Raw genomic sequence first — 57,671 nt, forward strand, 5'->3', positions numbered from 1 at the left:
AGTGATCATCGGCAGGTCCAGGCCCTGCTCCTTGGCGCACTCGATGGCGATGTCGTAACCGGCATCGGCATGACGCATCACACCGGTCCCTGGGTCGTTGGTCAGCACGCGAGCGATACGCGCGGCGGCTTCGTCGGTACCGTCGCAGACGATGACCATGCCAGAGTGCTGGGAGAAGCCCATGCCAACGCCACCACCGTGGTGCAGCGAAACCCAGGTAGCACCGCCGGCGGTGTTCAGCAGGGCGTTGAGCAGCGGCCAGTCGGAGACAGCGTCGGAACCGTCGCGCATGGCTTCGGTTTCACGGTTGGGGCTGGACACCGAACCGGAGTCCAGGTGGTCACGGCCGATCACGATCGGTGCCGACAGCTCGCCGCTGCGTACCATTTCGTTGAACGCCAGGCCCAGCTTGGCGCGCAGGCCCAGACCAACCCAGCAGATACGTGCCGGCAGGCCCTGGAAGCTGATGCGCTCACGAGCCATGTCCAGCCAGCGGTGCAGGTGGGCGTCGTCGGGGATCAGTTCCTTGACCTTGGCGTCGGTCTTGTAGATGTCTTCGGCATCACCGGACAGCGCCGCCCAGCGGAACGGGCCGATGCCACGGCAGAACAGCGGGCGGATGTAGGCCGGCACGAAGCCAGGGAAGTCGAAGGCATTGGCCACGCCTTCTTCCTTGGCCATCTGGCGGATGTTGTTGCCGTAGTCGAAGGTCGGAACACCCTGCTTCTGGAAATCGAGCATGGCTTGCACGTGCACGGCCATCGACTGCTTGGCGGCCTTGACCACTGCAGCCGGCTCGGTCTGCGCGCGGTCGCGGTACTGTTCCCAGGTCCAGCCGGCTGGCAGGTAACCGTTCAGCGGGTCGTGGGCGCTGGTCTGGTCGGTGACCATGTCCGGGCGCACGCCACGCTTGACCAGCTCTGGCAGGATTTCGGCAGCGTTGCCGTGCAGGGCGATGGAGATGGCCTTGCCTTCGGCGGTGTACTTGGCAATGCGTGCCAGGGCGTCGTCGAGGTCAGTGGCCTGCTCGTCGACGTAGCGGGTTTCCAGACGGAAGTCGATGCGGCTCTGCTGGCATTCGATGTTCAGCGAGCAGGCACCGGCCAGGGTGGCGGCCAGTGGCTGGGCGCCGCCCATGCCGCCCAGGCCGGCGGTCAGTACCCACTTGCCTTTCAGGCTGCCGCCGTAATGCTGGCGACCGGCTTCGACGAAGGTTTCGTAGGTGCCCTGGACGATGCCCTGGCTGCCGATGTAGATCCAGCTGCCGGCGGTCATCTGGCCGTACATGGCCAGGCCCTTGGCGTCCAGTTCGTTGAAGTGTTCCCAGTTGGCCCAGTGCGGCACCAGGTTGGAGTTGGCGATCAGTACGCGCGGGGCGTTGCTGTGGGTCTTGAACACGCCGACCGGCTTGCCCGACTGCACCAGCAGGGTTTCGTCGTCTTCCAGGCGGGTCAGGGTCTCGACGATCTTGTCGTAGCACGCCCAGTTACGGGCAGCGCGGCCGATACCGCCGTACACCACCAGTTCTTTCGGGTTTTCCGCGACCTGTGGATCGAGGTTGTTCATCAGCATGCGCAGTGGCGCTTCGGTCAGCCAGCTTTTGGCAGTCAGCTTGTTGCCACGTGGGGCACGGATTTCAACGTCACGGTATTTGTTGTTGTCGGTCACGGGAAAGGTCCTCTGCGGTCGTCCGCGGGCGGGTATGTCGTGGTAGATATACAAACACACCTTTACTTGTATGTACAAGCATGGACAACCAAAATAATTGGACTTTTCCGCTGAATGGCAAAAGAAATGGGGCCGCTGAGCGGCCCTTCGCGGGCTTGCCCGCTCCCACAGAGAGCCACTGCCTTCAAGGCGTGCGCTGTACCTGTGGGAGCGGGCAAGCCCGCGAAGGGCTGCGCAGCAGCCCCCGGCTATTTCAACGTGAAACGAGTTCGATCAGGCAGAACCGCCCCTGCACATCCAACCCCAACAACTGGTCATTGCCCTCCAGCCGCAGGCAGTCATACAACCCCAACCGCTGCGTCTCACGCCCGGCAATACCCACCTCGACCTGGCTGCTGGCAGCGAACAGCAACACCGTCGACGCCGAACTGTACAAGCGGCTGGTGCCATCGAACCACTGCAACCGTGCCCGGTAGCGCTGCGGTGCGTAGATCAGGTTGAAATCGCGGATCGCCCCGCCCAGCAGCTTGCAGCTGACCTGGCTCTCGCCACTGAAGGCGAAGGCATCGAAAGGCAGCAACGGCCGGCTGGCCTGGCCGTCGACCAGCAGGCGCATGCCGTCGCCCTGCAACACGGTGATGATTCGCTGGTAGCCGGCGAAGGTGGAAAAGCCACCGGACTCCTCGATATCGGCAATCGACAAGCGCCAGCCAAAGCCGTCCAGGCCTTCGCCACTGTCGCGGGTGATCTCTTCGGTGAAACCGCCACCGTTCTTCCACGGCATGCGCGGGTAGCCCTGCGCATGCAACAACTGCAGCTGACTCATTTACTGAAACGTCCTTCCAGGCGATGACGGGAACCGGGGTGGATCAGCCGCGCGGCGGTCACCGGCTGGCGGCCGGACCAGGTGCGACGGCGGATCAGCAGGCAGGGCTCGCCCCGCTCGATCTGCAACAGGCGGCATTCTTCCGGCTCGGCCAGGATTGCCTCTACCACGTGCTCACCCTCGGTCAGCGGCGCCACCTGCGACAGGTAGGCGTATGGCGTCTGCCGGGTGAAGTCCTGCTTGAGGTAGTCGGGGGCAATCGCCGCATTGACGTAGCGGTCCTCGATCTGCACCGGCAGGCCGTTCTCGAAATGCACGATCAGCGAGTGGAACACTCGCTGGCCTTCGCGCATGTCCAGGGCCAGGGCCCGCTCGGAACCGGCCGTTTCCTCGGTGAGGGTGATCACCTGGCAGCTATGCTGGTGGCCTCGCGCGGCAATTTCGTCGGCAATGTTGTTGACCTCGAACAGCGCCGAACGCCCCTTGGGCTCGGCCACGAAGGTACCGACCCCTTGCATGCGCACCAGCAGGCCTTCGGCAGTGAGCTCGCGCAGGGCGCGATTGATGGTCATGCGGCTGAAGCCCAGCTCGCTGACCAGTTCGCTCTCCGAGGGTACCCGGTGATGCGGTGGCCAGCTGCCGTTGTCGATCTGCTGGATGATCATCTGTTTGACCCGGGCGTACAGCGGAGCCGGGCCCTCGCCCATCTGGGCAACCAGCGCGGAGACAGGAGGTGTCGGCACGGCGTTGGATCCTTGTGCAAATGGAATGAGCGGTAGCTTGCCGCAGTTTACCCGGCAGGCAAACGCCTGTATATGTATATACAAGTTAACAATAACAGGATTTTTACCGATGTCCGCCTACTTCGCCGAACGCGCCCTGCTGCCCACGGGCTGGGCCAGCCATGTCCGCATCGAGGTCACCAGTGATGGCCATGTGGCCCGCATCGAGCCGGGCGCCTCGGCCGAAGGCGCCGAGCGGCTGGCCGGCCCGCTGCTGCCCGGCATGCCCAACCTGCACTCGCATGCCTTCCAGCGCGCCATGGCAGGGCTGGCAGAAGTCGCCGGCAACCCCAACGACAGTTTCTGGACCTGGCGCGACCTGATGTACCGCCTGGTCGGCCAGATCAGTCCGGAGCAGCTTCAGGTCATCGCCCGCCAGCTGTACATCGAAATGCTCAAGGCCGGCTATACCTCGGTCGCCGAGTTCCACTACGTGCACCATGACCAGGCCGGCAGGGCCTACGCCGACCCGGCCGAACTGTCCCACCGCATCAGTGCGGCTGCAGCCGACAGCGGCATTGGCCTGACCTTGCTGCCGGTGCTGTACAGCCACGCAGGCTTCGGCGGCCAAGCCCCGAATGACGGGCAACGGCGCTTCATAAATTCCACTGAACAGTACCTGCAACTGCAAGCGCAGCTGGCCCCGCTGCTGGCCGCGCAACCCGCGCAGCAACTGGGTCTGTGCTTCCATTCGCTGCGCGCGGTGACGCCCGGGCAGATCGCCGAAGTGCTGGCAGCCAGCGACAAACAGTGCCCGGTGCATATCCATATCGCCGAGCAGCAGAAGGAAGTCGACGACTGCCTGGCCTGGAGCGGCCTGCGCCCGTTGCAGTGGTTGTACGAACATGTGGATGTGGACCCGCGCTGGTGCCTGGTGCACGCAACCCACGCAGAGCCGGATGAAGTCACCGCCATGGCCCGTAGCGGCGCGGTAGCCGGACTTTGCCTGACCACCGAGGCCAACCTGGGCGACGGGATTTTCCCGGCAGTGGACTATCTGGCACAGGGTGGGCGCATGGGCATTGGTTCGGACAGCCATGTGTCGCTGAGCGTGGTGGAAGAACTGCGCTGGCTGGAATACGGCCAGCGGCTGCGCGACCAGCGGCGTAACCGCCTGTATCGCGGCGACCAGCCGATGGTCGGGCGGACGTTGTATGACGCGGCTCTGGCGGGCGGTGCGCAGGCGCTGGGCCAGGCGGTCGGGGAACTGGCCGTGGGCAAGCGCGCCGACTGGCTGGTGCTCGATGGGCAGGACCCTTACATCGCCATGGCCGATGGGGATGCGATTCTCAACCGCTGGCTGTTTGCCGGCGGCGATCGCCAGGTGCGGGATGTGATGGTGAATGGGCAGTGGGTGGTGCGCCAGGGGCGGCATGCGCAGGAAGAGCAAAGTGCGCTGGCGTTTGCCAAAGTACTGCGGCAGCTTTTGGGCTGATCTTCCGGCAGTTCTATCGCATTCGCGGGTGAACCCGCTCCCACAGGCCAGGCGCTGAACTCAGATACGGTGCAGTACCTGTGGGAGCGGGTTTACCCGCGAACACCGGCGAAGCCGGTGCCATACATCGCGGTTGCGAGTAGGCTCACACCCACAACTACTCTGAACCTCAGTGCATCTTGACGATTTGCTGGTCCGACGCGCGCCAGATCAGCCGGCTGGTGTCATAACCCTGCTGCCGGGCCTTGGACATCAGGTTCTCGCGCTCCCAGGCTGGTAGCGTCGGCGTACGCGACAGCAGCCACAAGTGCTTGCGGTCCGGGCTGCCGACCACCGCCGTGCGGTAGCGATCATCCACATACAGGATCCAGTACTCGCCCCTCGCCACCCCTGGCACCAGCTTGGTGAACCAGTTGTCGAACTCGACCCACAACTTGTCGGTATGCCCTGGCTCCTGGATGTTCGCATGCCCTTCGGCGCGCAGCCATTCGTCACCCATGGTGCGGCAGCGGTTGAGCACGCCGAGGCTACCATCGAGCCTGAGGTTGTAGTGCGCTTCGGACTGCTCACAGCCGGTCTGGTAGCGCATTGGCAGGCGCGCCAGTTCGTACCATTTGCCCTGGTAGCGCTTGAGGTCGATGTTGCCCGCGGTTTTCGGCGCCAGCGGGTCGTGTACGGAGCCGGCACAACCGCCCAGCAGCAACGCCAGGCATACCCCCATCAGCAGATACACGCGCCTCATTTGAGACCCTGCCCTGAATACATGAGCACCTTGTCAGCCGCGTACTGCACACTGATGAAGCTCTTCTCGTCCCCCCAGGTGCAGCTGCTCATCCCCAGCGCACCAGAGCACTCGGTCGGCGTGCCGAGCAGCTGCTCGACCTCGGCCTTGTTCATACCGGCCTTGATCTTGGAATAGTTTTCCTGATTGATCTTGCTGCAGGCAGTCAGAACGACGCACAGCGACAACAGGGCGAGGGAACGCAACGACATGAAGGACACTCCTGGAGAGGGGATACAGGCGAGTGGCCTGCAGTGACCTTCGACGGTAAAAACCCTCCCAGGTTCCCTGCTCCCCCTCCTCTACCCCTACGCCATTGGTCGGATGGCCACTACTGTGCGATTAATCACAAAGAATTATCCCGCCCAAACAAAAAGGCCGCCCCTACGTACTGTAGGAGCAGCCTTGTGCTGCGAAAGGGCCGGTAAGGCCAACAGGGATGCATGGGCAGCGAGGGACACTTCGCAGCACAAGGCTGCTCCTACAATGATCCCGACAACCCTGGAATCAGAACCTGGACCCAGGCTCCAGCAAAAAGTCCATCTCTTCGCTGGTACTCGGCCGCTCCAGCACCAGATTGCGGTGCGGGAAGCGCCCGAAACGGGCAATTACCCGCTGGTGCTGCTCGGCATAGTCGAGAAAGCCTTCGAACAACCGGCGGTTGGCTTCGGGTTGCTCGTCCAGCAGCACCTGGTAGCGCTCGACGCACAGGTTCTGCCAGTCCAGCACTTCGGCATGTTCCAGAACCAGCAGCACGAACACCCGCTGTATCGGCAGCAGCTGGTAATCCCAGTTCTTCTGCAAACCCTGCATCGCCACCACCTGGGCACGCCGGTCGCCCTCGAAGGCACGCGGCGTGTCGCGGTAGATCATGCGCGGCAACTGGTCCAGCAGGATCAGCAGGCCCAGCCAGCCCTGCGGGCTTTGCTGCCACTCGTCGAGCCCACCCGCCAGGGCATGCTCGACCAGGTCGCCAAACAGCGCATGGGCGTCGGCATCATGATGCTTGCCGAACCACAGCGTGCTCTTCTCGTCAGCCACGGCCTGGGGACTGGTGCCCCAACCGAACCACCACTCCAGCAACGGCTGCCAAGGTGCGAGCATGACTTACTCCTTGTGGTAGGCGGTGACGCGCTCGACCTCTTCCTTCGAGCCGAGGATTACCGACACACGCTGGTGCAGGCTTTCTGGCTGGATGTCGAGGATGCGATCGTAACCGTTGGTGGAGGCGCCGCCGGCCTGTTCGATGATGAAGGACATCGGGTTGGCTTCGTACATCAGGCGCAGCTTGCCCGGCTTGCTCGGTTCGCGGGCGTCACGTGGGTACATGAACAGGCCGCCACGGGTCAGGATGCGGTGTACGTCGGCCACCATCGAGGCGATCCAGCGCATGTTGTAGTTTTTCTTCAGCGGGCCGGTCTCGCCTGCCAGCAGTTCGCCCACGTAACGCTGAACCGGGGCTTCCCAGTGGCGCTGGTTGGACATGTTGATGGCGAATTCTGCGGTAGTTTCCGGCACGCGAATGTTTTCGTGGGTGAGGACGAAGCTGCCCAGTTCGCGGTCCAGGGTGAAGCCCTTGACGCCGTTGCCCAGGGTCAGGATCAGCATGGTCTGCGGGCCGTAGATGGCGTAACCGGCGGCGACCTGCTGGGTGCCTGGTTGCAGGAAGGCTTTTTCGTTCAGGGTTTCGTTCTGGCTCAGGTATTCGTTAGGGCAACGCAGTACCGAGAAGATGGTGCCGACCGAAACGTTGACGTCAATGTTGGACGAGCCGTCCAGCGGGTCGAATACCAGCAGGTAGGCGCCTTTCGGGTACTTGCCCGGGATCTGGTAGGCGTTGTCCATTTCTTCGGAAGCCATGCCGGCCAGGTGGCCGCCCCACTCGTTGGCTTCCAGCAGGATATCGTTGGAAATCACGTCCAGTTTCTTCTGGACTTCGCCCTGCACGTTTTCAGTGCCCATGCTGCCCAGCACGCCACCGAGGGCGCCTTTGGACACGTGATGGCTGATTTCCTTGCACGCACGCGCCACCACTTCGATCAGGAAGCGCAGATCGGCAGGGGTATTGTTGCTGCGAGTCTGCTCAATCAGATAGCGACTAAGGGTAACGCGGGACATGTATGGCTCCGAAAGGATTGGGGATAAAAACCCCCGCAGTTTACAGGGAGAGTTGCGGGCTAGCGAGTGATGAGACTCGCCACGGCTCTCAGACGGCACAATAGGTTGGTAGTTCAGCGCGCGCCAGGCCGGTGGTCTGGTTGTGGACCCATTCGCGGGCACGCCCGCTCGCACAGGAGTTGCACAACCTTGGAAACCTTGTGCAGTCCATGTGGGAGCGGGCGTGCCCGCGAAGAGGCCGGCACAGGCCTACCTCAATCCAGCGCCTTCCAGATCTCGCTGGCATATTCCCGAATGGTCCGGTCCGAGGAAAACCAGCCCATCCGCGCGGTATTCAGCACCGCCATGCGCCACCATTCCTGCGGCGTGTGCCAAAGCTCCTCGACCCGTCGCTGGGCATCCCAGTAGGCATCGAAATCGGCACACACCAGGAAGCGGTCATGAGCCACCAGCCCGTCGATCAGCGCGCTGTAGCGCGACGGGTCGTCCGGTGAGAACACCCCGCTGCGAACAGCCTGCAACACGTCGTTCAGGCGGCTGGACGCGGCAATCGCCGCACTGGCGCCAAAGTCACCGTCGCGCCGCCTGGCCTCCACCTGCTGCGCAGTAAGGCCGAAGATGAACATGTTTTCGGTACCCACCTGCTCGCTCATCTCGACATTGGCACCATCCAGGGTACCGATGGTCAACGCGCCGTTCAGGCCGAACTTCATGTTGCTGGTGCCGGACGCTTCGTAACCGGCGGTGGAAATCTGCTCGGAAAGGTCCGCCGCCGGGATGATGCTTTCAGCCAGACTGACGTTGTAGTTGGGCAGGAACACCACCTTAAGCAGGCCGCGCACGGTGGGGTCGTTGTTCACCACCCGGGCGATGTCGTTGGCCAGCTTGATGATCAGCTTGGCCTGGTGATAGCTGGCCGCGGCCTTGCCGGCGAAGATCTTCACCCGCGGCACCCAGTCGGTACCGGGGTCGTTGCGCATGGCCTGGTACAACGCCACGGTGTGCAGCAGGTTGAGCAACTGGCGCTTGTATTCGTGGATGCGCTTGACCTGCACGTCGAACAACGCCTCGGGGTTCACCGTAACGCCCAGACGGTCCTGGATGATGCTGGCCAGGGCACGCTTGCTGTGCAGGCGCTGCGCGGCGAACTGCTTGCGGAAACCGCTCTTGTCGGCGAACGGTACCAGATTGGCCAGGCGTCCTTCGGGGTCGTCCAGCAGCTCAGGGCCCAGCGCCTCGATCAGCATCGCGGTCAGCTGCGGGTTGGACTGGTACAGCCAGCGGCGGAAGGTAATGCCGTTGGTCTTGTTGTTGATCCGTTGCGGGTAGAGCTTGTGCAGCTCGGCGAACACCGTGCTTTTCATCAGCTTGCTGTGCAGCGCCGACACACCGTTGACGCTGTGCGAGCCGAGGAACGCCAGGTTGCCCATGCGCACCCGGCGGCCATTGTCTTCCTCGATCAACGACACAGCCCGCAACACGTCGAAGTCGTGCAGGCCTTTCGCCCGCAGCGCGTCGATGTGGTAGGCGTTGATCAGGTAGATGATCTGCATGTGCCGCGGCAGCATGCGTTCCATCAGCGCCACCGGCCAGGTTTCCAGGGCTTCGGGCAGCAAGGTGTGGTTGGTGTAGGCCAGGGTGCCGACGGTCAGCTCCCAGGCGGTATCCCAAGGGATCTCATGCTGGTCGACCAGCAGGCGCATCAGCTCGGCCACGGCGATCGACGGGTGGGTGTCGTTGAGTTGGATGGCCGCCGCATCCGGCAGGTTGAGCAGGTTGTCGTGCATGTTCAGGTGGCGGCGCAGCAGGTCCTGCAACGAAGCCGAGACGAAGAAGTATTCCTGGCGCAGGCGCAGTTCCTGGCCCGCCTCGGTGCTGTCGGCCGGGTACAGCACCCGCGAAATGCTTTCGGCCCGTGCCACCTCGGCCACCGCGCCCAGATGGTCGCCGGCATTGAAGCGTTCCAGGTGCAGCTCTTCCAGCGCCCGCGCACGCCACAGGCGCAGGGTATTGACGCTGGCCCCGCGCCAACCGACCACCGGGGTATCATAGGCCACCGCCCGTACGGTCTCGCCCGGCCACCATACCTGGCGCTGCTGGCCGTGGGTGTCGTACACCGTTTCGACGCTGCCGCCAAAGCTGATGGGGTAGATCACCTCGGCGCGCTCGAACTCCCAAGGGTTGCCGAAGTCGAGCCAGTTCTCGGTCTGCTCCTGCTGCCAGCCATCGACCATGGCCTGACGGAACAGCCCGTGCTCATAGCGGATGCCATAGCCGTGGGCGGCAATGCCCAGGGTCGACATGCTTTCCATGAAGCATGCCGCCAGGCGGCCCAGGCCACCGTTGCCCAACGCAGCATCGGGCTCGAGCAGGCGAATGCGCTCCAGGTCCACGTTCAGCCCTTCCAATGCGTCGCGGGCAATGTCGAGCAGGCCCAGGTTGCTCAGGCTGTCATACAGCAGCCGGCCGATGAGGAATTCGAGAGAAAGGTAATAGACCCGCTTCTGGCTGCGGCGATACGCCTGGCGGGTGTGGTCCATCCAGTGATCGACCATGTGATCGCGCGCGGCCAGGGCGATGGCCTCGAACCAGTCGTGGTCGAAGGCGTGCTCTGGGTCCTTGCCAACCGCGTAGGTCAGCTTGTCCAGTACAGCGGCGCGAAATTCGGCCACCTCGGCGTCACGAGCTTTGGGTTCCTGGGACATGCGGCATCCTCGGGCAAGTTGACGAAAACGGAGGGAGACTGTTGAGCCTAGACCCTTCGACAGGGAGTGACAGTTAGCGTTCGCAGTTTTCATGCCCACTTTGCGATTCCGGCAAAAGGTTGTTCATAAATTGAACAATTCCGGTATCATCGCGCGCCCCAAGACCGTGATACACCCCATAAAGATGAAAACGACCCTGATCGCCGCAGCCGAAGTCGACCGCCTGGAGACCTGGCAGCGCTACACCAGCAACATGTGCCATGGCTGCCATTCGACCTGCTGCACCCTGCCGGTGGAGGTGAAGATCAAGGATCTGATCCGTATCGGTGTGGTCGACGAGTTCGAGAAAGACGAACCGCCGAAGAACATCGCCAAGCGCCTGCAGAAGGACGGCATCATCGAACGCTTCAACCAGAAGTCGGGGATCTTCACCCTGACCCGGATGAGCAATGATGACTGCCTGTATCTGGATCGTAAAAGCCGGCTGTGCACCATTTATGACAAGCGGCCGGATACCTGCCGCAACCACCCCAAGGTCGGGCCGCGGCCAGGTTATTGTGCTTACAAGCCCAAGGTGGTCGATCGCTGATCGCTAGCCTTCAAGGGCCTCTTCGCGGGCTTGCCCGCTCCCACAAGGGGCGCGCAAATCATGGGTTCAGCGACACACCTGTGGGAGCGGGCAAGCCCGCGAAGGGCCGCAAAGCGGCCACTGCTGGCCAATCATGTGCCAAGCCAGATTTCTACTTTCCGCCAGAGGGAAAGCTCCTGCACGCACCACCCTGCTCCGCCGGTGGATGTTCGGGATAGGTCTGCGGCAGCACGCTGACCGGGCTGGTCGCGATAAAGCCATCAGCAAACTTCGCTTCGACGAACTGCGCCTGCCATCCCACCGCCGGCGGCGTGCGCTGCAGGGTGAAGTTCTGCATGGGAGCGAGCGTCTCGGATTGGTAGCGCACCCCGCAGGCAAAACGGAAGTCGCGGTCCTGGCTGTTGCTCGCCGTCCACACCTTCACCGTCACTGGCGGCTCAGAGAAGTCGACGCTCATCTGCCCGGCATGCCCGCTGGCCGACACCTGCACGCTTGGCAAAGGTTTGCCATCGCGCAGGCGCGTCACCGCAGGTACCAAGGTACTGACTATCGCTTGACGCACCCCGCCATGGTCGGAGTTCGGCAATACCCTGAGGATGGTCTGACCCGGCAGGCGCTGCTGATAATCGGTGACCGGGTCAGGGGCGAAGAAATCGTCACCACTGGCGGACACCAGGTACTTGGGAATGGCCAGACGCTGCCTTTTCTCGTTCAGGTACTGCATCGGGTCCATCATCGCCATCAGCCGCTCGAATGCCGGGGTACCCAGCTGCTGCAGGACACCAGCCTGCTGGTAGGAACCCAGCGCCAAGGGCCAGTGACCACCATAACGCTTGCGCAATCCGGCCAGCATGTCCGAAGTATCCGCGACGTCGATCACACTGGGCACGATGGCCATCACCCGCTCATCGGCCAATGCCGTGAGCCATGCGCTCCAGCCGCGCTTGGAGGCACCCGTGATAATGAAGCGGTCCACCGTGAGCCCTTGCCCTGCCAGCTCTTGCTCGGCCAGATCCATCGCCCGGCTTGCCGCCGCGGCCATCGGCACGTGCAGTGGCAATTCCGGCGCGGCGCCGCGAAGCGCATGAGCCCAGGTATGGGCCACGGCGTCATCCTCGCGCAAGGGCTTCTCGTTATCGTTGAAGGTCACATACTGATTGGGCACATCGCTGATCATGACCACGGCCATCCGCGCCTTGAGGGCGACCTCGCGCAATGCCTCGCGGGTATAGTCCGGGGTTTGCGCCGGTCCGAACCGTACACCGTTGTTCACCACCAGCAAGGCTTTGCCGGGCACGGCATTGTGCGGGATATGCAGCTCGACATCATGCTCCCAGCGGCGCGGCTCAACCACCGGCGCTGGCTCCCAAACCTGCGAAACCATCTGCAAGCGACGGAACGCATACCCAGGCTCGGAGGCTTGCTCGAGCAATACGGCTTCCAAGGGTGCCTGAAGCACCTTGCCAATATGGCACTGGACAACATCCTGCGGACGCAGGCTGGCACAATCCTGCAGGGTGCAAGCCTGCAAGCCAGCCATCAGGCAGGGGATGGCCAGCGCTAAACGGTAATTCATGTGCATGCTTCCTGCTTCGAGAAAGCACTTCACGCTATGCATCACAACAAGCGCGCACAAGTCGCAAAAGGCCGTGAAAGATGCCACCTACATCAGCTTGAGATATCACCTACAAAAACCTGCGTCAGACAAACAAAAACGCCCCCGGCCTTTCGACCGGGGGCGTTTTCGTTTCAGCTCAAGCTAGACGATCAAGCCTTGGCTTTCTTGGCAGCGCGGGTACGCTCACCTTCGTCCAGGATCTTCTTGCGCAGGCGGATCGACTTCGGAGTCACTTCGCACAGCTCGTCGTCCTGGATGAATTCCAGGGCCTGTTCCAGGGTGTGGCGAACCGGCGGTACCAGGGCGATGACTTCGTCTTTGCCCGAAGCACGCATGTTGTCGAGCTTCTTGCCTTTGGTCGGGTTCACGCCCAGGTCGTTGTCACGGCTGTTCAGGCCGATGATCTGACCGTTGTAGATGTCCTGACCGTGCTCGATGAACAGCTTGCCGCGAGCCTGCAGGGTTTCCAGCGAGTAGGTCAGCGCCTTGCCGGTCTCGATCGAAACCAGTACACCGTTCAGGCGACCGGACATCTGGCCAGCTTTCATGGTGTCGTAGCGATCGAAGATCGAGGTCAGGATGCCGGCACCGTTGGTCAGGGTCAGGAACTGGTTACGGAAACCGATCAGACCACGAGCAGGTACGTTGTACTCCAGACGTACACGGCCTTTGCCATCCGGCGCCATGTTGGTCAGGTCGCCCTTACGCAGGCCCATTTCTTCCATGACCTTGCCCTGGGATTCTTCAGGGATGTCGATGGTGACGTTCTCGAACGGCTCCTGCTTCACGCCGTTGACTTCGCGGATGATCACTTCAGGGCGGCCTACAGCCATCTCGAAGCCTTCACGACGCATGGTTTCGATCAGAACCGACAGGTGCAGCTCACCACGGCCGGAAACCTTGAACTTGTCAGCCGAGTCGCCTTCTTCAACGCGCAGTGCAACGTTGTACAGCAGCTCTTTGTCCAGACGTTCCTTGATGTTACGGCTGGTGACGAACTTGCCTTCCTTGCCGCAGAACGGCGAGTCGTTGACCTGGAAGGTCATCGAAACGGTCGGCTCGTCAACGGTCAGTGGCTTCATCGCCTCGACGTTGTTCATGTCGCACAGAGTGTCGGAGATGAACAGCTCGTCGAAACCGCTGATGCAGACGATGTCGCCAGCCTGGGCTTCTTCAACGTCGACGCGGTGCAGGCCGTGGTGGCCCATCAGCTTGAGGATACGGCCGTTACGCTTCTTGCCTTCGGTGTCGATGGCAACAACCGGGGTGTTCGGCTTGATACGACCACGGGCGATACGGCCAACGCCGATAACACCGAGGAAGCTGTTGTAGTCCAGAGCGGAGATCTGCATCTGGAACGGGCCATCGACGTCAACGTTCGGCGCCGGTACGTTGTCGACGATCGACTGGTACAGCGGGGTCATGTCTTCGGCCATGTCGGTGTGGTCCAGACCGGCGATGCCGTTCAGGGCCGAGGCGTAGACAACCTGGAAGTCCAGCTGATCATCGGTGGCACCGAGGTTGTCGAACAGGTCGAAGATCTGGTCCAGAACCCAGTCAGGACGCGCGCCCGGACGGTCAACCTTGTTGATCACGACGATCGGCTTCAGGCCAGCTTCGAAAGCCTTCTTGGTCACGAAGCGGGTTTGCGGCATCGGGCCGTCCTGGGCATCGACCAGCAGCAGCACGGAGTCGACCATCGACATTACACGCTCAACCTCGCCACCGAAGTCGGCGTGGCCGGGGGTGTCGACGATGTTGATGTGGTAGCCGTTCCAGTTGATGGCGGTGTTTTTCGCCAGGATGGTAATGCCGCGCTCTTTTTCCTGGTCGTTGGAGTCCATCACGCGCTCGTCGTTGAGCTCGTTACGCTCCAGGGTGCCGGACTGGCGCAGGAGTTTGTCGACCAGGGTGGTTTTACCATGGTCAACGTGGGCGATGATGGCGATGTTACGCAGATTTTCGATCACAACTGTATCTCGATCAGAGGATTCGGTTGCCGCCAGTGTAGGCGGCGAATATGTACGGTTTGAGGCTCAGCGGGCCCGGTGGTCGGGAGGGCGATGGCGGATGCTGCCGCCATACAGCCCTGGCGTCTTATGCCGGACGATAAACACGCACATTGGCATGTCCCTCACTGAGCAGGTGGTGTGCGTGCAGACGGCTCATCACACCTTTGTCGCAATACAGCAAGTACTGGCGGTTGGCATCCAGCTGCTTGAACTTGCTGTTGATGGCATAGAACGGCATGGCCTGGACTTCGATACCGTCCAGCACCAGAGGTTCGTCTTCCTGGGCATCGGGGTGACGAATGTCGATGACGATCTGGCCGGGCAGCGCCTCGGTCACTTCCTCGATTTCGATGTCCTTGCCCAGTTCGTCGATCACATGGTCGATGGAGATCAACCGGGCGCGTTCCAGGGCGCGCTCCAGCACGGCCATGTCGAACTGCTTCTCTTCATGCTCCATGCGGTGGCGCTTGGCGTGGGTGGTCGGGTTTACCGAGATCACGCCGCAATATTCTGGCATGTGCTTGGCGAAGTCGGCAGTGCCGATCGCGTAGGCCTGGTCGATGATGTCCTGCTTGTGGCTGGCCAGCAGGGGGCGCAGCACCAGCTTGTCGGTGGCCGAGTCGATGATCGACAGGTTCGGCAAGGTCTGGCTGGACACCTGGGAAATCGCTTCGCCGGTGACCAGGGCATCGATCTCCAGGCGGTCGGCCATGTGCGCGGCACCACGCAGCATCATGCGTTTGAGGGTCACGCCCATGTAGCTGTTGTCGACCTTGTTCAGAATCTCGCCGACCACTTCCTCGAACGGCACGCTGATGAACAGCACGCGCTGGCTGCTGCCGAACTTCTTCCACAGGTAGTGAGCCACTTCCATCACGCCCAGCTCGTGGGCACGGCCACCGAGGTTGAAGAAGCAGAAGTGGGTCATCAGGCCGCGGCGCATCATCTGATAAGCCGCCACGGTGGAGTCGAAGCCACCGGACATCAGTACCAGTGTCTGCTCCAGGGCGCCCAGCGGGTAGCCGCCGATGCCCTGGTGCTGGTTATGGATCACGTACAGGCGCTGGTCGCGGATTTCGATGCGCACCAGGACTTCCGGGTTTTTCAGCTCGATGCCGGCGGCGCCGCACTGCTGGCGCAGCTGGCTGCCGACGTAACGATCGACGTCCATAGAGGTGAAGTCGTGGTGACCACCGCGCTTGCAGCGCACGGCGAAGTGCTTGCCGGCCAGCAGGTGGCCGAAGTGCTGCTTGCACTTGGCGACGATGTCATCGAAGTCGCCGAGCGGGTATTCCTCTACCTGCAGGAAGTGGGTGATACCCGGGGTGCAGGTGAGGCGCTCGATCATCTCGCGCTGGACCTTTTCGTCTTCGACGCGGGTGACCACTTCGAGATTGTCCCAGACACCATCGACCACGAGCTCAGGATCGAGGTCCTTGAGCACGTTGCGGATGTTCTTGCCGAGCTGGCGGATGAAGCGCTTGCGCACCGGCCGGCTCTTGATGGTGATTTCTGGGAAGACTTTGACGATAAGTTTCATTGGTTAACAGCGCGCGCAGGGCCTGCCGAAAATGAGGGGCGCGAATTATAGCGGAAATTGCTCAGGATTTGACCAACTTTTGTACAGAAGGTCGGATTTATATTGCCTGCACCGGCCTCATCGCCGGCAAGCCAGCTCCCACAGGCTATCCACAGTCCTCAAGACCTGCGCCCTACCTGTGGGAGCTCGCTTGCCGGCGATGAGGCCCCCAAAGAAAGCACACAACTCAAGCAATGCACGCTATTGGTGCACTGCTACCAAAATTCGCATCTTAAGAGTGCACTTTTCCCCAGCACCCCACTCCCAGATACCCGCAAACGCCCCCTTTTATCCCGCCCTCGCCATTTTCGGGCACTGGCATGCAATTTGCTCCCTTGTGAGGCAGGTAAGCTTGGCCGACTATCCGCGCCCGGCAACACCCTTTTTCCAGGGCAGCGGCCCACCGCGCTCTAGACCATCCGGAGGACAACATGTCGAAGTCGGTTCAACTCATCAAAGATCATGACGTCAAGTGGATTGATCTGCGTTTCACGGACACCAAAGGCACTCAGCACCACGTGACCATGCCGGCGCGTGATGCACTGGAAGACGACTTCTTCGAAGTCGGCAAGATGTTCGACGGTTCCTCCATCGCTGGCTGGAAAGGCATCGAAGCCTCCGACATGATCCTGATGCCGGTCGACGAAACTGCCGTACTGGACCCGTTCACCGAAGAGCCGACCCTGATCCTCACCTGCGACATCGTCGACCCATCGAGCATGCAGGGCTACGATCGTGACCCTCGCGCCATTGCCAAGCGCGCCGAAGAGTACCTGAAGAGCACCGGCATCGGTGACACCGTATTCGCAGGCCCGGAGCCAGAGTTCTTCATCTTCGACGAAGTGAAGTTCCAGTCGGACATCTCCGGCTCGATGTTCAAGATCTTCTCCGAGCAAGGCTCGTGGATGACCGGCGCTGACGTGGAAGGCGGCAACAAAGGCCACCGTCCAGGCGTGAAGGGCGGCTACTTCCCGGTTCCGCCGTTCGACCACGACCACGAAATCCGTACTGCCATGTGCAACGCACTGGAAGAAATGGGCCAGACCGTCGAAGTTCACCACCACGAAGTGGCGACTGCCGGCCAGAACGAAATCGGCGTCAAGTTCAACACCCTGGTGAAGAAGGCTGACGAAGTACAGGCGCTGAAGTACGTCGTGCACAACGTTGCCGACGCCTACGGCCGCACCGCCACCTTCATGCCGAAGCCACTGTACGGCGACAACGGCTCGGGCATGCACGTGCACATGTCGATCTGGAAAGACGGCAAGAACACCTTCTCGGGTGAAGGCTATGCCGGCCTGTCCGACACCGCCCTGTACTTCATCGGCGGTATCATCAAGCACGGTAAGGCCCTGAACGGCTTCACCAACCCGTCGACCAACTCCTACAAGCGTCTGGTCCCAGGCTTCGAAGCCCCGGTAATGCTGGCCTACTCGGCTCGCAACCGTTCCGCCTCGATCCGTATTCCTTACGTCGGCAGCCCGAAAGCCCGCCGTATCGAAGCTCGCTTCCCGGACCCATCGGCCAACCCATACCTGGCCTTCGCGGCCCTGCTGATGGCCGGCCTGGACGGTATCCAGAACAAGATCCACCCAGGCGATGCTGCCGACAAGAACCTGTACGACCTGCCGCCTGAAGAGGCCAAGGACATCCCGCAGGTTTGCGGCAGCCTGAAGGAAGCTCTGGAAGAGCTGGACAAGGGCCGTGCGTTCCTGACCAAGGGCGGCGTGTTCTCCGACGACTTCATCGATGCCTTCATCGAGCTGAAGAGCGAAGAAGAAATCAAGGTCCGCACCTTCGTTCACCCGCTGGAATACGAGCTGTACTACAGCTGCTGATCTGATCGGCGCCTCGCGCCGATGACATGATCACGAACGGCCTCCTTCGGGAGGCCGTTTTCGTTTCCGTGGCTGCCTCATCGATTTCATACAGAACCGGCAGATGCCGCTGACATTTCGCCGCCCCCTCAGCACGCAGGGTAGGCGTCCCTTCAGTCAAAGGACATCACGCCATGCGCAAACTTCTACCTGCGATGATTACCGTATCCGCCCTCCTCACCGGCTGCGCCAGCAATGGCACCGCGCCAGGCCAGGCAACATCACAGGTGCTTCACCGCGCCACCGGCAGTTGGGACGGTACTCCCTATCTCGATTACCCCGAAGGACGACCAGTGCTGTCGCTTGTGAAAGTCAGCATTCCTGCCCACACCACCCTTGGCTGGCACTGTCACCAGGCACTCAATCTAGGCTATCTGACCGAGGGGCGACTCGAGGTGGAAACCCGTGACGGCAAGCGCACAAGCCTGGTTGCAGGCCAGACGCTGGCCGAACTTCAAGGGGAAGTGCACCGCGGGCACACCACTGCGCAACCCGCCACTGTCATGGTGTTCCACGCAAGCAATGAAGACCTGGGGTTTTCAACGCCAGAAGCCGAATGCCCGCCAACTGTGCGATAAACCCTGAAACCACCTATGCTCCATATTGGTGCATGCTGTGGACTAACGCCCCCGAATGCATCCCAAAAGCGATCACATGAACCGTTTAATCAGTTCATTCTGGTGCGAATTTTCCCGTTTCCAGGGCTTTATCGGCAAATTCCGCTTCTTTTCGGAGCCTTGGTTTGGTTCTTGCATTTTTTGCCCAAAGACTGGAATCAGCGGATCCACCGCGCGCCCGACCATGGCCGCGCCCATGCCCGACACGCGCCAAAAGAGGTCGACGACGCCCTATGACCATCAGCGATGCCCAGCACCGTCTACTTCTGGACAACCTGACCACCGCCACGCTGCTGCTCAACGCCGAGCTGCGCCTGGAGTACATGAACCCGGCCGCGGAAATGCTTCTGGCAGTGAGTGGCCAGCGCAGCCATGGGCAGTTCATCAGCGAGCTGTTCACCGAGTCGACCGAAGCGCTCAGCTCGCTGCGCCAGGCGGTCGAGCAGGCGCACCCATTCACCAAGCGCGAAGCGCAGCTCACCTCGCTGACCGGGCAGACCATCACCGTCGACTACGCGGTTACGCCGATCCTGCACCAGGGCCAGACCCTGCTGCTGCTCGAGGTGCACCCGCGCGACCGGCTGCTGCGCATCACCAAGGAAGAAGCCCAGCTGAGCAAGCAGGAAACCACAAAGATGCTAGTGCGCGGCCTGGCCCACGAAATCAAGAACCCCCTTGGCGGCATCCGCGGCGCAGCCCAGCTGCTGGCCCGCGAGCTGCCTGAAGAAGGCCTGCGCGACTACACCAACGTGATCATCGAGGAAGCCGATCGCCTGCGTAACCTGGTCGACCGCATGCTCGGCTCGAACAAGCTGCCGTCGCTGGCCATGACCAATATCCACGAAGTGCTTGAGCGGGTCTGCAGCCTGGTCGAGGCCGAAAGCCAGGGTTGCATCACTTTGGTGCGCGATTATGACCCCAGCCTGCCTGACGTATTGGTCGACCGCGAGCAGATGATCCAGGCCGTACTCAACATCGTGCGCAATGCCATGCAGGCGATCAGTTCGCAGAACGAACTGCGCCTGGGCCGCATCACCCTGCGCAGCCGTGCCCTGCGCCAGTTCACCATCGGCCATGTGCGCCATCGCCTTGTGGCGAGGGTGGAGATCATCGACAACGGCCCGGGCATCCCGCCGGAACTGCAGGACACCCTTTTCTATCCCATGGTCAGCGGTCGCCCGGACGGTACCGGGCTGGGCCTGGCCATTACCCAGAACATCATCAGCCAGCACCAGGGCCTGATCGAGTGTGAAAGCCATGCAGGCCACACCGCATTCTCGATCTACCTGCCCCTGGAACAAGGAGCCACCGCCTCATGAGCCGAAGTGAAACCGTATGGATCGTCGACGATGATCGCTCCATCCGCTGGGTCCTGGAAAAAGCCCTGCAGCAGGAAGGCATGACCACCCAGAGCTTCGATAGCGCCGATGGCGTGATGGGCCGCCTGGCACGCCAGCAACCGGACGTGATCATTTCCGACATCCGCATGCCGGGCACCAGCGGCCTCGACCTGCTGGCACAGATCCGTGAGCAGCACCCGCGCCTGCCGGTCATCATCATGACCGCCCACTCCGACCTGGACAGCGCCGTTGCGTCGTACCAGGGCGGTGCATTCGAGTACCTGCCCAAGCCATTCGATGTGGACGAGGCGGTCTCGCTGGTCAAGCGCGCCAACCAGCACGCCCAGGAGCAACAAGGGCTGGATGTGCCGCAGAGCCTGGCGCGCACCCCCGAAATCATCGGTGAAGCACCGGCAATGCAGGAGGTGTTCCGCGCCATCGGCCGCCTCAGCCACTCCAACATCACCGTGCTGATCAACGGTGAGTCTGGTACCGGCAAGGAGCTGGTGGCCCACGCCCTGCACCGCCACAGCCCGCGTGCGGCCTCACCGTTCATTGCCCTGAACATGGCAGCCATCCCCAAGGACCTGATGGAGTCCGAGCTGTTCGGCCATGAAAAGGGCGCCTTCACCGGCGCCGCCAACCTGCGCCGAGGGCGCTTCGAGCAGGCCGACGGCGGCACCCTGTTCCTCGACGAGATCGGCGACATGCCCGCCGACACACAGACCCGCCTGCTGCGAGTGCTGGCCGATGGCGAGTTCTATCGCGTGGGTGGCCACGTGCCGGTCAAGGTCGATGTGCGCATCATCGCCGCCACTCACCAGAACCTGGAGTCGCTGGTGCAGGCCGGCAAGTTCCGCGAGGACTTGTTTCACCGCCTGAACGTGATCCGCATCCACATTCCGCGGCTGGCCGACCGCCGCGAGGATATCCCTGCCCTCGCCCGCCACTTCCTCGCCCGCGCCGCCCAGGAACTGGCGGTCGAGCCGAAGATCCTCAAGCCGGAAACCGAGGAATTCATTCGCAATCTGCCGTGGCCGGGCAACGTACGGCAGATGGAGAACACCTGCCGCTGGATCACCGTGATGGCCTCCAGCCGCGAAGTGCTGATCGGCGACCTGCCGCCGGAGCTGTTGAACCTGCCACAGGACGCCGCACCGGTAACCAACTGGGAGCAGGCCCTGCGCCAGTGGGCCGACCAGGCGTTGGCGCGTGGGCAGACCAGCCTGCTGGACAGCGCAGTGCCGAGCTTCGAGCGGATCATGATCGAGACGGCGCTCAAGCACACCGCTGGCCGTCGGCGCGATGCGGCACTGTTGCTGGGTTGGGGACGCAACACCCTGACGCGCAAGATCAAGGAGCTGGGGATGAATGTGGCGGGGGGCGATGATGAGGAAGGTGACGAGCACTGAGTTCCAGGTAAACCCATAGTTCTTAGGGGCCGCTTTGCGGCCCCTAACATTTCAGCCCTTCGATGCACCGATCCTGTGCCCGATGCACCTCACTAAGGCACAAATCCCCTCAAAAAACGGCCAATTCACCCTGAAAGCCCAGATTCACGGGCTTTTCAAAACTGGCACGCCCCCTGCAATAAACAATACATATCCAGTTTCGGGGGCCCTGGTACAGGCAGGCCGGGTGAACCCCTCTTTTATTCGCAACATCGCCAGTTTTGGGGACCTCGGTACAGGCAGGCCGGGCCATCCCCCCTTTATACGCAGTACCCCTTTCGGGGACCCTGGTACAGGCAGGCCGGGATATCCCCTCTTTTATTCGTGCAGTTTCACCTGCAACCGCCAGCGCCCAGCGTCCTCTGCACCGGCCCACTCGCCGTGCAGGGGGCGCGCGGCCACCACCGTCAGCAACAGCCCTTCCTTGCTATTCTGCACCCGCCAACTCACAGGCTTGCCCTGCAGGCTCAGTTGCCCTTGCCGGGCCTTGCCTTGGGCCTGGAACAACAGTGCTACGGTACCGTCCACATTCTCGCCATGCAGCTGAGGCTCTTCGTTGAACCACAGCTCCAGGCCATCCTGCACCACCTCCACCTGCTGCAACTCGCGCTCGTCGGGTGTAGTCAGGCGGCCGATCATCAGCCCTACCATCAAGCCGATGATCGCCAGCGACAGCATCACCCGCGGGAACGCCTTCGAACGCACGTCCGGTTCGGGGGTAGAATGCCCGTCATCTTCACGCTTGGAGCCGTGCATGTTTCACGTCATCCTTTTTCAACCAGAAATTCCGCCGAATACCGGCAACATCATTCGCCTCTGCGCCAACAGCGGCTGCGACCTGCACCTGATCGAGCCCATCAGCTTCGAACTGGACGACAAGCGCCTGCGGCGCGCGGGGCTGGATTACCACGAGTATGCCACGCTCAAGCGCCACGAGAGCCTGGCCGGATGCCTGGAAAGCCTGGGCAACCCACGGCTGTTCGCCTTCACTACCAAGGGCTCGCACCCGTTCCACGAAGTGGCTTACCAGCCGGGTGATGCCTTCCTGTTCGGGCCAGAAAGCCGCGGCCTGCCGGCCGAAGTACTGGACAGCCTGCCGGCCGAACAACGCCTGCGCCTGCCGATGCGGCCGGGGTGCCGCAGCCTGAATCTGTCCAATACCGTGGCTGTGACGGTGTATGAGGCGTGGCGGCAAAATGGGTTTGCCGGCAGTTGATGCGCTGCCTGCACTGACTCTATCGCCGGCAAGCCAGCTCCCACAGGGACCGCACCGCCCTTGAAACCTGTGCAGTACCTGTGGGAGCTGGCTTGCCGGCGATAGGGCCGGAACAGGCCAACAAAAAAGGCGACCGAAGTCGCCTTTTTTCAAACGCAGCTATTACTGCACAGTCGGCGCTTCGCCGGCTTCCTGCATGCGCTGCATTTCTTGCGCGTACAGGGCGTCGAAGTTGACCGGCGACAGCATCAGGGCCGGGAACGAACCGCGGGTCACCAGGCTGTCCAGGGTCTCGCGGGCGTACGGGAAGAGGATGTTCGGGCAGAACGCACCCAGGGTGTGGCTCATCGAAGCCGCGTCCAGGTTCTTGATCAGGAAGATACCGGCCTGCTGCACTTCCGCGATGAAGGCCACTTCGTCACCGTTCTTGACGGTAACCGACAGGGTCAGTACCACCTCGTGGAAGTCGCCTTCCAGGGCTTTCTGCTTGGTGTTCAGGTCCAGGGCAACGCTCGGCTCCCAGGTCTGGCGGAAGATCTGCGGGCTTTTCGGGGCTTCGAACGACAGGTCGCGCACATAGATGCGCTGCATGGAGAACTGAGGGCTGTTGTCTTCTGCAGCAGCGCCGTTGGTCTGTTGGTCAGTCATGGCAGATCCTTATCCTAATGTTTTTGAATGCAGTGCAAATCAGGCCGCCAGCAGCGCGTCGAGCTTGCCGGCGCGCTCCAGGGCATAAAGGTCATCGCATCCACCGACGTGGGTGCTGCCGATCCAGATCTGCGGCACAGATGTACGGCCGGCCTTCTGGCTCATCTCGGCACGAACCTGTGGCTTGCCGTCGACCTTGATTTCCTCGAAGGCCACGCCCTTGCTCTCGAGCAGGTACTTGGCGCGCATGCAGTAGGGGCAGTAGTCGCTGGAATAGACGATGACGGGCTTCATATCACTTCACCAGGGGCAGGTTATCGGCTTTCCAGCTGGAAACGCCACCGCTCAGTTTGGCGGCGTTGTAACCAGCCTTGAGCAGCTCGCGGCAGATGGTGCCGGACTGCTGGCCCATCGAGTCGACGACGATCAGGGTCTTCTCTTTGTGCTTGTCCAGCTCGCTCATGCGGTTGACCAGCTTGTCCTGCGGGATGTTCACCGCACCGACGATGTGACCGGCGGAGTATTCCTTGGTCGGGCGGATGTCGATGACCAGGGCTTTCTCGGCATTGACCAGGGCAGTCAGCTGGCCGTTGCTCAGGCTCTGGCCGCCGCGACGGATTTCGTTGACCAGCAGCGCGACCAGCAAAACAACGAAGATCGCCACCAGGATGTAGTGGTTTGTCGCAAATTGAATCAGGTTAGCAACCATCTGGGGTGTTCCACGCGATTGAAAATGCCGGCCAGTATACACAGGCCCTTATTGCCACCAAAGCCTGACGGGCCGGCCGGAAAGGTACCTTCATGTTGCCACATTGGCCACGCTGGTCAGGGAACAGGACGAATATTCGCCGCCGGTGGCGCATTTGCCCTAAAATGCGTGTCTTTATCATCTTTGAACAACCGTGAGTTTGATTGATGACGAGTACGCCCAAACCCCTGGTCCTGATCATCCTGGATGGCTTCGGCCACAGCGAAAGCCCCGAATACAACGCCATCTACGCCGCCAACACACCGGTCTATGACCGCCTGCGCGCCAGCCAGCCGCATGGCCTCATTTCCGGCTCAGGCATGGATGTCGGCCTGCCGGACGGGCAGATGGGCAACTCCGAAGTCGGTCACATGAACCTCGGTGCCGGCCGCGTGGTGTATCAGGATTTCACCCGGGTGACCAAAGCCATCCGCGACGGCGAGTTCTTCGAGAACCCTGTACTGATCGGCGCCGTGGACAAGGCAGCCAGTGCCGGCAAGGCCGTGCACATTCTCGGCCTGCTGTCCGATGGCGGCGTACACAGCCACCAGGACCACCTGGTAGCCATGGCCGAACTGGCCGCGCAGCGCGGCGCGCAGAAGATCTACCTGCACGCCTTCCTCGATGGCCGCGACACGCCACCACGCAGCGCGCAGTCGTCCATCGAGCTGCTCGACGCCACCTTCGCCAAGCTGGGCAAGGGCCGCATCGCCAGCCTGATCGGCCGCTACTACGCCATGGACCGCGACAACCGCTGGGACCGCGTCAGCGCCGCCTACAACCTGATCGTCGACAGCGCTGCCGAATACACCGCCGACACCGCCCTGGCCGGCCTGGAAGCGGCCTACGCCCGCGACGAGAGCGACGAGTTCGTCAAGGCCACGCGCATTGGTGAAGCCGTCAAGGTCGAAGACGGCGACGCGGTGATCTTCATGAACTTCCGCGCCGACCGCGCCCGCGAGCTGTCGCGCGTGTTCGTTGAAGCCGACTTCAACGAATTCCCGCGTGCCCGCCTGCCAAAACTGGCCGCCTACATCGGCCTGACTCAGTACTCGGCGAAAATCCCGGCCCCCGCCGCCTTCGCCCCGGCCAGCCTGAACAACGTGCTGGGCGAGTACCTGGCGAAGAACGGCAAGACCCAGCTGCGCATCGCCGAGACCGAGAAATACGCCCACGTCACCTTCTTCTTCTCCGGTGGCCGCGAAGAGCCGTTCGAAGGCGAAGAGCGCATTCTGATCCCATCGCCGAAGGTCGCCACCTACGACCTGCAGCCGGAAATGAGCGCACCGGAAGTTACCGACCGCATCGTCGAGGCCATCGAGCAGCAGCGTTATGACGTGATCGTGGTCAACTACGCCAACGGCGACATGGTCGGCCATACCGGCGTGTTCGAAGCTGCGGTGAAAGCCGTCGAAGCCCTGGATGGCTGCGTCGGGCGCATCGTCGAAGCTCTGGACAAGGTCGGCGGCGAAGCGCTGATCACCGCCGACCATGGCAACGTCGAGCAAATGGAAGACGAGTGCACCGGCCAGGCGCACACCGCGCATACCACCGAGCCGGTACCGTTCATCTATGTGGGCAAGCGCAACGTCAAGGTGCGTGACGGCGGCGTGCTGGCCGATGTGGCGCCGACCATGCTGAAGCTGCTGGGGCTGGAAAAGCCGGTAGAAATGACCGGCACCTCGATTCTGGTCGACGCCTGACTCGGTGCCGAAGGGGGCCGCTTTGCGGCCCATTCGCAGCACAAGGCTGCTCCTACAAAGGGCTCATGCAATGCCTGTAGGAGCAGCCTTGAGCTGCGAATGGGCTGCACAGCAGCCCCAATAACACATGAATTCCAGACAGACGCCCCTCTGCACCCGCAGCGAGGCGTTTTTTTTGCCCGCCCGCGCGGGCATACTAGGCCAGTCTCCATCCTTGGTACGCCAAACCCCATGCTTCGCGCCCTGATCCTCCTAGCCCTGTCTTGCCTGCTCAGCCCGGCCTTTGCCGATGAGCGTGCGCAGACCCAGCAGCAACTGGACGCCACCCGCCAGGACATTGCCGAGCTCAAGAAGACGCTGGGCAAGCTCCAGGAAGAAAAGGCCGGTGTGCAAAAGGACCTCAAAGCCACCGAGACCGATATCGGCAACCTCGAAAAGCAGGTGGAGGCCCTGCAGCAAGAACTAAAAAAGACCGAGGGCGAGCTGGAGCGCCTTGATACCGAGAAAAAAAAACTCCAGAGCGCCCGCGTTGAACAACAGCGACTGATCGCCATCCAGGCCCGTTCGGCCTACCAGAACGGGCGCGAGGAATACCTCAAGCTGCTGCTCAACCAGCAGAACCCCGAGAAGTTTGCCCGCACCCTCACCTACTACGACTACCTGAGCAAGGCGCGCCTGGAGCAACTGCGCACCTTCAACGAGACCCTGCGCCAACTGGCCAACGTCGAACAGGAAATCGCTACCCAGCAGCAACAGCTGCTGGCCCAGCGCGCCGACCTCGACAGCCGCCGCCAGGCCCTGGAAACCGAGCGTGGCAAGCGCCAGCAGGTGCTGGCCAAGCTCAACAGCGACATGAAGGACCGTGGCCAGAAGCTGCAATCGCGTGAGCAGGATCAGGCCGACCTGTCCAAAGTACTCAAGACCATCGAGGAAACCCTCGCCCGCCAGGCCCGCGAAGCCGAAGAAGCGCGCAAGAAGGCCTTGCTGGCCCAGCAGGAAGCGGAAAAGCGCCGCCAGCAGGAAGCCCTCGCTGCCGCTGCCGCCCGCGAACAGGCCCGCGAACCGGTGGAGCCACCGAAAAAGGCCCGCACCACCCTGGGCCCGATGGTTTCCAGCGACGGCGCAAGCTACGGCGGCGCATTTTCTGCCGCCCGGGGAAAACTTCCCTGGCCAGTCAATGGTCGATTGCTGGCACGTTTCGGTGATGCCCGCGGCAGCGATGCCCGTGCCAAGTGGGACGGGGTGATGATCAGCGCCAACCCGGGCACCCAGGTACGTGCCGTGCACGGCGGGCGCGTGGTGTTCGCCGACTGGTTGCGCGGTGCCGGGCTGCTGGTCATTCTCGACCATGGCAACGGTTACCTGAGCCTGTACGGCCATAACCAGAGCCTGCTCAAGAGCGCCGGTGATATCGTCAAGGCCGGCGAGGCCATTTCCACCGTTGGCGACAGCGGCGGCCAGGACGCTGCCGGCTTGTACTTCGCCATCCGCCAGCAGGGTCGGCCTACCGACCCTTCGCAATGGTGCCGGGGCTAGTCAATTTTCTACGGGGTAGCCACGGGCTGCACCGATGCTCCCCAGGGAGCGCTTACAGGATCAGGAGTTCGTTCGACATGCTGCACTCGCCTCGTCTCACCCAGCTGGCCCTGTCCATCGCCCTGGCGGTCGGCGCGCCCCTGGCCACTGCCGCGGAACCGGCCAAGCCGGCTGCAGTACCGGCCACCGAGGTGACCGCCAAGGCGCCACTGCCGCTTGAAGAGCTGCGCACCTTCGCCGAGGTCATGGACCGCATCAAGGCGGCCTATGTGGAGCCGGTGGATGACAAGACCCTGCTGGAAAATGCCATCAAGGGCATGCTCAGCAACCTCGACCCGCACTCGGCCTACCTCGGCCCAGAGGACTTCCAGGAGCTGCAGGAAAGCACCAGCGGCGAGTTCGGCGGGCTGGGCATCGAAGTAGGCCAGGAAGACGGCTTCATCAAGGTGGTCTCGCCGATCGACGACACCCCGGCCTCGCGTGCCGGCGTGCAGGCCGGCGACCTGATCGTCAAGATCAACGGCGCCCCGACCCGTGGCCAGACCATGACCGAAGCGGTCGACAAGATGCGTGGCAAGGTGGGCGAGAAAATCACCCTGACCCTGGTGCGCGACGGCGGCAATCCCTTCGACGTGACCCTGGCCCGCGCGGTCATCCAGGTCAAGAGCGTGAAGAGCCAGCTGCTGGAGAACGACTACGGCTACATCCGTATCACCCAGTTCCAGGTCAAGACCGGCGACGAAGTAGGCAAGGCCCTGGCCAAGCTGCGCAAGGACAACGGCAAGAAGCTGCGCGGCGTGGTGCTGGACCTGCGCAACAACCCGGGCGGCGTGCTGCAGTCGGCGGTGGAAGTGGCCGACCACTTCCTGACCAAGGGCCTGATCGTCTACACCAAGGGCCGTATCGCCAACTCCGAGCTGCGCTTCTCTGCCGACCCGGCCGACGCCAGCGACGGCGTGCCACTGGTGGTGCTGATCAACGGCGGCAGTGCCTCGGCCTCGGAAATTGTCGCCGGCGCCCTGCAAGACCAGAAACGCGCCGTGCTGATGGGCACCGACAGCTTCGGCAAAGGCTCGGTGCAGACCGTGCTGCCACTGGCCAACGACCGTGCGCTGAAGCTCACCACCGCGCTGTACTTCACCCCCAACGGCCGCTCGATCCAGGCCCAGGGCATCGTCCCCGACATCGAAGTGCGCCCGGCCAAGCTCACCGCCGAAGCCGACACCGACAACTTCAAGGAAGCCGACCTGCAGGGCCACCTGGGCAACGGCAACGGCGGTGCCGACCGTCCGACCGGCAGCGGCAAGCGCAAGGAGCGCCCGCAGGATGACGACTTCCAGCTGAGCCAGGCCCTGAGCCTGCTCAAAGGCCTGAACATCACCAAGGGCGACTGATCCACCCCATGCGTTATCTGCTGTTTCTGCTGTTCTGCCTGATGGCTGGGGTCGCGCAAGCGGCGCCGGCCGGCAAGGCCTACATGAGCATCATCATCGACGACCTCGGCCAGAGCAACGAGCGCGACAGCCGCACCCTGGCCCTGCCCGGTCCGGTTACCATGGCGATCATGCCAGACACCCCGCATGCCACAACGTTCGCCCGTCAGGCGCACAAGGCCGGCAAGACGGTGATCCTGCACATGCCCATGGACCCAGCCACCGGCCCTTACGCCTGGCACCCGGGCACGCCCCTGCCGGAGCTTGCCCGCCGCCTGGACACCGCCCTGGCGCAGGTACCCTACGCAGTCGGTATCAACAACCACATGGGCAGCCGCATGACCGCCCAACCCGAAGCGATGGCCATGCTGATGGCCGACTTGCAACGCCGGCACCTGTTCTTTGTCGACAGCCGTACCAGCGCTGCCACGGTGGCTGCATTCCAGGCTCAGGCCCTGGGCCTGGCGCAGGTATCGCGCGATATCTTTCTGGATAACGTACGCACACCCGAGGCCATTGGCAGCGAATTGCAGCTCGGGGTCGAACTTGCCAGAAAACAAGGTTCAGCCGTCCTGATCGGCCACCCATATCCGCAAACCCTTGAAGTACTCGAGCGTGAACTGCCCTGGCTTAAGCGCCAGGGCGTAGAGCTGATCGGCCTGGAGCAGATGATTGCCGAGCGGGGCAATCGGACGATGCCCGCGCATGCCAGGCACCAACCCACTGCCCCCGTTGGCCGGCTCAACGGAAAGGAATGATTCCCCGTGCCTGATCCAACGTGAGTTTACCTCTGTGCACCCGTTGGCCCGAGGCTGCAGCGACCTTGCTGCTCCAAAAGCGCTGCTCCCAAGTCTTGAGGTGACCAGCCGTGAATTCATCAGCGTTAGCTTTTGGCGAGTTTAAATGGAAGTGCGCAACCCAAAGGTTTTTCTTACTCGGTAGACTAAGGATCCGGTATTCGTCAAATGCGCTGCGATCCCGCATGGTACGCCGATTCACATATTCAACCTGTATCAGTTTCTCTTTGTGAAGATGCTGTAAAGCTTCGGCCGACGGATAAATGGTGCGGGTATAGAGATTGGTCATCTGCTGTTTCTTATCCGCTTCCAAGTCTTTCAGTTCCCGTTCCAGCATCGTGACCAGCTCGTCGTTTCCGCCGCCACGTACCACACTGAGCGCCTGATTCAGCTTTCCTAGATGCCGGTCGAACAACTCCTCGAGCAACGCCCCTTTTATACTGGACTTGATAAAGTCCTCGGCCCGCGTTCGCACGGAACCGCTCTCGTCCAGCAGCGCCTTTACCCACTTGGGCAAATCTGTTGGAGTAGCTTCCTCCACCAATGAGGGGCGCTTGCTTTCACGCTGCCGCCATTCCCCATCCACCAGGTCGAAAGTTGCCAGCACTTTTTCACTGAAGAACTCGTGCACTTCTACAATCTGGTGTTCGCCAATCGTCCTTTCCACCCCAATCATCAACTGCCCGGCAAGGTTGCGTACCACCTTCTGCTCTTTGGTAGACACTTTGTATGGCGTGCGCTTTTGCACGACCTTTTCACCCTCCTGCTCCGAGACCGCGACAACCAGTCGCTGCCCAGCATCTTCCTTCAGTTGCTTTAAATGGTTTCGATATCGCTCGAGCATTGCGGGCTCGATCAGTACGCCTCCTTCGTCGAGAATGCGGGCACTATTGAGTAGTGCGGCAGAGTACTCATCCCATGCCTCTTGCAAGATCGTGATGCGGTCATCTGCCGACAGATTAGCGAAGTCAAGCTCCCCATGAGCCTCTGCTGCATTGCGCAGGGCCATGCTGACCAGTTCGTCTCGGTAGCGGGCCACTGTCTGAAGATTGCCTGGAGCATCGAGGTGCAAGGCCAGATCAGCCAGGTTTTGCACTTGATGGAAGCGCATCTGCACGGTCGAGAACGGTCTTTCGTCGATCAGATGCCCCACTGTGCGATGGTCGCCAGGGGGGTTGGAAGGTATGACGAGGTCAACCGGCGACTCGGCCAGCAAATTGTCCAGGTGCACTCGTATGGCGAGCATGCGGTCCTGATACTCCACCACATGCTCCAGCTTGATACGAAACGCAGCATAGTGTTCGCCGACCTCTGCCAATGGCTTCCCATCGATAGCCCGTTGCAGCGCGGCAAGTTGCGGATAGTCCGTAAGGCTCCACAGCTCGTTGTAAACGAACACACAATCACGAATCAGCTCTATTCGAGCACTTTCCTGATGCTGGTCAAGAATTTCATCCAACCCTTTGTTATGGCGAGATTTGGCATACTTGGGTTCTGCCATCGTGATCAACAGTTTTAGCTGTTCATCCATCTTGCCAATGGCCTCTTCCAACAGCGAAACGATTTTCTCGCGCTGCTGAGCGATGCTTTCCTTCACCTCTATTTCTCGTTGAGCATACTTTGCTATCAGCGACTCCTTCATTGACACATCAGTACCTGCAGGGGCCGAAGCCACCTCAGACTGCGCTTTCGCCTTCAACGTCTCCATGGTCACAAGGCTTTTGTGCAAGGCCATCATCTGCTGGGTAACTGCCTGGACCTTCGCTTTCAACGCCGGAACGTCCTCATCCAGCTTGGAAACTTTTTCGTAAAGTTTATCGAAGCGGCGCGATACCGAAGTCTTGGAGTCGGGAGCCCCTCCCGCAAGGCGCAGTTTCGTATCCACCCGCCAAGCCCCATCGACAAATGCCAGCCAGGGCCCGTAACCGCCAGTCGCATCGACTACCCGAACTCCCTCAGCCAGCAACTCCACGCTATAGAGGTCACCAGCCATGGCCGCGTAGTAGTTCTTATCGATTTGGTACAGGCCTTCACCATCGCCCGCTGTCAAAGGGCTCAACCCATTGACCGAGACGCTGGAGCGCATGGCTTGCAACTTCTGCCGCTGTTGCGCGGGCAGCCAGTTGAACCCATGCTGGCCGCGCCAGGAAAAATCCAGCACCTGGCTGCTCAGTTCGCCCAGCTTGCCTTCCGGCTCTTCGCGCGCCTCGATAGCAAGTTCGGTAAACGCGCCGTCTTGCCGGTCAGGCCCTTCGAACAGTGAAACCTCAGGCAGCCGCCTTGTGGGCACTGTTTCCTGCTTCGGTTGATGAGCGTGCAGCAGCGTCATCCCAAGGTTGAGCAACAAGTCGGCCACTGCAGCGGACCGTTCGAACTCGCCATCCTGCTCCAACGCGGCCAGGTCGTGCTGCAGCGAAGCCAGAAACTGTACCAACCAGGCCACCGAAGCGACCGGACCGCGTATCGCCTGGGTCACCACATCGAACAACAGCCAGGCACCTTCGCAAAGCAGCTGCCAGCGGCTCTCGGCGTTAGATACCGATTCAAGGCCTGCCAGCTCGACCAGCAGGTCTCGGTTGGCCTGGTAGATTTTCTCGTCAACCTTGGTTAGCCACAGCTTCAGGTCGAGCACCGCAGGCTTCGGCCGGTCCGGCAACGCATAAGGGTCGCTACCAATGCTCACAATGTGTGGCTCGCTGAAGCCACCCTCTGCATATACGTCGCGCGCGGCCGGATCGATCCAGTCAAGAATGCTCTCTTGCAATAGAGTCGACTCGCGGATGTGTGCAAGCAGGACCTTAAGGCTTGCGTACTCGCGAACCGTGTCCTGTCGATACAGCGGGCGGTACAGCAGAACCTTTGCCGGCTCGGCGCAGAACAGCAAGTACATGCCGCGCACAGTGTCTTTCTTGCGCGAACGGCGGCTGCGTCTGAAAGCCAAGGGGATCAGTGACATGCGCGGAACCAGGGGGTCCTGATGCCCTGCGCAAAAATCGACCACGCATTGTAGACCCACCTCGGAGACTTTAGCGTCGAGCCTGGCCGAAATGGCGCTGGAAAGAAACGCGCTTCGCCATTCCCTGCCCAAAAGCTCGACGCGCTCGGCACGCCTGGCCTGATCATCCAACTGTCCGGCAACATAGGCCGGGTAGCGGCCACCAATGTCTACCTGGGTGACCAGTCGCTTCGCTGCATCGGCATTCAGCCACTTCGGAAGCTTGATGCTCTTCCGATGGCGGACCTGCTTGATGTACGCGCCCTTGAGCGAAGCAAGGTTACCAATGGCGAATTCGGTAAGCGACTTGGCGCCCACGAACGCCAGTGGCTCGCCACCGCCGGCTCCAGTCGCAGCGCCACCAGGCACACCCCGGGCGATATACAGGTCAAGAAGCACCTGATCTGGAGAAATTTCGTCCCCGTGCTCCCTTTTTATCTGCTCGGTCAGTTGCTGCGCGGTATACGCCGTCAATGACTGTATGCCGTCCAGCACCGAAACACCGCCGGCATCCAGTTGGTCGAGGGCGAGTTGCAACAACGCGGCGCGACAGGCAAAGCTGTCCTGCGGGGCGCTGGCCCTGAGCCCCGGCGGGGCTACGGTGGCTGGCGTGTCGTCTTCGTAGCGCACGAACCAGGCCGCCGGGTCGCTCAGCTCGGCAAAACGTTGCTCCAGCGAAGCCACATCCGCCAAGCCACTGAAGCGCATGTGGTCGAAAGCCAGGAACATGGACTCAAGCAACAGCGAAACCTGTTGGGCAAAGACATTGCCCTCGACCGGCTGACGCGTCCACGACAGGCTTTGGAAGCTGTAGTGCCGCGCCAGTTCGTTGCGCAGCGCGTTACCGAAATCGATCAACGAAGCGAAGCTGCGCGTGATACCGGACGGGGCGCACCAGAGCACCACTTGCCGCTCATCGTAATCGCCAGTGACCAGCAGGTGACTGAGCATCTGATCGTATTGCATCGCCCCGCAGGTCAGGCTGGCTTTGACGAAATAGACCGAGGGCTGGGCAGCGCCACCGCGGATCAACCCGCGGATGCAGGCCTGCTCCTGAACATCCAGCCCTTGCAGTGGCAGGCCGCGCAAAAGCGTAGTCTTGAGCAGTAATTGCAGCCACTGGTCACGGCTCACTCCCGCACTGCCCTTGTCACTCCAGTACTTGAGCTGTGCCTCGCAGAACAGCCGTGGCAACCGTTGCACCAGTTCGTCGAGTGCATCGGACAGGCCGCTCAGTTGACGGGTGTCGAACGCGCTGTTCGAACCTGCAAAACGGTATGAGGAGGTGAGCCCAAGATTGTGATGCCGCTTACCGACAGGTTCGATGTCCAGCGGCTGCACTTCGAGCAGCGCCTGGAGCACGCGGTCGACCAGCGGTTGCGTGGTCCAGTAGGGCGTGTCGGGATCGGGGCTATCCAGCATGAGAGGGTCGGCGTTGGACAGCGCCGGCGTCACAAAGGCAAGCCAGGGCAGCTTCTCCTGCAGCACGGTCCACAGCTGCTCGCTGGTCACCTGCCGCAATGTCGGCCGATCACTGAACTGACTGGCTGCGGCGTACTGAAAATCGAATGTGGGAATAGCGGAACGTTTCATGAAGCATGCCTCCGGAAGAAAACCGGCAGGCTGAAGCAAACTTGTCAGTTACCCGGGCTAATTATTGCTTGCCCATGAAAAAGGCCCTGCGTCCTGCAGGGCCTCCTCACCGCTCAAGAATCAGCTGTACACACGCCCCAGCAACTGGCGGTGGCTTTCGAACTGGTCCAGTACATCACGCACGATCTGCTCCGGCGCAAAGCCCATCAGGTCGTACTCCTGGCTGCCATCGTGCAGGTACACCTCGGCGCGGTAGAAGCGCTGGCGCACTTCCGGCTCACCTTCCACCGGCGCTTCGCTCGGCGCGGCCAGGTAGCCATCCAGGCTTACTTCATAGACGAACGGGTTGCCCTCTTCCATCAACACCCGCAGGCCCATCATGTTGCGCGACTGGCCAACCCGGGTTTCCACCTCGAAGCCCAGGGTCTGCAACTGCGCGGCGGCTTCTTTCAGCGCCGGGCTGACCTGCTTGTCCATGAAACGCTGCACCACGGCCTGGGTCGGCTGCAGTTCCAGCTGGGTCAGGCGCTCGCTGAAGCCACGACGGCCACGTGCGGCCAGCTCGGCACGCTCCTGCTCCACCACCACGTCCTGCTTCATGGCCTTGTACAGGCCGAACATGAACAGTACCAGCACCACCGAGAACGGCAGGCCCGCCAGCACCACCATGGTCTGCATGGCCTCGAAGTTACCGGCGAACAGCAGGCCAATGGTGACCAGGGTGATGACCACCGACCAGAACACCACCATCCAGTGCGGGGCGTCTTCGTCAACCTTGCCACCTTTGCACGAAAGGTTGGCCATCATCACCGCGCCGGAGTCGGCCGGTGTGAGGAACAGCACGAAGCCGACGAACACCGCTACACCGATCACGATCTTGGCAGCCGGGAAGTATTCCAGCAGCTGGTAGATCGACATCGACGGCTGTTCCAGGGCGGTCTTGCCCAGCTCCACGGCGCCCTGGTTGATCACCAGGTCCAGCGCGGTGTTGCCGAAGATCGACAGCCAGGCCAGGGTGAAGCCCAGCGGGATCAGCAACACGCCGCTGACCAGTTGGCGCACGGTGCGGCCCTTGGAGATACGGGCAATGAACATGCCGACGAACGGGCCCCAGGAGATCCACCAGGCCCAGTAGAACACGGTCCACAGGCCCAGCCAGCGCTCGGACTTGCCGGCTTCGCCTTCATACACATAGAGGTCGAAGGTTTTCAGCACGATGCCGTTGAGATAGTCGCCGATGTTCTGCACAAAGCCGTTGAGCAGGTGCAGGGTTTCGCCGCCCAGCAGGACGAAGATCAACAGGCCGCTGAACAGCACGATGTTCAGGTTGGACAGGCGGCGAATGCCGTTTTCCACACCCGAGACCGCCGCCACGGTGGCAACGCCGGCCATGACCAGGATCACCACCAGCAGGTTGGTCTTGCTGTGGTCCATGCCGAACAGGTATTCCAGCCCGGAGGCCACCTGCATCGAGCCGATGCCAAGGTTGGTCACCAGGCCCAGCAGGGTTACGAACATGCCGAAGATGTCCACGGCATTGCCGGCAGCACCCTTGACCCAACGCTCACCCACCAGCGGGTACAGCGCCGAGCGCAGCGCCAGCGGCTGGTTGTGGCGGTAGGCGAAGTAACCCACGGCCAGGCCGACCAGAGCGTAGATCGCCCAGCCATGCAGGCCCCAGTGCAGGAAGGTCAGCTGCAGGCCCTGACGCGCTGCGTCGAGGCTGGCAGAAGTGCCTTCCGGTGGGTTGAAGTAGTGGTCCAGCGGCTCGGAGGCGCCGAAGTACAACAGCGAAATGCCGATACCGGAGGAGAACAGCATGCCGGCCCAGGCGCCATAGCTGAAGTCGGGCTGGTCATCCTTGCCGCCAAGCTTGAGCTTGCCGTAGTCGGAGAAGGCCAGGTAGATGACGAACAGCAGGTAACCGCCGATTACCAGCATGTAATACCAGCCGAAGGTGCGCGTCAGCCATTTCTGGGCTACGCCCAGCACTTGGCCGGCGGTTTCGGGTACAGCGATAAGCAAGGCAGTCAAAACGAGAATCATCAGCGCGGAGGTGAAGAACACCACGCGGTTGACCCGTACCCTCTCGGCCGGAGGGTTGGTAAGTGAGGCAGAACTCATTGCACGAATGCTCCGGGCAGTGCGGCTGTGGAGGCTAATCAGTCTTTCCCGAGCAATTGGTGGAATATCCCCACTGCATCAGGTGTTATAAAAGCACCCTTGGAAACCGTGATCCCGAATCGATACGTTGCAAAAAACAGACAGGTGGCCTGCTGCAAATGCCACGCCTCAGCTGAGGTGCGCGCATTCGTCACAGATCACCCCGCCCGCTCCAAGGGCCCGCCGCAGGGTCCATGACCGCACGGCAGAATCTGCATTTCGCATCGCTCATGCCCGTCAACGCCTTGTATTCAGGGGGTTACGCGATTTCCTGGGGTGTCAATCCGTGCTTTCTCGACCGCCTTAAAAACTGTCAATGGCACAAATTGTCGCAGAGCTTATTCTTTATTGATTGAACGTTCAATCAAAACAAAATAGACTGGCCTTCGCCGAGTCAGCCGCCCGTCGTCTGCTCGCAGGCCTGAGGAGAACGCAAGATGCCCAAGGTCGGTATGCAACCCATCCGCCGCCAGCAGTTGATCGAAGCCACGTTGCAGGCGGTCGATCAGGTCGGACTGGGTGACGCCAGCATTGCGCTGATTGCCCGTTTGGCCGGTGTGTCGAACGGCATCATCAGTCACTACTTTCGGGACAAGAACGGCCTGATAGCAGCGACGATGGGTTACATCATGAACATGCTCAACGAAGGTGTCAGAGCACGTCGCCAGGCCCTGACGGACGACAGCCCGCGCGCCCACCTGAAAGTGATCATCGAGGGCAACTTCGATGCCAGCCAGGTAAACGGCCCGGCGATGAAAACCTGGTTGGCCTTCTGGGCTTCCAGCATGCACCAGCCCGATTTGCACAGGTTGCAGCGGATCAACGACCACCGCTTGTATTCCAACCTGTGCTGCCAGTTCCGCCGCGCCCTGCCGCTCTACCATGCGCGCAAGGCAGCCCGCGGCCTGGCAGCTTTGATCGACGGCTTGTGGCTGCGTGGCGCCCTGTCGGGTGATGCATTCGACACCGACCAGGCGATACGGATTGCTTACGAATACATGGATCTACAACTGGCTAAACAGCACACCCTGGGTACAAACGACCAGGCCGCTGAACAACCGCGCACGGCCCTTGCCAACCCAGCAGGAGCGTGACGCGCAAGCCAAACCACACACTGCACTTGCGAGGACACTATGGCCCGTTTCGGAACGCAAAAACTCTACATTGATGGCGCTTACGTCGACGCTGGCAGCGATGCCACCTTCGAAGCCATCAACCCGGCTACCGGCGAAGTCCTCGCCCACGTGCAACGTGCCACCGAGGCTGACGTCGAGAAAGCCGTCGAAAGCGCCGAGCGTGGCCAGAAAGTCTGGGCCGCGATGACCGCCATGCAGCGTTCGCGCATCCTGCGCCGCGCCGTCGAGATCCTGCGCGAGCGCAACGACGAGCTGGCCATGCTGGAAACTCTGGACACCGGCAAGTCGTACTCGGAAACCCGCTACGTCGACATCGTCACCGGCGCCGACGTGCTGGAGTACTACGCAGGCCTGGTTCCGGCCATCGAAGGCGAGCAGATCCCGCTGCGTGAATCGTCCTTCGTCTACACCCGCCGCGAGCCGCTGGGCGTGACCGCCGGTATCGGCGCCTGGAACTACCCGATCCAGATCGCCCTGTGGAAATCCGCTCCGGCCCTGGCCGCCGGCAACGCGATGATCTTCAAGCCGTCGGAAGTCACCTCGCTGACCACCCTGAAACTGGCCGAGATCTACACCGAAGCCGGCTTGCCGAACGGCGTGTTCAACGTCCTGACCGGCAGCGGCCGTGAAGTCGGCACCTGGCTGACCGAACACCCACGCATCGAAAAAGTCTCCTTCACCGGCGGCACCACCACCGGCAAGAAGGTCATGGCCAGCGCCTCGAGCTCGTCGCTCAAGGAAGTCACCATGGAGCTGGGCGGCAAGTCGCCACTGATCATCTGCGCCGACGCCGACCTGGACAAGGCCGCCGACATCGCCATGATGGCCAACTTCTACAGCTCGGGCCAGGTGTGCACCAACGGCACCCGCGTGTTCATCCCGGCTGAAATGAAAGCTGCCTTCGAGGCCAAGATCGTCGAGCGCGTTGCCCGCATCCGCGCTGGCAACCCGGAAGACGAAAACACCAACTTCGGCCCGCTGGTCAGCTTCCAGCACATGGAAAGCGTGCTTGGCTACATCGCCAAGGGCAAGGAAGAAGGCGCACGCGTGCTGTGCGGTGGCGAGCGTCTGACCGCCGGTGATTTCGCCAAGGGTGCATTCGTGGCCCCGACCGTGTTCACCGACTGCACCGACGACATGACCATCGTCAAGGAAGAGATTTTCGGCCCGGTGATGAGCATCCTCACCTACGAAACCGAAGAAGAAGTCATCCGCCGCGCCAACGACACCGAGTACGGCCTGGCCGCCGGTGTGTGCACCAACGATATTACCCGCGCTCACCGCATCATCCACAAGCTGGAAGCCGGTATCTGCTGGATCAACGCCTGGGGCGAATCGCCGGCCGAAATGCCGGTCGGTGGCTACAAGCAGTCGGGCGTCGGCCGTGAGAACGGCGTCAGCTCGCTGGCTCAATACACTCGCATCAAGTCGGTCCAGGTCGAGCTGGGCGGCTACAACTCGGTCTTCTAAGGCCCTGTCCAGCCACGCCCGTGCCTCAGCGCACGGGCGTTCCTGCTCCTTGAACACCGCCAACACGAGGGTACTTTCATGTCCCAAGAATTCGATTACATCATCGTCGGTGCCGGTTCGGCCGGTAACACCCTGGCGACCCGCCTGACCGAAGACGCAGGCGTCACCGTATTGCTGCTGGAAGCCGGTGGCCCCGACTACCGCTTCGACTTCCGCACCCAGATGCCAGCAGCCCTGGCCTTCCCGCTGCAGGGCCGCCGCTACAACTGGGCCTACGAGACCGATCCAGAGCCGTACATGGACGGCCGCCGCATGGAATGTGGCCGCGGCAAAGGCCTGGGTGGCTCGTCGCTGATCAACGGCATGTGCTACATCCGCGGTAATGCCCTGGACTTCGATGGCTGGGCAGAACTGCCAGGCCTGGAAGACTGGACCTACCTGGACTGCCTGCCGTACTTCCGTAAAGCCGAAACCCGCGACATCGGCCCGAACGACTACCACGGCGGCGAAGGCCCGGTCAGCGTGACCACGCCGAAAGCCGGCAACAACCCGCTGTTCCACGCCATGGTCGAAGCCGGCGTGCAGGCCGGTTACCCGCGCACCGAAGACCTGAATGGCTACCAGCAGGAAGGCTTCGGCCCGATGGACCGTACGGTGACCAAGAACGGCCGCCGCTCCAGCACCGCCCGCGGCTATCTGGACCAGGCCAAGAAGCGCCCGAACCTGACCATCGTCACCCACGCCCTGACTGACCGCGTGCTGTTCGACGGCAAGCGCGCCATCGGCGTGACCTACCTGGTCGGTGACAGCGAAGAGCGCGTTGAAGCCCGTGCCCGCAAGGAAGTCATCGTCAGCTCCGGCGCCATCGCTTCGCCGCAGCTGTTGCAGCGCTCCGGCGTTGGTCCGCGCGCCCTGCTGGAAAGCCTCGACATCCCGGTGGTGCACGATCTGCCAGGCGTTGGCGAAAACCTGCAGGACCACCTGGAGCTGTACCTGCAGTACGCCTGCACCCAACCGGTGTCGCTGTACCCGTCGTTGCTGTGGTGGAACCAGCCGGCCATCGGTGCCGAGTGGATGTTCAACGGCACCGGCATCGGCGCCAGCAACCAGTTCGAGGCCGGTGGTTTCATTCGTACCCGCCCTGAATTCAAATGGCCGAACATTCAATACCACTTCCTGCCAGTGGCCATTAACTACAACGGCTCCAATGGCGTGAAGGAACACGGCTTCCAGGCACACATGGGTTCCATGCGCTCGCCTGCCCGCGGCCGCATCCAGGCCAAGTCGAAGGACCCGCGCCAACACCCGAGCATTCTGTTCAACTACATGTCCACCGAGCAGGACTGGCAGGAATTCCGTGACGGCATCCGCCTGACCCGTGAAATCATGGCCCAGCCGGCACTGGACCCGTACCGTGGCCGTGAGATCAGCCCCGGCGCGCACGTGCAGACCGATGAAGAACTGGACAAGTTCATCCGCGAGCACGCCGAAACCGCCTTCCACCCGTCCTGCTCGTGCAAGATGGGCACCGACGACATGGCGGTGGTCGACGGCGAAGGCCGCGTGCATGGCATGAAGGGCCTGCGTGTGGTCGATGCGTCGATCATGCCGCTGATCATCACCGGCAACCTCAACGCCACCACGATCATGATCGCCGAGAAAATCTCGGACAAGATCCGTGGCCGCAAGCCGCTGCCGCGCAGCACTGCCAAGTACTACGTGGCGGGCGATGCACCGGTGAAGGGCAAGCCGATGCGTGAAGTCAAGCAGGCGTAAGCATGCACCGGCCTCTTCGCGGCTAAAGCCGCTCCCACAGGGCTCACACAGGTTTTGAAAACTGTGCAGTACCTGTGGGAGCGGGTTCACCCGCGAAAGGGCCCACCGAGGCAACACCTGAAAAGGCACCCACCGCGGTGCCTTTTTTTCATCTGCAGAAACGCTTTACAGCCTGCCAATTCATCAGGTTAGAATCATTTGGCACGCGACCTGCTAGCGTCATGCTATCAAGTCCCCTCCCCCGCGGTCCCCGGAGTACCTGCCTTTGGATGCAAGCACCATCAACAGCCTGTTCCTGATCGGCGCATTGCTGGTGGGCGCAAGTATCCTGGTCAGTTCTCTGTCGTCGCGCCTGGGCATCCCTATCCTGGTCATCATCCTTGCGGTCGGCATGATCGCCGGCGTCGATGGTGGCGGCATCATCTTCAACAACTATCCGACCGCCTACCTGGTGGGCAACCTGGCGCTGGCCGTGATCCTGCTCGACGGTGGCCTGCGCACACGGGTGGCGAGCTTTCGCGTGGCGCTGTGGCCGGCGCTGTCGCTGGCCACCATTGGCGTAATGATCACCACCGCCCTCACGGGCCTGGTCGCCGCCTGGCTGTTCGACCTGAGCCTGATCCAGGGCCTGCTCATCGGCGCCATCGTCGGTTCCACCGACGCTGCGGCGGTGTTCTCGCTGCTCGGCGGCAAAGGCCTGAACGAGCGGGTCACCGCCACCCTGGAAATCGAGTCGGGTAGCAACGACCCGATGGCAGTTTTCCTCACCGTCACCCTGATCGACATGATCGCCAGCGGCCAGACCGGCCTGCACTGGAGCCTGCTCGCCCACCTGCTGCGCGAATTCGGCATCGGCGGGCTGGTGGGCCTGGGCGGCGGCTGGCTGATGCTGCAACTGGTCAACCGCATCAAGCTGGCTGGCGGCCTGTACCCCATCCTGGTGATCGCTGGCGGCCTGGTGGTGTTCTCGCTGACCAACGCCCTGCACGGCAGCGGATTCCTTGCCGTGTACCTGTGCGGCCTCGTGCTGGGCAACAAGCCCATCCGCAGCCGCCACGGCATCCTGCACATGCTCGACGGCATGGCGTGGCTGGCGCAGATCGGCATGTTCCTTGTGCTGGGGCTGCTGGTCACGCCACATGACCTGCTGCCCATCGCCCTGCCGGCGCTGGGCCTGGCGCTGTGGATGATCCTGGTAGCGCGCCCGCTGTCGGTGGTCGCCAGCCTGTTGCCGTTCAAGGCCTTCCACGGCCGTGAAAAGGCCTTCATTTCCTGGGTCGGCCTGCGCGGTGCGGTACCGATCATCCTCGCGGTGTTCCCGCTGATGGCCGGCCTGCCGGACGCCCAGCTGTTCTTCAACCTGGCCTTCTTCATCGTGCTGGTGTCGCTGCTGGTGCAAGGCACCAGCCTGCCGTGGATGGCCAAGCTGCTGAAAGTGACGGTACCGCCAGACCCGGCGCCGATCTCCCGCTCTGCCCTGGAAGTGCACATCACCAGCGAGTGGGAAATGTTCGTCTACCGCCTGGGTGCCGAAAAATGGTGCATCGGCGCCGCCCTGCGCGAGCTGAAGATGCCCGAAGGCACGCGAATCGCCGCGCTGTTCCGGGGCGAGCAACTGCTGCACCCGTCCGGCAGTACGGTACTGGAAGTAGGCGACATGCTCTGCGTGATCGGCCACGAGCACAACCTGCCGGCCCTGGGCAAACTGTTCAGCCAGGCGCCACAACGTGGCCTCGACCTGCGTTTCTTCGGCGACTTCGTGCTCGAAGGCGATGCCGAACTGGGTGCGGTGGCAGCGTTGTACGGCCTGAAACTCGACGGCCTGGACGCGAAAATGCCACTGGCCCAGTTCATCCGACAGAAGGTCGGAGGCGCTCCAGTAGTAGGTGACCAGGTCGAATGGCATGGCACGATCTGGACCGTGGCCACCATGGACGGGAACAAGATTCAGAAAGTAGGCGTCAGATTCCCCGAAGGAACGCGACCCGGACCAGGATTGTTCCTCTAAACTTCGTTTCTGCCGGATCCACAAGTAGTCTGCCTATGTCCCTGCGCGTGTACCTCCGCACAGCCCTGTTCGGGCTGTGCCTGTCTCTCTCGTTCGCCGCTGGCGCGGCCGAGCTTCCCACCACGACTAGCATCCAGAGCAGCCTGAACAAGATTTCCCAGCCCAAGGGTGCCGAGGCCGACCCCAAGGCTGCGCAACAGACACCGGAGCAGAAGGCCCAGCAACAGGTGCTGGAACAGACCCTGGCACTGCTGCTCAGCAAGGAAGACAGCGAAAAGAAGCTTGAGGCACTCAAGCAGCAATTGGCTGGCGCGCCCAAGGAAACCGCCGACAGCCAGCGCGAGCTGATCAAGCTCAAGGCCAGCAAGCCCCTGCCGGTGGCCCAACGCTACGCCACCCTGAACGTGCCACAGCTGGAGCAGATGCTCAGCGAGCGCAGTACGCAACAAGGCGAACTGCAAAAGGCACTGTCGGATGCCAACAGCCTGATCATCAACTCGCAGACCCGCCCAGAGCGGGCTCAGGCAGAAATCAGCAACAACCAGACACGCACCCAGCAGATCAACCTCAGCCTCAAGAGCGGCAAGGAGAACGGCAAGCCACTCAACAGCGACCAACGCAACAAGCTCAATGCCGAGCTGGCGTCGCTCAATGCCCTGACCTCGTTGCGCCGCCAGGAACTGGCCGGCAACGGCCTGCTGCAGGACCTGGGCAATGCCCGTCACGACCTGCTGATCGAGCGCGCCACACGAATGGAGCAGGAAATCCAGGACCTGCAATCGCTGATCAACGAAAAGCGCCTGGCCCAGTCGCAGCAGGCGGTCACCCAGCAGTCGATCGAAGCGCAGAAAGCCGGCGGCAGCACCCTGCTGGCCAACGAAAGCGCTGCCAACCTGAAACTGTCCGACTACCTGCTCAAGAGCACCGACCGCCTCAACGAGCTGACCCAGCAGAACCTGCGCAGCAAGCAGCAACTAGACAGCCTGACCCAGGCCGACCAGGCCCTCGATGAACAGATCAGCGTGCTCAAGGGCAGCCTGCTGCTGTCCAAGATCCTCTACAAGCAGAAACAGGCCCTGCCGCACCTGAAAGTGGACCGCGACCTGGCTGACCAGATCGCCGATATCCGTCTTTACCAGTTCGAAGTGAACCAGCAACGCGAGCAGATGAGCAGCCCCGCCGCGTACGTCGACAACCTGCTGCTCGGCCAGCCGCAGGAGCAGGTTACCCCTCAGCTGCGCAAGGCGCTGCTGGAGGTGATGATTACCCGCGTCGACCTGCTCGAACGCCTCAGCCGGGAGCTGTCGGCACTGCTCAACGAATCGATCACCTTGCAGCTCAACCAGAAGCAGCTGCTCGGCACCGCCCAGGGCTTGCGCACCACGCTCGAAGAGCAGATGTTCTGGATTCCCAGCAACAAGCCACTGGACTGGGAATGGCTGAGCCTGGTGCCAGCACGCTTTGCCGACCAGGTAGCCAGCCTGCCCTGGGGTTCGGGCCTCAAGGAACTGGCCGATGGGCTGGGCCAGCGCCCGCTGCTGTTCCTGCCCTTGCTGCTGGTGATCGGCGGCCTGCTGTGGCGGCGCAAATACCTGTACCAACGGCTGGGCAAGGTGCACCAGGACATCGGCCACTTCCGCCGTGACAGCCAGTGGCACACGCCCCAGGCGATCCTCATCAACATCCTGCTGGCAATGCCGGTCAGCCTGGGCCTGGCCCTGTGCAGCTACGCCCTGCAGATCGACGCCCGCGGACAGAATGCCAACCTCGGCGCCGCCCTCTGGCAACTGGCCCAGGCCTGGCTGGTGTTCTACACCGCCTACCGCATCCTCGCCCCGGGCGGCGTGGCGGAGATCCACTTCCGCTGGCACAAGCCGCAGGTCGAGTTCCTGCGCGGCTGGGTGCGGCGCCTGGGCACCGTGGTACTGGCACTGGTCGGTGTGGTGGCGGTGGCCGAACATCAGCCTTCGGCGCTGGCCGATGATGTGCTGGGTATCGGCGTGGTACTGACCTGCTACGCACTGATGGCCTGGCTGCTCAGCCGCCTGCTGCTCAGCAGCCCGGCACACCGCGACACCTCGCTGTTCCGCAAGGCCGTGGGCGTGGCCTTCACCGCCCTGCCCATCGCCCTGTTCGTGGCCGTGTGCTTCGGCTACTACTACACCGCGCTGAAACTTACCGACCGGCTGATCTATACCCTGTACCTGCTGCTGTTCTGGCTGGTGATCGAAGCCGCGTTCGTGCGTGGCCTGTCGGTGGCGGCACGGCGCCTGGCCTACCAACGCGCGCTGAGCAAGCGGGCGGCGGCCAAGGAAGGGCTGGATGGCGAGGTCATCACCGAAGAACCAACGCTGGATATCGAACAGGTCAACCAGCAGTCGCTGCGCCTGATCCGCCTGGCCCTGCTCGGCGGCTTCATCGCCGGCCTGTACTGGGTGTGGTCGGACCTGATCTCGGTGTTCGCCTACCTCAACAATTTCACCCTGTACGAGTACTCCAGCGGCACCGGTGCCACCGCCAGCATGGTGCCGATCAGCCTGGGCGACTTCCTCGGTGCGCTGGTCATCATCGGTATCACCTTCGCCCTCGCACGTAACTTGCCCGGCCTGCTCGAAGTCCTGGTGCTGTCGCGGCTCAACCTGGCCCAGGGCAGTGCGTATGCCACTACTACCTTGCTGTCCTATGTCATCGTCGGCGTCGGTATCGTCAGCACCCTGTCGACCCTGGGGGTCAGCTGGGACAAGCTGCAATGGCTGGTGGCCGCGCTGTCGGTGGGCCTGGGCTTCGGCATGCAGGAAATCTTCGCCAACTTCATCTCCGGCATCATGATCCTGTTCGAGCGCCCGGTACGGATTGGCGACACCATCACCATCGGCAACCTGTCGGGTACGGTGAGCAAAATCCGCATCCGCGCCACCACGATTACCGACTTCGACCGCAAGGACATCATCGTCCCCAACAAGACCTTCATCACCGGCCAGCTGATCAACTGGTCGCTGACCGACACGGTCACCCGGGTAACGCTGAAGCTGGGCATCGACTATGGCTCGGACCTGGACCTGGTGCGCGACCTGCTGCTCAAGGGCGCCCACGAAAACCCACGCGTGCTCAAGGACCCGGAGCCGATCGTGTACTTCCTCAACTTCGGTGAGAGCTCGCTGGACCACGAGCTGCGCATGCACGTACGCGACCTTGGCGACCGCAACCCGACGCTGGACGAGATCAACCGCTACATCAACCGCGAGTTCAAGGCCCACAACATCAAGATCTCGGTGCGACAGGTCGAGGTGTTTCTGATGGATCCGAAGGGCGGCAAACAGCAGCTGATTCCGGTGGAGCAGCCGAAACCGGATGGCACTGCTTCGGCCTGAGTGGGCTCTAATACTTTATTCTGTGCAGAATCCCTGCGAGGGCTTCGCCCTCGTGCGCGCCTGCTCCCACAAGGGCCGCGCCGCTCTCAGGCACTGCGCAATACCTGTGGGAGCGGGCTTGCCCGCGAAGGGCCGCAAAGCGGCCCCAGTCCATCAATTTCTGGAGCCGGCCCCGTGAAAGCCCTCGACCAACTCACCTTCGACAATCGCTTCGCCCGCCTGGGCGACGCGTTCTCCACCCAGGTCCTGCCCGAGCCCATCGCAGACCCACGCCTGGTGGTAGCGAGCGAGTCGGCCATGGCGCTGCTCGACCTCGACCCGGCCCAGGCAGAGCTGCCGGTTTTCGCCGAGCTGTTCAGCGGCCACAAGCTATGGGAAGAGGCCGACCCGCGGGCGATGGTCTATTCCGGCCATCAGTTCGGTTCCTACAACCCGCGCCTGGGTGATGGCCGCGGCCTGCTGCTGGCCGAAGTGCTGAATGATCAGGGCGAGCACTGGGACCTGCACCTCAAGGGCGCCGGCCAGACGCCCTACTCGCGCATGGGCGACGGCCGCGCCGTGCTGCGTTCCTCGATCCGCGAGTTCCTCGCCTCCGAGGCCCTGCACGCCCTGGGCATTCCCAGCAGCCGGGCACTGTGCGTGATCGGCTCGAGCACCCCGGTTTGGCGCGAAACCCGCGAAAGCGCGGCCATGCTCACCCGCCTGTCGCAAAGCCATGTGCGCTTCGGGCATTTCGAATACTTCTACTACACCAGGCAACCAGAACAGCAGCGGGTGCTGATCGACCATGTGCTGGAGCAGCACTATCCGGAATGCCGCGATGCCGAACAGCCCTACCTGGCCATGTTCCGCACCATCGTCGAGCGCAATGCCGAACTGATCGCCCGCTGGCAAGCCTATGGTTTCTGTCACGGGGTGATGAACACCGACAACATGTCGATCCTCGGCATCACCTTCGACTTCGGCCCGTATGCCTTCCTCGACGACTTCGACGCCAACTTCATCTGCAACCACTCCGACGACCGTGGCCGCTACAGCTACGCCAACCAGGTACCGATCGCCCACTGGAACCTCAGTGCGCTGGCCCAGGCGCTGACCACGGTGATCGAAGTCGAACCACTCAAAGAGACGCTGGGCCTGTTCCTGCCGCTGTACCAGGCACACTACCTGGACCTGATGCGCCGCCGCCTGGGCCTGACCACCGCGGAAGAAGACGACATGGCGTTGGTCGAGCGCCTGTTGCAGCGCATGCAGAGCGGTGGTGTGGACTACAACCTGTTCTTCCGCAAGCTGGGCGATCAGCCCGTGGCCGAGGCGCTGAAGGTGGTGCGTGACGACTTCATCGACCTGGCCGGTTTCGATGCCTGGCGGGCGGACTACCTGGCCCGCTGCGAGCGCGAAGCGGATAATGCCGAAGGGCGGCGTGAGCGCATGCATGCGGTGAACCCGCTGTATGTGCTGCGCAACTACCTGGCACAGAAAGCTATCGAAGCGGCCGAAGCGGGGGACTACAGTGAAGTGCGACAGCTGCATCAGGTGTTGAGCAAACCGTTCGAGGAGCAGGCCGGGATGCAGGGCTATGCCGAACGCCCGCCGGAATGGGGCAAGCACCTGGAAATCAGCTGCTCCTCCTGACCAACTCCGAACCCTGTGGGAGCTGGCTTGCCGGCGATAGGGCCCGAACAAACAACACAAGGAAACGACATGTCCGACCCACTGGTAATCCCCTGCCCCCACTGTAACGGCCTCAACCGCCTGCCCGCCGAGCGCCTGGGCGACGCGCCGAAATGCGGCCGCTGCAAACAGGACGTGCTGCTGAGCACCCCCTTCGAACTCACCGAAGCCAGCTACGCCAGCCAGATCAAAGGCGACCTGCCACTGCTGGTCGACATCTGGGCCGACTGGTGCGGCCCGTGCAAATCCTTCGCCCCCACCTTCGAACAGGCCGCCCGCCAACTGGCCGGCCGCTGCCGCCTGGCCAAGCTCGACAGCGAAGCCAACCGCAACCTGGCCGGGCAACTGGGCATCCGCTCTATCCCCAGCCTGCTGCTGTTCAAGAATGGCCGTGAAGTCAGCCGTCAGGCCGGGGCGTTACCACTCCAGTCGTTGCTGGAGTGGTTGCGTAACCAGGGGGTCTAAGCGTTCTCTTCGAGCAGCGAATGCAACTCGACAAACTGCTGGGTCAGCTTGTGCCTGGGCTCCAGGTGAATCAGCGGAAGGCTGGCATGGTGCGACTCACGCATCTTCACCGAGCTGCCCAGGTACACCGGTAGCACCGGGAGCCCTTCGGCCAGCAGCTCGTCGAGCATCTGCTGTGGCAGGCTGGCGCGGGACTGGAACTGGTTGACCACGATGCCTTCGACCACCAGGTCTTCGTTGTGGTCTTCCTTGAGTTCTTCGATCTCGGCCAGCAGGCCATACAGGGCCTGGCGCGAGAAGCTGTCGCAGTCGAAAGGAATCAGCACGCGATCGGCGGCGATCAGTGCGGAAACCGCATAGAAGTTCAGCGCTGGCGGGGTATCGATGTAAATGCGCTCGTAGTCCTCGTCCAGTTCGTCGAGCAACTTACGCAGCTTGTTGATCTTGTGCTTCGCCTCAAGCTTCGGCTGCAGATCGGCCAGCTCGGCCGTGGCGGTGACCACATGGAGGTTGTCGAACGGGGTTTCGTAGATATCGACCTGGTTCTTCTTGCTGAACGGCCCGCTGGACAGGCTTTGCTTGAAGAAGTCGGCGATGCCCATGGGGATATCGTCGCCGGTCAGGCCAGTCAGGTACTGGGTCGAGTTGGCCTGGGCATCCAGGTCGATCAGCAGGGTCCGATAACCTTCGCTGGCGCTCACAGCCGCCAGGTTGCAAGCGATGCTCGACTTGCCCACACCACCTTTCTGATTGAACACCACGCGCCGCATGATTGACCTCCGTGTATCAACGAATGCCCGAGTATGTGGCGCCGCTGCGGCAATGACCAGTGCCATTTGCCCGGAACAACTACACTGCCCCGCCAACCACCTGCCCCGTGAGCAACTCGGCAAATGCCCGTGCCATCGCCGACCCACCATGCTCGCGCTGCACCAGCCACACCGCCGACATCGCCCCTTCATCCAGCAGCGTGCGATAAACCACCCCCTCGATGCGCATCCGCTGGAACGACGCCGGCAGAACCGACACCCCAAGCCCTGCCGAAACCAACCCGATGATGGTCATCGCTTCCCCCGCCTCCTGGGCAAAATGCGGGCTGAAACCCGCCTGGCGCGCCAGGCTCAGCAACTGTGCATGCAACCCGCTGCCATAGCTGCGCGGGAAGAACACGAACGGCTCATTGGCCAGGGCGGCCATGTGCACGCCATGCTCCGTACCTTCGGCAAGTGGATGCGAGGCGTTGATCACCGCCACCAGCGGCTCGCGAAACAGTTCGGTGGCCATCAGCCCTTCCGGCAGCGGCATCGGCCGCATCAGCCCGACCTCGATGGACTCGTCGAACACCCCTTCCGCCACATCGCGGCTGCTCATTTCCTTGAGGTTCAGGTGCACCGCCGGGAAGCGCTGGCGAAACGCGTGGATGGCCTTGGGGATCTTCGAGGTGAACGGTGCCGAGGAGGTAAAGCCGATCTTCATCTCCCCCAACTCCCCCAACTGCGCACGCCGGGCGACATCGGCAGCCTTTTCCACCTGCGCCAGCACCTGACGGGCCTCCTCGAGGAACAATCGACCCGCCTCGCTCAGCTCGACCCGACGGTTGGTGCGCTCGAACAGCCGGGCACCCAGTTCCTGCTCCAGCGCCTGGATCTGCTGGCTCAAGGGCGGCTGCGAAATACCCAGTTGCTGGGCAGCGCGGCCAAAATGCAGCTCTTCGGCCACGGCGATGAAGTAACGCAAATGGCGCAGTTCCATGATCAGCTCCGAACAGGTCGCAAAACATCTCAAATAGGTCGAACAATATATTGGATCTAATCATTAGCCAGCTATATGCTTTTTTTCATTGCGCCAGAGGTACCCGCCCGTGAAAACTGCTGCAGCTGCCCTTCCCGCCGAGCCAGAACCTGCACCGCTGAACGAAATGTGGATCGAAAAAGGCACCCCCGCCTTCATGAAGACCGTGCTGGCGCTATTCAGCGGCGGCTTCGCCACCTTCGCCCTGCTGTACTGCGTGCAGCCGATGATGCCGTTGCTGTCGAAGGAATTTGCAATCAATGCGGCGCAGAGCAGCCTGGTGCTGTCGGTCTCCACAGCCATGCTGGCGTTCGGCCTGCTGATCACCGGCCCTATCTCCGACCGCATCGGGCGCAAGCCGGTGATGGTGTTTGCCCTGGTCTGCGCCGCCCTTTCCACCCTGGCCAGCGCGGTGATGCCGAGCTGGGAGCTGGTACTGGCCACCCGCGCCCTGGTCGGCCTGTCGCTGAGCGGCCTGGCAGCGGTGGCGATGACCTACCTGAGCGAAGAAATCCACCCGCAGCACATTGGCCTGGCCATGGGCCTGTACATCGGCGGCAACGCCATTGGCGGCATGAGCGGGCGCCTGATCACCGGCGTGCTGATCGACTTCGTCAGCTGGCACACGGCGATGCTGACCATCGGCGGCCTGGCCCTGGTGGCGGCGCTGGTGTTCTGGAAGGTGCTGCCCGAATCGCGCAATTTCCGCCCGCAGGCGATGAACCCACGCAGCCTGCTGGATGGCTTCGTCATGCACTTCAAGGATGCCGGACTACCCTGGTTGTTCCTCGAAGCCTTCCTGCTGATGGGCGCATTCGTCACCCTGTTCAACTACATCGGCTACCGCCTGCTGGCCGAGCCCTATCACATGAACCAGGCGCTGGTCGGCTTGCTGTCGGTGGTTTATCTGTCGGGCATCTACAGCTCGGCGCAGGTCGGCGCGCTGGCTGACAAACTGGGCCGGCGCAAGGTGTTCTGGGCCAGTATCGTGGTGATGGCGGGCGGTTTGCTGATGACCCTGGCCAGCCCGCTGGTGATGGTGATCGTCGGTATGCTGGTATTCACCTTCGGCTTTTTTGGCGCGCACTCGGTGGCCAGCAGCTGGATCGGCCGCAGGGCTTTGAAGGCCAAGGGACAGGCGTCGTCGTTGTACCTGTTCAGCTATTACGCAGGGTCGAGTGTGGCCGGTACGGCGGGCGGGGTGTTCTGGCACCAGTGGGGCTGGAATGGCATCGGGCTGTTCATTGGCAGCCTGCTGGCGGCGGCGTTGCTGGTGGCGCTGCACCTGAGCAGGCTACCACCGAAAACTGCTTGAGGCCCATTCGCGGGTAAACCCGCTCCCACAGGGACCGCGCTACAGCTGAGGGCAACGCTATACCTGTGGGAGCGGGTTCACCCGCGAAGAGGCCAGTGGCTCAGTTGATGATCTCGACCATATCCACATCCACCTCCCGGCTCATCAGGTGCTTCTCCACCTCACCGGTCAGCTTGACCTTGGTCTTGTCGTTGAACGGCGTCGGCGGCAGGTCTTCATCATCGATTTCCACGGTGATGGTGCCGGTGTTGTCCTTGAACTCGTACTTGTCGTCGTTGTTGATCTTCTTGGTCACGAAGCCTTGCAGCACCACTGGGGTGTCGTCGGCAGCATCGTTGGCCGCAGCTACGGTGGTGACGGACTGGGCACCGGGGCCGGTATAACCGGCAGCCAAGGCAGCTGTGCTGAACAAGGGGGCGAGGATCAACGCAAGATAACGTGCTTTCATAAGGATCAGGTCCTGTTTCGGTTTCGATGGGACCAGATTAACGACGATCGCTGAATTAAAACTTAATGCAACAAAAAGCCCGGCTCATGGCCGGGCTTTCGTGTTCAGAGATCAATTCACTGATGGTACTGCGCCGACAGCTCATGCACGGCGCTGATGAACACGCCGGCGTGCTCCGGGTCGACTTCCGGTGTGATGCCGTGGCCGAGGTTGAACACATGGCCTGTGCCGTGGCCATAGCTGGCCAGGATGCGCGCCACTTCCTTGCGGATTGCCTCGGGCTTGGCGTACAGCACGGTCGGGTCCATGTTGCCCTGCAGCGCAACCTTGTCACCCACGCGGCGGCGGGCGTCGCCGATCTCGCAGGTCCAGTCCAGGCCCAGCGCGTCGGCGCCGGCTTCGGCGATGCTTTCCAGCCACAGGCCGCCGTTCTTGGTGAACAGGATCACCGGCACCTTGCGCCCCTCGTGCTCGCGGATCAGCCCGCTGACGATCTTGCGCATGTAGGCCAGGGAGAACTCCTGGTAAGCCGCCGCCGACAGGTTGCCGCCCCAGGTGTCGAAAATCTGCACGGCCTGGGCACCAGCGAGGATCTGGCCGTTGAGGTAGCTGGTGACCGACTGGGCCAGCTTGTCCAGCAGCAGGTGCAGGGCCTGCGGGTTGTCGTAGGCCATGGCCTTGGTCTTGCGGAAGTCCTTCGACGAGCCGCCTTCGACCATGTAGGTGGCCAGGGTCCACGGGCTGCCGGAGAAGCCGATCAGCGGCACGCGGCCGTTGAGCTCACGGCGGATGGTGCTGACCGCGTCCATCACGTAGCCGAGGTCTTTCTGCGGATCGGGGATTGGCAGCGCCTCGATGTCGGCCGGGGTGCTGACGACTTTCTTGAAGCGCGGGCCTTCACCGCTTTCGAAGTACAGGCCCAAGCCCATGGCATCGGGGATGGTCAGGATGTCCGAGAACAGGATCGCCGCGTCCAGCGGGTAGCGGTCCAGCGGCTGCAGGGTGACCTCGCAGGCGAACTGCGGGTTCATGCACAGGCTCATGAAGTCACCGGCCTTGGCGCGGCTGGCGCGGTACTCCGGCAGGTAGCGGCCGGCCTGGCGCATCATCCACACCGGGGTGACGTCTACGGGTTGCTTGAGCAGTGCACGCAGGAAACGATCGTTCTTCAGGGCAGTCATGTCGGCATCCGGAAAAATAGTGCGGGCATTTTCTCAGACGCCAGCGCAAAAGGCACGGTCAAGGCCATGCGTTTTGTCTATTGGATGCCATGGATCAAGGATTTTTGTATACAAAAATGCCGTTGGGGCTGCTTTGCAGCCCATCGCGACACAAGGCCGCTCCTACAGGAAGTACGCGATCCCTGTAGGAGCGGCCTTGTGTCGCGATGGGCCGCGAAGCGGCCCCGACAATCAATCAGACTTCCAGGTAGTCCAGGATACCTTCAGCAGCAGTACGCCCTTCGAAGATAGCCGTCACCACCAGGTCCGACCCACGAACCATGTCGCCGCCGGCAAACACTTTCGGGTTGCTGGTCTGATGCTTGAACTTGCCCTTCTCCGGCGCAACCACGCGGCCCTGGCTGTCCAGTTGGATGCCATGCTGCTCGAACCAAGGCGCCGGGCTCGGGCGGAAGCCGAAGGCGATGACCACGGCATCGGCCGGCAGAATCTCTTCAGACCCCGGGATCGGCTCCGGGCTGCGGCGGCCACGGGCGTCCGGTTCGCCGAGACGGGTCTCGACCACCTTCACGCCTTCGACCTTGTCCTCGCCGACAATGGCGATAGGCTGGCGGTTGTAGAGGAACTTCACACCCTCTTCCTTGGCATTCTTCACCTCACGACGCGAACCCGGCATGTTGGCCTCGTCACGGCGATAGGCGCAGGTCACCGACTTGGCGCCCTGGCGGATCGAGGTGCGGTTGCAGTCCATCGCGGTGTCACCACCGCCCAGTACCACCACCTTCTTGCCCTGCATGTCGACGAAGTCTTCCGGCGACTTCTCGAAGCCCAGGTTGCGGTTGACGTTGGCGATCAGGAAGTCGAGCGCGTCATGCACGCCCGGCAGGTCCTCGCCCGGGAAGCCGCCCTTCATGTAGGTGTAGGTACCCATGCCCATGAACACCGCGTCGTACTCGGCGAGCAGCTGCTCCATGGTCACGTCCTTGCCCACCTCGGTGTTCAGGCGGAACTCGATGCCCATGCCGGTGAACACTTCACGGCGGTTGCTGAGCACGGTCTTTTCCAGCTTGAACTCGGGAATACCGAAGGTCAGCAGGCCGCCGATTTCCGGGTTTCGGTCGAACACCACCGGGGTCACGCCGGCACGTACCAATACGTCGGCACAGCCCAGGCCGGCCGGGCCGGCACCGATGATGGCAACACGCTTGCCGGTTGGCTTGACCTTGGACATGTCCGGGCGCCAGCCCATGGCGAAGGCGGTGTCGGTGATGTACTTCTCCACCGAGCCGATGGTCACCGCACCGAAGCCGTCGTTCAGGGTGCAGGCACCCTCGCACAGGCGGTCCTGCGGGCATACGCGGCCGCACACTTCCGGCAGGGTATTGGTCTGATGCGACAGCTCCGCCGCAGCCAGGATGTTGCCTTCGGAAACCAGCTTCAGCCAGTTGGGGATGAAGTTATGTACCGGGCACTTCCATTCGCAATACGGGTTACCGCAGCCCAGGCAGCGGTGCGCCTGCTCCACGGACTGCTGCGGCTTGAACGGCTCGTAGATTTCCACGAACTCCTTCTTGCGCTGGCGCAGCAGCTTTTTCTTCGGGTCCTTGCGGCCCACTTCGATGAACTGGAAGTCGTTGTTCAGACGTTCAGCCATTTTTCAAAACCTCTTTACCGCAGTTGCCAGCCTCAGGCTGCAAGCTGCAAGACGATCACTTGAGCACGACGGGCCCCGCGCACGGGGCCGTCACTTGCAGCTGTTGTTACTGTGGGTTGGCACGGGTGCTGGACAGCAGTTGCTTCAGGTTGGCTGCCTTCGGCTTGACCAGCCAGAAGCGCCGCACGTAGTCGTCCAGGTTGTCCGAGAGCTCACGCCCCCACTCGCTGCCGGTCTCTTCCACGTACTCGGCAAGGACCCGCGCCAGGTGGCTGCGGTAGGCCTCCATCGCTTCACCACTGATACGCTGGATTTCCACCAGCTCATGGTTGAGCTTGTCAACGAAGGTATTGTCCATGTCGAGCACGTAGGCGAAGCCGCCAGTCATGCCAGAACCGAAGTTGTAACCGGTCTTGCCCAGCACACAGACAAAGCCGCCGGTCATGTATTCACAGCAGTGATCGCCAGTGCCCTCGACAACAGCGTGGGCGCCGGAGTTACGTACAGCGAAGCGCTCGCCAGCAGTACCGGCGGCGAACAGCTTGCCGCCAGTGGCGCCGTACAGGCAGGTGTTGCCGACGATGGCGCTGTGCTGGGTTTCGAACGGGCTGCCGGCTGGCGGCACGATGGTGACCTTGCCACCGGTCATGCCCTTGCCGACGTAGTCGTTGGCGTCGCCTTCCAGGTGCAGGTTCAGGCCACCGGCGTTCCACACGCCGAAGCTCTGGCCCGCAGTACCTTTGAAGCGGAAGGTGATCGGCGCCGCAGCCATGCCCTGGTTGCCGTGCAGGCGGGCGATTTCACCCGAGACCCGCGCACCGATCGAGCGGTCGCAGTTGCAGATGTCGAGGCTGAACTCGCCACCGGCCTGGTCGCGGATGGCCGGCATGGCCATTTCCACCATCTTCTCGGCCAGCTCGCCCTGGTCGAACGGCGGGTTCTTGTCGACTTCGCAGAACTGCGGCTTGTCAGCCGGGATGTGCGAGCTGCCCAGCAGCGGCGACAGGTCCAGGTACTGCTGGCGCTCGGTGTCGCCTGGCAGCACATCGAGCAGGTCGGTACGGCCGATCAGCTCGCCGAGGCTGCGCACGCCCAGCTTGGCCAGCCACTCACGGGTTTCTTCGGCGACGAAGGTGAAGAAGTTGATCACCATGTCGACGGTGCCGATGTAGTGGTCCTTGCGCAGCTTGTCGTTCTGGGTGGCCACGCCGGTAGCGCAGTTGTTCAGGTGGCAGATGCGCAGGTACTTGCAGCCCAGTGCGATCATCGGCGCGGTACCGAAGCCGAAGCTTTCGGCGCCGAGGATGGCTGCCTTGATCACGTCCAGGCCAGTCTTCAGGCCGCCGTCGGTCTGTACCCGTACCTTGCCGCGCAGGTCGTTGCCGCGCAGGGTCTGGTGGGTCTCGGCCAGGCCCAGCTCCCATGGGGCGCCGGCGTACTTGATCGAGGTCAGCGGCGAAGCACCGGTACCACCGTCGTAGCCGGAGATGGTGATCAGGTCGGCATAGGCCTTGGCCACACCGGCGGCGATGGTGCCGACGCCGGCTTCTGCCACCAGCTTGACCGAAACCAGGGCCTGCGGATTGACCTGCTTGAGGTCGTAGATCAGCTGGGCCAGGTCTTCGATCGAGTAGATGTCGTGGTGCGGCGGTGGCGAGATCAGGGTCACGCCCGGTACCGCGTAACGCAGCTTGGCGATCAGGCCGTTGACCTTGCCGCCTGGCAGCTGTCCGCCTTCACCGGGCTTGGCGCCCTGGGCAACCTTGATCTGCAGCACTTCGGCGTTGACCAGGTACTCCGGGGTCACGCCAAAGCGGCCGGTGGCCACCTGCTTGATCTTCGAGCTCTTGATGGTGCCGTAGCGCGCCGGGTCTTCACCGCCCTCGCCAGAGTTGGAACGCGCGCCCAGGCGGTTCATCGCCTCGGCCAACGCTTCGTGAGCCTCCGGCGACAGTGCACCCAGCGAAATACCGGCGGAGTCGAAGCGTTTGAGGATCGCCTCCAGCGGCTCGATCTGCTCCAGCGGCAGCGGCTGGTCAGCCACTTTCACCTTCAGCAGGTCGCGGATCATCGACACCGGACGCTGGTCGACCAGCGTGGTGTATTCCTTGAACTTGGCATAGTCGCCCTGCTGCACGGCAGCCTGCAGGGTGTTGACCACATCCGGGTTGTAGGCGTGGTACTCGCCACCGTGAACGAACTTCAACAGGCCGCCTTGCTGGATCGGCTTGCGCGCGCTCCAGGCCTCGGCTGCCAGCAGCTTCTGGTCGCTTTCCAGGTCTGCGAAACGCGCACCCTTGATGCGGCTGGAAACGCCCTTGAAGCTCAGGCCGACCACTTCCTCGGACAGGCCGATGGCTTCGAACAACTGCGCGCCACGGTACGAGGCGATGGTGGAGATACCCATCTTCGACAGGATCTTCAGCAGGCCCTTGGAGATGCCCTTGCGGTAGTACTTGAAGACTTCGTCCAGGTCGCCCAGAACTTCGCCGGTACGAATCAGGTCAGCCAGCACTTCATAGGCCAGGTACGGGTAAACGGCCGAGGCACCGAAGCCCAGCAGCACGGCGAAGTGGTGCGGGTCGCGGGCGGTGGCGGTTTCCACCAGGATGTTGCTGTCGCAACGCAGGCCCTGTTCGGTCAGGCGGTGGTGTACCGCACCAACGGCCAGCGAGGCGTGCACCGGCAGCTTGCCAGGGGCAATGTAGCGGTCGCTCAGCACCAGCTGGGTCTTGCCAGCGCGCACTGCTTCTTCAGCCTGGTCGGCGATGTTGCGGATGGCCGCTTCCAGGCCGACGCTCTCTTCATAGTTGAGGTCGATCAGCTGGCGGTCGAAACCTTCGCGCTCCAGGTTCATCAGCGAACGCCACTTGGCGGGCGAGATGACCGGCGAGCTCAGGATTACCCGCGAAGCGTGCTCGGGGGATTCCTGGAAGATGTTGCGTTCGGCGCCCAGGCAGATTTCCAGGGACATGACGATCGCTTCGCGCAGCGGGTCGATCGGCGGGTTGGTCACCTGGGCGAACTGCTGGCGGAAGAAGTCGTACGGCGAACGCACGCGCTGCGACAGAACGGCCATCGGCGTGTCGTCACCCATCGAGCCGACCGCTTCCTGGCCCTGCTCGCCGAGCGGGCGCAGCACCTGGTCACGC

Annotated in this window: 42 protein-coding genes (2 of these 42 running past the window's edge); 19 read left to right on the top strand and 23 right to left on the bottom strand. The window is 62.3% G+C overall.

Going from position 1 to position 57,671, the window contains the following annotated elements; genetic code table 11:
• From hutU to hutC, 3 genes are all read right to left on the bottom strand, one after another.
• Positions 1-1,668, bottom strand: the 5' portion of a protein-coding gene (gene hutU / locus RR51_RS02325; protein WP_039612503.1) for a urocanate hydratase. It extends 6 nt beyond the left edge of the window; only the first 1,668 of its 1,674 coding nucleotides appear in the window; it begins with the start codon at positions 1,666-1,668; its stop codon lies off the left edge, out of view.
• Between the two features lie 253 nt (positions 1,669-1,921).
• A complete protein-coding gene (locus RR51_RS02330; RefSeq protein WP_039612504.1) occupies positions 1,922-2,494 on the bottom strand; it encodes a HutD/Ves family protein in 573 nt (190 codons plus the stop codon).
• Positions 2,491-3,201, bottom strand: a complete 711-nt coding sequence (hutC, locus tag RR51_RS02335; RefSeq protein WP_177328633.1) for a histidine utilization repressor — start codon at positions 3,199-3,201, stop codon at positions 2,491-2,493. The genes RR51_RS02330 and hutC overlap by 4 nt, the downstream gene beginning before the upstream one ends.
• Positions 3,202-3,346: 145 nt before the next feature.
• Between hutC and RR51_RS02340 the strand changes: the two genes are divergently transcribed.
• Positions 3,347-4,711, top strand: a complete 1,365-nt coding sequence (locus tag RR51_RS02340) for a formimidoylglutamate deiminase (RefSeq protein ID WP_039612506.1) — start codon at positions 3,347-3,349, stop codon at positions 4,709-4,711.
• Positions 4,712-4,880: 169 nt separating this feature from the next.
• Here the strand turns inward: RR51_RS02340 and RR51_RS02345 are convergent, their stop codons facing one another.
• The 5 genes from RR51_RS02345 to RR51_RS02365 form a co-directional block, all read right to left on the bottom strand.
• Positions 4,881-5,453 (bottom strand): lipocalin family protein, encoded by a 573-nt coding sequence (locus tag RR51_RS02345; RefSeq protein ID WP_003259870.1) that lies wholly within the window; start codon positions 5,451-5,453, stop codon positions 4,881-4,883.
• Positions 5,450-5,704: an outer membrane protein assembly factor BamE domain-containing protein gene (bamE, locus tag RR51_RS02350; protein ID WP_003249234.1), complete on the bottom strand. Its 255-nt coding sequence runs from the start codon at positions 5,702-5,704 to the stop codon at positions 5,450-5,452. The genes RR51_RS02345 and bamE overlap by 4 nt, the downstream gene beginning before the upstream one ends.
• Before the next feature lie 295 nt (positions 5,705-5,999).
• Positions 6,000-6,596 carry a DUF924 family protein gene (locus RR51_RS02355; RefSeq protein ID WP_013974567.1) on the bottom strand — a complete coding sequence of 199 codons (597 nt, stop codon included), beginning with the start codon at positions 6,594-6,596 and terminating at the stop codon, positions 6,000-6,002.
• Between the two features lie 3 nt (positions 6,597-6,599).
• Entirely contained in the window at positions 6,600-7,610 is a 1,011-nt protein-coding gene (locus RR51_RS02360) for a class 1 fructose-bisphosphatase (RefSeq protein WP_013974568.1), read from the bottom strand.
• Between the two features lie 254 nt (positions 7,611-7,864).
• Positions 7,865-10,315, bottom strand: a complete 2,451-nt coding sequence (locus RR51_RS02365) for a glycogen/starch/alpha-glucan phosphorylase (protein WP_039612507.1) — start codon at positions 10,313-10,315, stop codon at positions 7,865-7,867.
• Between the two features lie 184 nt (positions 10,316-10,499).
• Here RR51_RS02365 and RR51_RS02370 point away from each other — a divergent pair, with 184 nt between their 5' ends.
• A complete protein-coding gene (locus RR51_RS02370; RefSeq protein WP_052261026.1) occupies positions 10,500-10,904 on the top strand; it encodes a YkgJ family cysteine cluster protein in 405 nt (134 codons plus the stop codon).
• Between the two features lie 151 nt (positions 10,905-11,055).
• Here RR51_RS02370 and RR51_RS02375 read toward each other — a convergent pair whose 3' ends face one another.
• The 3 genes from RR51_RS02375 to thiI form a co-directional block, all read right to left on the bottom strand.
• Positions 11,056-12,480, bottom strand: coding sequence for a PhoPQ-activated pathogenicity-related family protein (locus RR51_RS02375; protein ID WP_039612509.1), 1,425 nt, complete (start codon positions 12,478-12,480; stop codon positions 11,056-11,058).
• A gap of 191 nt (positions 12,481-12,671) precedes the next feature.
• Positions 12,672-14,492, bottom strand: a complete 1,821-nt coding sequence (gene typA / locus RR51_RS02380; protein ID WP_003259874.1) for a translational GTPase TypA — start codon at positions 14,490-14,492, stop codon at positions 12,672-12,674.
• A 127-nt stretch (positions 14,493-14,619) separates the two neighbouring features.
• A complete protein-coding gene (gene thiI / locus RR51_RS02385) occupies positions 14,620-16,074 on the bottom strand; it encodes a tRNA uracil 4-sulfurtransferase ThiI (RefSeq protein ID WP_013974574.1) in 1,455 nt (484 codons plus the stop codon).
• 470 nt (positions 16,075-16,544) lie between these two features.
• On the opposite strand from thiI, the gene glnA reads away from it, so the two are divergent.
• From glnA to ntrC, 4 genes are all read left to right on the top strand, one after another.
• Entirely contained in the window at positions 16,545-17,951 is a 1,407-nt protein-coding gene (gene glnA, locus RR51_RS02390) for a type I glutamate--ammonia ligase (protein WP_013974575.1), read from the top strand.
• Between the two features lie 173 nt (positions 17,952-18,124).
• Positions 18,125-18,568 (top strand): cupin domain-containing protein, encoded by a 444-nt coding sequence (locus tag RR51_RS02395; RefSeq protein WP_052261023.1) that lies wholly within the window; start codon positions 18,125-18,127, stop codon positions 18,566-18,568.
• 272 nt (positions 18,569-18,840) lie between these two features.
• Positions 18,841-19,926, top strand: coding sequence for a nitrogen regulation protein NR(II) (glnL, locus tag RR51_RS02400; RefSeq protein ID WP_013974577.1), 1,086 nt, complete (start codon positions 18,841-18,843; stop codon positions 19,924-19,926).
• The gene (gene ntrC / locus RR51_RS02405; RefSeq protein WP_013974578.1) at positions 19,923-21,359 is read left to right on the top strand and encodes a nitrogen regulation protein NR(I); all 1,437 of its coding nucleotides are present in this window, start codon (positions 19,923-19,925) and stop codon (positions 21,357-21,359) included. Before glnL ends, ntrC begins: the two co-directional genes overlap by 4 nt.
• A 357-nt stretch (positions 21,360-21,716) precedes the next feature.
• On the opposite strand, the gene RR51_RS02410 is transcribed toward ntrC, so the two are convergent.
• Positions 21,717-22,154, bottom strand: coding sequence for a hypothetical protein (locus tag RR51_RS02410; RefSeq protein ID WP_039612510.1), 438 nt, complete (start codon positions 22,152-22,154; stop codon positions 21,717-21,719).
• Here RR51_RS02410 and trmL point away from each other — a divergent pair.
• Positions 22,153-22,614, top strand: a complete 462-nt coding sequence (trmL, locus tag RR51_RS02415; RefSeq protein ID WP_013974580.1) for a tRNA (uridine(34)/cytosine(34)/5-carboxymethylaminomethyluridine(34)-2'-O)-methyltransferase TrmL — start codon at positions 22,153-22,155, stop codon at positions 22,612-22,614. The two genes, RR51_RS02410 and trmL, sit on opposite strands and share 2 nt — an antisense overlap.
• Positions 22,615-22,776: 162 nt before the next feature.
• Here the strand turns inward: trmL and secB are convergent, their stop codons facing one another.
• Genes secB through RR51_RS02430 form a run of 3 tightly spaced genes read right to left on the bottom strand, consistent with a single transcriptional unit; the run spans position 22,777 to position 23,971 of the window.
• Positions 22,777-23,262 (bottom strand): protein-export chaperone SecB, encoded by a 486-nt coding sequence (gene secB, locus RR51_RS02420; RefSeq protein WP_013974581.1) that lies wholly within the window; start codon positions 23,260-23,262, stop codon positions 22,777-22,779.
• A gap of 39 nt (positions 23,263-23,301) precedes the next feature.
• A complete protein-coding gene (gene grxC / locus RR51_RS02425) occupies positions 23,302-23,556 on the bottom strand; it encodes a glutaredoxin 3 (RefSeq protein WP_003249204.1) in 255 nt (84 codons plus the stop codon).
• Position 23,557: 1 nt separating this feature from the next.
• Entirely contained in the window at positions 23,558-23,971 is a 414-nt protein-coding gene (locus RR51_RS02430; RefSeq protein WP_003259887.1) for a rhodanese-like domain-containing protein, read from the bottom strand.
• Between the two features lie 206 nt (positions 23,972-24,177).
• On the opposite strand from RR51_RS02430, the gene gpmI reads away from it, so the two are divergent.
• The 4 genes from gpmI to RR51_RS02450 all read left to right on the top strand — a co-directional run bounded on the left by gpmI (position 24,178) and on the right by RR51_RS02450 (position 29,440).
• Positions 24,178-25,713, top strand: coding sequence for a 2,3-bisphosphoglycerate-independent phosphoglycerate mutase (gpmI, locus tag RR51_RS02435; RefSeq protein WP_039612511.1), 1,536 nt, complete (start codon positions 24,178-24,180; stop codon positions 25,711-25,713).
• A 231-nt stretch (positions 25,714-25,944) separates the two neighbouring features.
• Positions 25,945-27,249 (top strand): murein hydrolase activator EnvC family protein, encoded by a 1,305-nt coding sequence (locus tag RR51_RS02440; protein WP_039612512.1) that lies wholly within the window; start codon positions 25,945-25,947, stop codon positions 27,247-27,249.
• Between the two features lie 77 nt (positions 27,250-27,326).
• Positions 27,327-28,643: a S41 family peptidase gene (locus RR51_RS02445; RefSeq protein ID WP_023660970.1), complete on the top strand. Its 1,317-nt coding sequence runs from the start codon at positions 27,327-27,329 to the stop codon at positions 28,641-28,643.
• Positions 28,644-28,651: 8 nt separating this feature from the next.
• Positions 28,652-29,440: a divergent polysaccharide deacetylase family protein gene (locus RR51_RS02450; RefSeq protein ID WP_039612513.1), complete on the top strand. Its 789-nt coding sequence runs from the start codon at positions 28,652-28,654 to the stop codon at positions 29,438-29,440.
• On the opposite strand, the gene RR51_RS02455 is transcribed toward RR51_RS02450, so the two are convergent.
• Both RR51_RS02455 and RR51_RS02460 read right to left on the bottom strand, forming a co-directional pair.
• On the bottom strand, positions 29,424-34,067 hold the full coding sequence (locus RR51_RS02455) for a dermonecrotic toxin domain-containing protein (RefSeq protein WP_039612514.1): 4,644 nt from the start codon (positions 34,065-34,067) through the stop codon (positions 29,424-29,426). The two genes, RR51_RS02450 and RR51_RS02455, sit on opposite strands and share 17 nt — an antisense overlap.
• A 120-nt stretch (positions 34,068-34,187) precedes the next feature.
• On the bottom strand, positions 34,188-36,134 hold the full coding sequence (locus RR51_RS02460; protein ID WP_230684671.1) for a BCCT family transporter: 1,947 nt from the start codon (positions 36,132-36,134) through the stop codon (positions 34,188-34,190).
• A gap of 533 nt (positions 36,135-36,667) precedes the next feature.
• On the opposite strand from RR51_RS02460, the gene betI reads away from it, so the two are divergent.
• The 7 genes from betI to trxC all read left to right on the top strand — a co-directional run bounded on the left by betI (position 36,668) and on the right by trxC (position 48,130).
• Complete coding sequence (gene betI / locus RR51_RS02465; protein WP_003259891.1) at positions 36,668-37,324, top strand: transcriptional regulator BetI; 657 nt, start codon at positions 36,668-36,670, stop codon at positions 37,322-37,324.
• A gap of 39 nt (positions 37,325-37,363) precedes the next feature.
• A complete protein-coding gene (gene betB / locus RR51_RS02470; RefSeq protein WP_025340943.1) occupies positions 37,364-38,836 on the top strand; it encodes a betaine-aldehyde dehydrogenase in 1,473 nt (490 codons plus the stop codon).
• Positions 38,837-38,914: 78 nt separating this feature from the next.
• Positions 38,915-40,612 (top strand): choline dehydrogenase, encoded by a 1,698-nt coding sequence (gene betA / locus RR51_RS02475; RefSeq protein WP_013974589.1) that lies wholly within the window; start codon positions 38,915-38,917, stop codon positions 40,610-40,612.
• A gap of 265 nt (positions 40,613-40,877) precedes the next feature.
• Positions 40,878-42,620 carry a potassium/proton antiporter gene (locus RR51_RS02480; RefSeq protein WP_039612515.1) on the top strand — a complete coding sequence of 581 codons (1,743 nt, stop codon included), beginning with the start codon at positions 40,878-40,880 and terminating at the stop codon, positions 42,618-42,620.
• Positions 42,621-42,655: 35 nt separating this feature from the next.
• Positions 42,656-45,991: a mechanosensitive channel MscK gene (gene mscK / locus RR51_RS02485; RefSeq protein WP_039612516.1), complete on the top strand. Its 3,336-nt coding sequence runs from the start codon at positions 42,656-42,658 to the stop codon at positions 45,989-45,991.
• A gap of 174 nt (positions 45,992-46,165) precedes the next feature.
• Positions 46,166-47,626 carry a protein adenylyltransferase SelO gene (gene selO / locus RR51_RS02490; protein WP_039612517.1) on the top strand — a complete coding sequence of 487 codons (1,461 nt, stop codon included), beginning with the start codon at positions 46,166-46,168 and terminating at the stop codon, positions 47,624-47,626.
• A gap of 69 nt (positions 47,627-47,695) precedes the next feature.
• A complete protein-coding gene (trxC, locus tag RR51_RS02495) occupies positions 47,696-48,130 on the top strand; it encodes a thioredoxin TrxC (RefSeq protein WP_039612518.1) in 435 nt (144 codons plus the stop codon).
• Here the strand turns inward: trxC and RR51_RS02500 are convergent.
• Both RR51_RS02500 and RR51_RS02505 read right to left on the bottom strand, forming a co-directional pair.
• Complete coding sequence (locus RR51_RS02500; protein ID WP_025340949.1) at positions 48,127-48,900, bottom strand: ParA family protein; 774 nt, start codon at positions 48,898-48,900, stop codon at positions 48,127-48,129. The two genes, trxC and RR51_RS02500, sit on opposite strands and share 4 nt — an antisense overlap.
• A 79-nt stretch (positions 48,901-48,979) precedes the next feature.
• Complete coding sequence (locus tag RR51_RS02505) at positions 48,980-49,882, bottom strand: LysR family transcriptional regulator (RefSeq protein ID WP_039612519.1); 903 nt, start codon at positions 49,880-49,882, stop codon at positions 48,980-48,982.
• Positions 49,883-50,048: 166 nt separating this feature from the next.
• Between RR51_RS02505 and RR51_RS02510 the strand changes: the two genes are divergently transcribed.
• On the top strand, positions 50,049-51,236 hold the full coding sequence (locus RR51_RS02510) for an MFS transporter (RefSeq protein ID WP_236693248.1): 1,188 nt from the start codon (positions 50,049-50,051) through the stop codon (positions 51,234-51,236).
• A 100-nt stretch (positions 51,237-51,336) separates the two neighbouring features.
• Here RR51_RS02510 and RR51_RS02515 read toward each other — a convergent pair whose 3' ends face one another.
• The 4 genes from RR51_RS02515 to gltB all read right to left on the bottom strand — a co-directional run.
• On the bottom strand, positions 51,337-51,684 hold the full coding sequence (locus tag RR51_RS02515) for a NirD/YgiW/YdeI family stress tolerance protein (RefSeq protein ID WP_039612521.1): 348 nt from the start codon (positions 51,682-51,684) through the stop codon (positions 51,337-51,339).
• 116 nt (positions 51,685-51,800) lie between these two features.
• Positions 51,801-52,865: a uroporphyrinogen decarboxylase gene (hemE, locus tag RR51_RS02520; protein WP_039612522.1), complete on the bottom strand. Its 1,065-nt coding sequence runs from the start codon at positions 52,863-52,865 to the stop codon at positions 51,801-51,803.
• A 235-nt stretch (positions 52,866-53,100) separates the two neighbouring features.
• The gene (locus RR51_RS02525) at positions 53,101-54,519 is read right to left on the bottom strand and encodes an FAD-dependent oxidoreductase (protein ID WP_013974599.1); all 1,419 of its coding nucleotides are present in this window, start codon (positions 54,517-54,519) and stop codon (positions 53,101-53,103) included.
• Between the two features lie 106 nt (positions 54,520-54,625).
• Positions 54,626-57,671, bottom strand: the 3' portion of a protein-coding gene (gene gltB, locus RR51_RS02530; protein ID WP_039612523.1) for a glutamate synthase large subunit. 1,400 nt of this gene lie beyond the right edge of the window; the window shows 3,046 of its 4,446 coding nt (coding positions 1,401-4,446); its start codon lies beyond the right edge, outside the window; the stop codon is at positions 54,626-54,628.

Origin of the sequence: Pseudomonas sp. C5pp (genome assembly GCF_000814065.1) — a bacterium.
Lineage (GTDB): Bacteria > Pseudomonadota > Gammaproteobacteria > Pseudomonadales > Pseudomonadaceae > Aquipseudomonas > Aquipseudomonas asiatica.

Bases quoted from the DNA above. Each gene is read 5' to 3' on its own strand.
- mscK (WP_039612516.1), top strand. From the start codon at position 42,656: ATGTCCCTGCGCGTGTACCTCCGCACAGCCCTGTTCGGGCTGTGCCTG.
- RR51_RS02375 (WP_039612509.1), bottom strand. From the start codon at position 12,480: ATGAATTACCGTTTAGCGCTGGCCATCCCCTGCCTGATGGCTGGCTTG.
- thiI (WP_013974574.1), bottom strand. From the start codon at position 16,074: ATGAAACTTATCGTCAAAGTCTTCCCAGAAATCACCATCAAGAGCCGG.
- betA (WP_013974589.1), top strand. From the start codon at position 38,915: ATGTCCCAAGAATTCGATTACATCATCGTCGGTGCCGGTTCGGCCGGT.
- RR51_RS02330 (WP_039612504.1), bottom strand. From the start codon at position 2,494: ATGAGTCAGCTGCAGTTGTTGCATGCGCAGGGCTACCCGCGCATGCCG.
- RR51_RS02410 (WP_039612510.1), bottom strand. From the start codon at position 22,154: ATGCACGGCTCCAAGCGTGAAGATGACGGGCATTCTACCCCCGAACCG.
- bamE (WP_003249234.1), bottom strand. From the start codon at position 5,704: ATGTCGTTGCGTTCCCTCGCCCTGTTGTCGCTGTGCGTCGTTCTGACT.
- RR51_RS02360 (WP_013974568.1), bottom strand. From the start codon at position 7,610: ATGTCCCGCGTTACCCTTAGTCGCTATCTGATTGAGCAGACTCGCAGC.
- RR51_RS02345 (WP_003259870.1), bottom strand. From the start codon at position 5,453: ATGAGGCGCGTGTATCTGCTGATGGGGGTATGCCTGGCGTTGCTGCTG.
- RR51_RS02365 (WP_039612507.1), bottom strand. From the start codon at position 10,315: ATGTCCCAGGAACCCAAAGCTCGTGACGCCGAGGTGGCCGAATTTCGC.
- RR51_RS02510 (WP_236693248.1), top strand. From the start codon at position 50,049: ATGTGGATCGAAAAAGGCACCCCCGCCTTCATGAAGACCGTGCTGGCG.
- RR51_RS02355 (WP_013974567.1), bottom strand. From the start codon at position 6,596: ATGCTCGCACCTTGGCAGCCGTTGCTGGAGTGGTGGTTCGGTTGGGGC.
- hutC (WP_177328633.1), bottom strand. From the start codon at position 3,201: ATGGGCGAGGGCCCGGCTCCGCTGTACGCCCGGGTCAAACAGATGATC.
- RR51_RS02525 (WP_013974599.1), bottom strand. From the start codon at position 54,519: ATGGCTGAACGTCTGAACAACGACTTCCAGTTCATCGAAGTGGGCCGC.
- RR51_RS02450 (WP_039612513.1), top strand. From the start codon at position 28,652: ATGCGTTATCTGCTGTTTCTGCTGTTCTGCCTGATGGCTGGGGTCGCG.
- RR51_RS02500 (WP_025340949.1), bottom strand. From the start codon at position 48,900: ATGCGGCGCGTGGTGTTCAATCAGAAAGGTGGTGTGGGCAAGTCGAGC.
- RR51_RS02505 (WP_039612519.1), bottom strand. From the start codon at position 49,882: ATGGAACTGCGCCATTTGCGTTACTTCATCGCCGTGGCCGAAGAGCTG.
- trxC (WP_039612518.1), top strand. From the start codon at position 47,696: ATGTCCGACCCACTGGTAATCCCCTGCCCCCACTGTAACGGCCTCAAC.
- secB (WP_013974581.1), bottom strand. From the start codon at position 23,262: ATGACTGACCAACAGACCAACGGCGCTGCTGCAGAAGACAACAGCCCT.
- ntrC (WP_013974578.1), top strand. From the start codon at position 19,923: ATGAGCCGAAGTGAAACCGTATGGATCGTCGACGATGATCGCTCCATC.
- RR51_RS02440 (WP_039612512.1), top strand. From the start codon at position 25,945: ATGCTTCGCGCCCTGATCCTCCTAGCCCTGTCTTGCCTGCTCAGCCCG.
- RR51_RS02370 (WP_052261026.1), top strand. From the start codon at position 10,500: ATGAAAACGACCCTGATCGCCGCAGCCGAAGTCGACCGCCTGGAGACC.
- RR51_RS02430 (WP_003259887.1), bottom strand. From the start codon at position 23,971: ATGGTTGCTAACCTGATTCAATTTGCGACAAACCACTACATCCTGGTG.
- RR51_RS02455 (WP_039612514.1), bottom strand. From the start codon at position 34,067: ATGAAACGTTCCGCTATTCCCACATTCGATTTTCAGTACGCCGCAGCC.
- betI (WP_003259891.1), top strand. From the start codon at position 36,668: ATGCCCAAGGTCGGTATGCAACCCATCCGCCGCCAGCAGTTGATCGAA.
- betB (WP_025340943.1), top strand. From the start codon at position 37,364: ATGGCCCGTTTCGGAACGCAAAAACTCTACATTGATGGCGCTTACGTC.
- hemE (WP_039612522.1), bottom strand. From the start codon at position 52,865: ATGACTGCCCTGAAGAACGATCGTTTCCTGCGTGCACTGCTCAAGCAA.
- trmL (WP_013974580.1), top strand. From the start codon at position 22,153: ATGTTTCACGTCATCCTTTTTCAACCAGAAATTCCGCCGAATACCGGC.
- gpmI (WP_039612511.1), top strand. From the start codon at position 24,178: ATGACGAGTACGCCCAAACCCCTGGTCCTGATCATCCTGGATGGCTTC.
- grxC (WP_003249204.1), bottom strand. From the start codon at position 23,556: ATGAAGCCCGTCATCGTCTATTCCAGCGACTACTGCCCCTACTGCATG.
- RR51_RS02445 (WP_023660970.1), top strand. From the start codon at position 27,327: ATGCTGCACTCGCCTCGTCTCACCCAGCTGGCCCTGTCCATCGCCCTG.
- RR51_RS02395 (WP_052261023.1), top strand. From the start codon at position 18,125: ATGCGCAAACTTCTACCTGCGATGATTACCGTATCCGCCCTCCTCACC.
- RR51_RS02515 (WP_039612521.1), bottom strand. From the start codon at position 51,684: ATGAAAGCACGTTATCTTGCGTTGATCCTCGCCCCCTTGTTCAGCACA.
- glnL (WP_013974577.1), top strand. From the start codon at position 18,841: ATGACCATCAGCGATGCCCAGCACCGTCTACTTCTGGACAACCTGACC.
- RR51_RS02340 (WP_039612506.1), top strand. From the start codon at position 3,347: ATGTCCGCCTACTTCGCCGAACGCGCCCTGCTGCCCACGGGCTGGGCC.
- glnA (WP_013974575.1), top strand. From the start codon at position 16,545: ATGTCGAAGTCGGTTCAACTCATCAAAGATCATGACGTCAAGTGGATT.